The organism is Pseudochelatococcus lubricantis (genome assembly GCF_011762225.1).
Taxonomy (GTDB): Bacteria; Pseudomonadota; Alphaproteobacteria; order Rhizobiales; family Beijerinckiaceae; genus Pseudochelatococcus; species Pseudochelatococcus lubricantis.
Genome location: NZ_JAASQI010000008.1, coordinates 115344 through 173014 on the forward strand (window position 1 = coordinate 115344; position 57671 = coordinate 173014).

The following is a 57671-nucleotide window of genomic DNA, read 5'->3' on the forward strand; positions in this document are numbered from 1 at the left end:
CGGCGAACGTCCACGGCATGCGGCCGGCCAGCCCGCCGAGGCTGCTGAAATTGCCAGCCCCCGTGCGCAGGATCACGCCCGCGACGGCAAGGAACAGGACGCCCTTCACCAGCAGGTGGCTCGCGACCAGATAGAGGGCCGTCACCCAGCCGATATGGCTCATCAGCGCGATGGCGGCGACGATGTAGCCGATCTGGCTGACGCTCGAATAGGCCAGCATCCGCTTGACGTTGTCCTGAAAGAGGGCGAGCCCGGCGCAGATGAGCGTCGTCGCGAAGCCGATCCACGCGAGCAGATGCGCGAGGTCCAGCCCGGATTGCGAGCGAATGGCGAGATAGGTGATGCTCAGCAGCCCGAAGATCGCCACCTTGCTGATCACCGCCGAAAGCAGCGCCGTGAGGTCGTCGTCCGCCAGCGCGTAGGTGCCGGGCACCCAGACATGGACGCCCAGCACGCCCGCCTTCACCAGACAGCCGGCGGCCAGCAGCACGAAGGCGAGGTTCGCGTCAGCGTCGAGCATGCGCAGCACGCCGAGATCCACGGTGCCGCTGACGCCGTAGATCTGGCCGAAGCCCGCAAGCAGGAGGAAGGCCGCGGCAAGCGAGAACAGCAGGTAGCGCAGCGTCTGCGAGCCTGTTCTGCCGCCATGCGCGATCAGGAAATAGGACCCGAGCGTGACGAACTCCCAGCACACCAGGAATTCGAGGCCCGTCATCGCCCCCGTCAGCGCCGGCATCGACAGCAGCGTCACGGCGAGCAGCGGATAGTAGTAGGGCCGGGGCTCGGCGCGGTAGAGCGCGCCCAGCCCCACCACCAAACCGCCGCCGATAAACAGGGCGCCGAACAGCCAGGCGATGCCGTAGACCCCGGGCAGCAGCCACGGCCCGATCACGGCGACGCTGAGCAGTGCGAGGGCGGCCTTCACACGGCCGGACGGATGCAGCAGCCGCTCGACAAGGGCGAGCGCCGCGCCGGCGGCCAGCGGCGCGAAAATCCACAGCGAAAAGGGTGCGGCGAGAAAGGCGGCGAGGCCGCCGCCCGCGAGCAGCAGCAGGATGGCGCCAGCCACGGGCGCCACCTGGAGCGGGCCCGTCACCGTCAGTGTCTCGTCCGTGCGTGCGTGGAGCGAGCGCCCGAGCCAGCGGAACATGTAGGCCGCCTCAAGCAGCGAGCCGACGAGCACGGCGGCGATCGTCCAGCCATAGCCCGCGGCGGATAGCTGCATCACCAGTTCCCACTTCGCGAAGAAGCCGGGGAAGGGCGGCAGGCCGGAAATCGCCACCACCAGCGCCGCGAACGAGGCGACGAGCACCCTCCGGCGGGCGACGGGCGACCATCCGGCCGTCGACTGCCGCCCGACGAGGTCCGCCAGCCAGAACAGGCCCGCCTTCGCCAGCAGGTGGTTGAGGAACAGGCCGCCCACCACCAGTGGTATCGCCGGGACGGCGCCGTTCTTTTCGAGCAGCGCGAGCGCCAGCGTCAAAAGGCCCATCTGCCCGACGGAGGAGTAGCCGAGCATCCGCTGCACCCGCACCTGCCGCAGGCCGAGGAGATTGGAGGCGACGAAGGTGAGACCGCCGGAAAAGGCGATCAGATCGAGCCACGGCGCGAACAGCGGCAACAGCTTGTAGAGCGCGAAGAACACGCCGGCCGAGACGCCCACCGACACGAAGGCCGCGATGCCGCCGGGCGCCGTCTCGTAGACGTCGATGCCCCAGCCGTTGGCGGGGAACGGTTTCAGCTCCACGAGCAGCGCGGCGAGCAGCAGGATGAGCGCCGTCGTCGCGATGGGGCCGGCGGGCGGTTCGGGCAGGCTTGCGAGCGCGTCGATGTTCAGCGTGCCGGTCGTGAAATAGAGCAGCGCGGTCGCCAGCAGGAAGAAGGTCGAGGCGATGACGGTGGCGACGATGTACTTGAACGCTGCCGCCAGCGATCGCGCCGTGCCGGCAAGGCCGAGCAGCCCGTAGGTGGCGATGGACACGATCTCCAGAAACACGAACAGGTTGAAGAGATCGCGCGTCATCACCATGCCGTTGATGCCCATCACGCCGATCAGGTAGAGCAGCATGGCGCCGTAGTGCTCGCGCAGGCGCGGCCACAGGTGGATGGCCCCGAGCAGCGACACGACGTTGACGGAAAAGGCGAAGAACCCCTCCACGACGCCGAGACGCAGGCTGATCGACACGGGCGGCGCGGTGCCGGCGGTGAGGACCTCGATGGCGGGCGCGCCCGACAGCACCTCGATGAAGCTCACGCCGCTGACGACGGCTATGCCGGCGAGCGCGAAAAAGAACACCAGCGGCAAGCGGGACTTCGCCAGCCTGTAGAGCAGCGGGATGAGGAAGCCGCCGCCGAGCCCGAGGATGTAGATGTTCAGCGGATGGAACAGGACACTCACCACTTCGACTCCGTGAAGGCATCGATGGAGAGCGTACCCTTCGCTTTATACAGCCTGATGGCATAGGCGAGCATGATGGCGGTGACCGAGAAGCCGATGACGATCGCCGTCACCACCAGCGCGGAGGGAATGGGGTCGACCGCGTTCAGCGCCGCCTCGCCCGGCCCCATCGTGTCGTCGAGGATGGGGGCGGTGGCGCCGGTGACGTAGCCCGTGGCGACGAGTACGATGTGGATGCCGGTGTCGACCAGCGAAAAGCTGATGATGATGCGCAGGATGTTGCGATGCGACAGCAGCCCCCAGAGGCCGATGAGCACGAGCCCGAAGCCGACGGCCAGGGCGAGATGGGAAACCGGAAAGTCCATCGCGGAACTCCTCAGGCGCGGAATCTGTCGACGATGACGGACAACTCCGCGCCCACCTTGACGCCGAGCAGGATGGAGATCGCGGGGATAGCGCCCGCGCTGACGAACGCGCCGAACTCGCCCGCCGGCAGGAAGCGGCTGTCGAGGAAGCCGCCGGCGAAGAAGACGCCGAGCAGGCCGAGCGATACATAGAGGACGCCGGCAAGCGACTCCGTGATCGCGAGCGCGCCGAGCGGCAGCGTCGTCAGCGGGCGCGCGAGCAACAGCAGCACCACGCCCGAGGCGACGATCGCGCCACCCTGAAAGCCGCCGCCTGCCGACAGATGGCCGTTGGCGATCACGTAGGCGCCGAAGAGGAAGATCAGCGGCAGCAGCGTGGCGGCACCTGTTTCCACGATCTCGCCCGAGGAGCGCGCCGGGGGGCGGGCCAGCAACTGGCCGGTGGGCGCGGGGGCGGGACGCAGCAGCAGCCCGACGCTCGCCGCCACCATGAACAACACCGCGACCTCGCCCAGCGTGTCGAAGCCGCGCCAGGTGATGAGGATGCCGGTCACGATGTTCGGCAGGCCGAGTTCGAGCGGCGTCTGGGTCACGTAGAACTCGGCGAGCGGGCGCAGGAACTGGCGTTCGTCATAAGCACAGACGATCCCGGCGAAGATCACGCCGAACAGCGCCACGACGATTGCATTGAAGATCTGGCGTCTCATGTCCGGCGTCTCATGTCATGGCGCTTGCGCCGGGGCGCTGCCGGCATTGCCGCTGCCATCCGCCGCCTCGTCCTCGCGCAGCGCGTCCGCGCCCGTCGTCGGCGCCATGGGCGTGCGGGCGCGGTGGGCGGCGCGCGAGAGGGCGTGAGAGGAAACGGGATTCGTCATCAGCACGAAGCCGGCGATGACGAGCAGCTTCAGCGCCCAGTCGGGGTGATGGATGCCGAGGCCCGCGAGCACCAGCAGGTTGCCGAGCGTCGTGGCCTTGGTGCCGGCCTGGATGCGGGTGAAGGGGTCCGGCATGCGCAGCACGCCGAGCCCGGCCGAAAACAGGAAGAACGCGCCGAGCAGGACGACGAAACTGCCGACAATCTCCATCGCCGCGCCCATGGTTCAGGCCTTTCCCGCGCCGGTCTTGTGGATGGTGTAGAGCAGGATGAAGGTCGCGAGGCCGGAGCCGATCGCCGCTTCCGCCATCGCCACGTCGGGCGCGGCGAGCAGGATGTAGATCACCGAGGCCGACAGGCTGGCCAGCCCCGCGCTCACGGCCGCCGCCAGCACGTTGCGCAGCGCCACCGCGAGCACGCCGCTCACCAGAATGCCGAGGGAGACGAGAATGGTGAGCAGGCTGAGCATCACAGCCCCCTTTCCAGATAGCGCGCGATGGCGAGCACCGCGAGGAAGCTCAGGAGGCCGTAGACGAGCGCGACATCGATATACGCGAAGCGGCCCGACAGATGGGCGTAGAGCGCGATCAGCGAAATCGTGATCACCGTGAGCATGTCGATGGCGACGATCCGGTCGACGATGGTGCGCCCGATCACGAGCCGCGCCATGGAAAGGGCGATGCCGAGAAAGATCAGCACGCCGGAGATGGTCAGCAGGGCATCAGCCAAAGGCCGCCTCCAGATGCTTCTCGAAGGGGCCGACGATCTGGCGGGTGGCCTCTTCCCGGTCGCTCGTCCGCACGTCGAGCCAGTGGACATAGAGCACGCTGCCCTCCAGCCCGAGCACCAGCGAGCCGGGCGTCAGCGCGATGGAATTGGCAAGCGCGAGCCGCCCCAGCGGCGAGGCGAGGCGCGTCTCGACCTTGACGACGCCGGGATGGATATCGATGTGGCGGGCGTAGACGTAACGCAGCATGCCGACGTTGGCGCGCACCAGCTCGATCAGGAAAATGCCGAGATAGGCGAGGAAGTGCCACAGCGCGCGGGGGGTGACGGCGAGGGAACGCCAGATGCGGCCGGACCAGGACCTCTCCCGCCCGGAGAAGAGCCGGGTAATGGCCAAAGCCACCGCGACGCCCGCCACGATCAGTGCCGGCTCCAGTGAAGCATTGACGATTGCCCACAAAACAAAAAGCAATATAAACAGAGTCGGCGAGCCAATCGATATGACATCTTTTGATGTCAATTTCATATTGTTATTCATCCGCCGAGCCCCATGAAAACACGGGCGAAGCTACCTGTAATCCCCCCGGAAATCAATCCCCAAGCTGCCGCGCGCCGCCGCGCGGGCGCGCCCGTGTTCTTGGTGCATCGGGGCGTTGACGCGGAGCTGAAATGGGAGCATAGACGAGAACGAACGTTCATTCTCACTCTTCGATCGCGGACCCATGACTGATCGCGGACCCATGACCGATCGCAGACCCGGGCCGGCATCGACCTCCGTCTTGCCGGCACACGCCGACGCCCCGCCGCCCGGACAGCGGCCGGAGGCGCGGGCACACGAGCCCGAGCGCCTTGAAGTCCAGCGCACGGAGCGGCGCGACCTGATCTTGCGCGCGGCCGAGCGGTGCTTCACCAGCTTCGGCTTCCATCGCACCACCATGCAGCTGGTGGCGAAGGAGGCGGGCATGAGCCAGGGCAACCTCTACCGCTATTTCCCGTCGAAGAACGCCATCGTCGAGGGGCTGGTCGAGCGCGACCGCGACGAGGCCCGCCGGCGCTTCGACAGCGTCGATCCCGGCGCGCCGTTCTGGGACCAGTTCCGCAAGCTCGGCGAGGACTACTTCATTGGCGATGCGCAGTGCAAGGCGGCGCTCTGCATCGAAATCTGGGCGGAGGCGACGCGCAATCCCGAGATCGACGCCATCAACCGGCCCATCGAGCAGGAGATCGTCGCGCGGCTCGTTGCGTTGCTGGAGCGCGCACAGGTGCGGGGCGAGATCGCCGCCGACATCGACTGCGCGGCTGCCGCGCAGATGATCATCGTCATCACCAGCGGTCTTTACGTCCGCTCCGCCCTCCGGCGCGACGGCGACGGCACGGAGCAGCTCGAACGGGCGCTGGAGGCCGTCTACGGCCTGCTCTCGGGCGCGCCGGCGCTTCGCCTGTCGCGGTCGGAGGCCTCCGGCGGCCATTGCGGGCCTGAGCGCCCCGCTTCCACACAGGAGCCATCATCATGAAGGCAAGCCAGCTTTTTGCCGGCCTCATCGTCGTCGCAGCCGCGGCATGGATCGGCTCGGGCATGATCGGCGGCAGCGAGCCGGCCAGCAGCGCGCCCGAGACGCAGCCGCAGTCCGCGCGGCCGCCGTTCCGCGTCGCCGTCCAGACGGTCGAGAACGCGGATCACGCCCGGCGGATCGTGCTCTCCGGCCGCACCGAGGCCGACCGGCGGGTGGATGTGGTGGCGCGCACCAACGGCATCGTCGAGAAGCTCCCCATCCGCCGCGGTTCCGTGGTGAAGCAGGGCGAGGAGATCGCCGTCCTGTCCGACGAGGCGCGGGAGGCGCTGGTCGGGCAGGCGAAGGCGCGGCTGGAGCAACGGCGCGCCGAACTCAAGGCGCGGCTGCGGCTGATCGAGACCGGCAACCTGGCGGCGCTGCAGAAGCCGGTTCTGGAAGCTGAGCTGAGCGCGGCGGAGGCGGCTTTCGCGCAGGCCGAGGCGGAGCGCGACCGCAACGTCGTCCGCGCGCCCTTCGACGGTGTCGTCAACGTGCTGCATGTACGCGAGGGGCAGGCGCTGCAGGTGGGCTCGAACATCGCCGAGGTGGTTGCCCTCGAACCCATGCTGGCCGTGGTCGAGATCGCGGAGCGGGAGCTTGGCGGCGTACGGGTGGGCGATGCGGCAGAGGTCGCGTTCGCCAACGGCGGCACGGCGCGGGGGCGGGTGCGCTTCGTCTCCGCCGTTGCAAGCCCGCAGACGCGCACCTACCGCGTCGATGTGGAACTCGAAAACGGCGCGGCGCCGGTTCCGGACGGCATCACCTGCGAGGTCGCGCTGACGCTGGCGCGCGTGCAGGCGGCGGCGGTGCCGCGCTCCGCACTGGTGTTCTCGGCGCAGGGCCAGCTCGGCCTGCGCACCGTCGATGACGCCGGCGTCGTCGGCTTCGTGCCGGTCAAGCTCGCCGAGGACGGGCTGGAAAGCGTGTGGGTGACGGGTCTGCCGCCGTCCGCGCGGGTGATCGTGCAGGGGCAGGATTTCGTCGCCGAGGGCCAGAAGGTCGAGCCGGTGACGACCACGACCGTTTCGCAGCGGAGCTGAGCCGATGGCGAACCCCGTCGACTACGCCATCTCCCACGCGCGCCTGACGCTGGCGATCCTCATCTTTCTGCTGATCGCCGGCATGATGTCCTACATGGCCATCCCCAAGGAGGCGGAGCCGGACGTCAAGGTGCCGATCGTCTACGTGAACGTCACCCAGCGCGGCATCAGCCCGGAGGATTCGGAGCGCCTCATCCTGCGCCCGCTCGAGACGCAGCTCAAGACGGTCAACAATGTCAAGGAAATGCGTTCCGCCGCTTATGAAGGCGGCGGCTACGTGCTCGTCGAGTTCGAGGCGGGCTTCGATTCCGACGTGGCCATGGCCGACGTGCGCGCCAAGGTAGACACCGCCAAGAGCGATCTGCCGCGCGACGCGGACGAGCCGCAGGTGCACGAGGTCAACCTGTCGCTGTTCCCCGTCATCGTCGTGGCGCTGGGCGGCGACGTGCCTGAACGCACACTGCTGAGGCTCGCCCGCGACACGCAGACGATGATCGAGCAGATTCCGGGCGTGCTCTCGGCGGACCTGCGCGGCGCGCGCGACGAGGCGGTGGAGATCATCGCGGAGCCCATGCTGATGCGCAGCTACGGCATCTCCCTCAACGACCTCACGCAGTCGTTCGCCGCCGGTAACAGCCTTGTCGCGGCGGGCGCTCTGGAAGGGGCCGCGGGCCGTTTCGCCGTCAAGGTGCCGTCGCTGATCGAGAAGCCGGAAGACATCCTGGCCTTTCCCGTCGCGGCCTCGCGCTCCGCATCGGTGACGTTGGGCGACATCGCGGAGGTGCGGCCCACGTTCAAGGACCCCACCTCGATCACCCGCATCAACGGCAGCTCCGCCATCACGCTTGAGGTGGTCAAGCGCACAGGCGCCAACCTGATCGAGACCGTGGACGCGGTGAAGAAGGTCGTCGCCGAGCTGCAGAAGACGTGGCCGGCGACGGTTCAGGTCGCCTTCACGCAGGACAAGTCCACCGAGATCAGGTCGATGCTGCACGAGCTGCAGAACAGCGTGATCACGGCTGTGCTGCTCGTCGTCATCATCATGCTGCTGGCTCTCGGCGGACGGGCTTCCGTCTTCATCGGCATCGCCATTCCCGCCTCCTTCCTCGCCGGCATTCTCGGGCTGCATCTGGCGGGGCTCACCGTCAACATCGTCGTCCTGTTCTCGCTCATCCTCGCGGTCGGCATGCTGGTCGACGACGCGATCATCGTTTCCGAATTCGCGGAGCGGCGCATGGTCGAGGGCATGCCGCCCAAGGCTGCCTATTCGCTGGCCGCCAGGCGCATGGCGGGGCCCGTCGTCGCCGCGACGCTCACACGCATCGCCGCTTTCTCCCCGCTGATGTTCTGGCCGGGCATCGTCGGCGAGTTCATGAAATACCTGCCGCTGACGCTGATCGCGACGCTCTCCGCCTCGCTCGTCGTGGCGCTGTTCTTCACGCCCACACTGGGCGCGATGCTCGGCGCGCCGACCCATGTGCAGGACGAGCGCATGGAGGATCGCGGCCTTTACATGCGCATTGTCAGGCTGGCGCTGCATCATCCCGGCACCACGCTCACACTTGCGGTGGCGCTGCTCGTGGGTGTCGTCGGCGCCTACGGGCGCTTCGGCAACGGCGTCGAGTTCTTTCCCTCTGTCGAGCCGGAATATGGGCTGGTGCAGGTGCGGGCGCGCGGCAACATCTCCATCACGGAGAAGGACAGGCTCGTGCGCGAGGTCGAGAGGCGCCTCGCCGGCATGCCCGAGCTGGACACCGTCTATGCGCGTGCGGGCGAAGGGCAGCGGGGCTCGAACGAGGTGACCGAGGATACGATCGGCACCGTGCAGTTCGAGTTCGTGGACTGGCGCAAGCGCCGCAAGGCGCATGTCATTCTGGCCGAGATCCGGGAGCGGACGCAGGACATTCCCGGCGTGATCATCGAAGTGACGGAGCCGCGCGCCGGTCCGCCCACGGGCAAGCCCATCACGCTCGAAATCGCTGGCACGGACCCCGTGCCGATCTTCGAGACCGCGCGGCAGGCGGCGGCGGCGCTGCGGGCGCGCCCCGACACGCGCGACGTCGACGACGGCCTGCCGCTGCCCGGCATCGACTGGAGGCTGACCGTCGACAAGGCGGAGGCCGCGAAATACGCGGTCAACCCGCTGATCGTCGGCACGGCCGTCCAGCTGGTGACGAACGGTGTCAAGATCGCCGAATACCGGCCGTCGGACACGGACAAGTCGGTCGACATCCTTGTGCGCTTTCCGGAGAGCCGCCGGAACCTCAACGAACTCGACAACCTGCGCATCAATTCGGAACTGGGCGCGGTGCCCGCCGGCAATTTCGTCGTGCGCTCGGCCGAGCGCAGCGTCGGGCTGATCAACCGGGTGGACGGCCGGCAGGTGGTGAACGTCACCGCCAACGTGGCCGAGGGCGTGCAGACGGCGGTGGTGCAGAAGGCGGTCATGGACGGCATGGCGGCCATGAGCCTTCCGCCCGGCATCACCTATCGCCTGAAGGGCGAGGACGAGGAGCGCGAGAAGGCGGGCGCGTTCCTGGTGAGCGCGTTCGGCGCGGCGATGTTCCTGATCTTCGCCGTGCTGCTGGCGCAGTTCAACAAGTTCACCAGCGTGTTCCTCGTGCTTTCGGCCGTGGTGCTCTCGACGATCGGTGTCCTCATCGGCCTCATGGTCATGGGGCAGGCTTTCGGCGTCGTGATGACCGGCATCGGCATCATCGCCAACGCCGGGGTGATCGTGAACAACAACATCGTGCTCATCGACACCTACGACCGGCTGCGGCGCGAGGGGGTGGAGGCGTATGACGCCATTCTGGAAACCTGCCGGGAGCGCGCCCGCCCGGTGGTGCTGACGGCGGTGACCGCGCTGCTCGGCGTGCTCGCCATCGCGTTCGGCATCAACCTTGACTTCGTCGCCCGCTCCGTCGACATCGGCGCGCCCTCGACGCAGTGGTGGACGCATCTTGCTACCGCCATCGTGTTCGGGCTCGGCTTCGCCACTATCCTGACACTGGTGGTGACGCCGGCCGCGCTGATGGGGCTCGCCAATATCGCCGCCTGGCGGGAAGGGCGGCGGAAGAAGCGGCGCGCCGGCAGGCAGGCCGGCACCGCGCTGGAAACCTGAACGGAAGGCGCCTGCCGCTGCCATCGGCCGGCAGACGCCTTTCCCGGATCGCGTTGTACCAAGCCGCCCGGTCGTTCCTCGGTACGTAAAAACCCCCGGCGAGGGATCGCCGGGGGTCTCAATCGTCGCGGCTGCCGCCTTGCCTTCCCTGGAGCCGTGTCCGCCCCGGTTCGGCGCTCTATCGTTTCGGCAACAGGTGCAGCGCGTTGACGAGGGCGTCCACGTCCTCGCGGGTGTTGTAGAAGGCGAGCGAGGCGCGCACCGTCGTTTCCACGCCGAAACGGCGCAGGGCCGGCTGGGCGCAGTGGTGACCGGAGCGCGTGGCGATGCCGTGCCTGTCGAGATGGCGCGCCACCTGTTCGGACTCGAATCCCTTGACGACGAACGACAGGACGCTCGCCTTCAACGGCGACGTGCCGATGATGCGCAGGCCCGGAACGGTGGCTAGGCCCTCGTTCGCATAGTCGAGCAGGGCATGCTCGTAGGCCGCGATATCGGCGATCCCGACGTTGTTGATGTAGTCGACGGCGGCGCCGAGCCCCACCGCGCCGGCGATGTCGGGAGTTCCCGCCTCGAATTTCTCGGGCGGACCCTGAAAGATCGTGCGCTCGAACGTCACGTCCCGGATCATGTGCCCGCCGCCCTGCCACGGCGGCAGCGCCTCCAGCCATCGCTCCTTGCCGTAGAGGATGCCGATGCCGGTCGGGCCGAAGATCTTGTGGCCGGACAGCACGAGAAAATCGGCATCGAGGGCGCGGACGTCGAGCGGCAGGTGCGGCGAGGACTGGGCCGCGTCGACCAGTACCGGCACGCCCCGAGCGTGGGAGAGCGCGATGATCTCCGCCACCGGGTTGATGGTGCCGAGGGCATTCGCCACATGGGTTACGGACACGAACTTCGTGCGCGGTCCGAGAAGCGCGGCGAACTGGTCGAGCAGCAGCGTGCCGTTGTCGTCGACGGGCGCGACCTTGAGCACCGCGCCCGTGCGCCGGGCCAGCAACTGCCACGGCACGATATTGGCGTGATGCTCGATATGCGTGATCAGGATCTCGTCGCCCGCGCCGATGAACTGCTGTCCGAAGCTGTTGGCGACGAGGTTGATCGCTTCCGTCGTGCCGCGCAGGAACACGATCTCGCGGGAACTGGCCGCGCCGATGAAATCGCGCAGCTTGTCGCGCGCACCCTCGAACAGGTCGGTGGAACGGGCGGCGAGCGTGTGGGCGGCGCGATGGATGTTGGAGTTATGCCGGGAATAGAATTCCGACGTGATGTCGATGACGCTCTGCGGCTTCTGGGTGGTCGCCGCGTTGTCGAGCCACACCAGCGGCTTGCCGTTGACGGTTTGGTGAAGGACGGGGAAATCCCTGCGCAGGCCCCGCGTCTCGAAGGCCGTCAGCACGCTGTCGCGTGGCGCGTTCGCCGCCGCGTGTGCGGTCGCCGGATGCGCGGGAGACGCGGCGGTGCCGCCCGGCCCCACGCTTGCCGGCACGGCGTCTGCCCGCGGGGGCGCCTCCCGCTGCTGCAGGAAGTAGTAGTTCGGCGTCGAATCATGGCGCGCATGATGCTGCGCGATGACCGTGTCGCCGCCCTGCCTGTCCTCGTAGCCGCCGAGGAAGCGCGGCTCGCCGAAAACGAAAACCTCGTGCGGATGCAGCACGTGGTCGAGCGCCAGCGCGCCGTCGGATGTCGGTGCGCCGGAGGGGGCGGGATGGCCGCCCGCCGGCGCGTAGGCGCTGACCGGCGCATAGCCGCTCACGCTGGCGTAGTCCCCCGGCGGGGTCAGGTAGTCGCCGGGGAGGAAGCCGCTGCCGGGCACGGAGACATGGCCGGAACGGTCGGGCGCGAAGGCCGGCGCGAGCGCGGCTTCGGGCACCTGCGCCGCCGGGTCCGCATGCGCGGCGGCCGGCGCGATGACGGGAAGGTCCGCCGGCAGCGAGGGAGCTGTCAGCGAGACGGAATCCACCGGCGCGGGCGGCGCGGCGACGGACGGGATAGCGGCCCGTTGCGGCGTGGCTTCCGGCAGCCCCTCCGGCAGGGAAGGGGCGGCCGACGCACCCGAGAACGCTTCCCGCACCAGTTGCGAGAGCAGGGAGGTGAGCGGCGATTGGTCCTGACCCGACGGCAATACCGCGCGGGGTTCAGACTGCGTAGTCATGGTAGCGGCCGATCAGGACGTTATCGAGACGGGCAACGGCGTCGTTCACGAGCACCGCCACGGAGAAGTAGCGGGTCACGAGATGCGAGGCGATCGAGTGCTCGTCCGTGCCGCTGTAGCGGACCGACAGGCCGGGCTCCACCTCGCCGGTGACGCCGGTCTTCTGCAGGCCGACGACGCCCTGATCCGCCTCGCCCACGCGCAGCAGCAGGATGCTGGTGCTTTCCGGCACGCCATTGAAGCCGCCGGCGATCGGCAGCTTGTCGGAAGGCACGAGCGGCACGCCACGCCACGTGAGGAAGGGCGCGCCGAACAGATGCACGATGACCGGCGGCACGCCCCGGCGGGTCGCCTCGCGGCCGAATGCGGCGATGGCGCGCGGATGGGCGAGGAAGAATGCGGGTTTCTTCCATACACGGGCGAGCAGTTCGTCGAGATCGTCCGGGGTCGGCGGCCCGGAACGGGTCGGGATGCGGTTCCCCGGGGCGACCTCATGCAGCAGGCCGAATTCGGCGTTGTTGATGAGTTCCCACTCCTCCCGCTCCTTCACCGCGTCGACGGTGAGGCGCACCTGCTCGCGGAGCTGGTCGATCTGGTTGCTGTAGAGATCGGTGACGCGGGTATGCGTCTGCAACACGGTCTGGATGGTGCTGAGGTGATATTCGCGCGGATGCTCGGCATAGTCGACGAAGGTCGTCGGCAGGCGCGGCTCGCCGCTGTGGCCGGACAGCAGGTCGATGGCAACCTCGCCCCATTCGTTCGTCCGCGCCGCGAGCGCGTGCTGCTCGTCGCTGGAGCGGGCGATGGCCTGGCGCAGGCCTGACTGCTCGTCGATCTTCGAGACATCGAGCTTCAGCACCGTGGCGGGCGTCAGCGCGGCGGCCGTGGTGGCGATGGGGCTGTCCTGCAGCAGCGTGCGGTGGCCGAAGAAGCTGCCCGCGCCGATCAGCCGCTGGCGCAGCTTGCCGCCGAAGGGGTTGACGCCCGTCTGCTCCACCGTGCCCTCGGCAACGATGAACAGCTTGCGGGCGCTGCTGCCTGCTTCCGTCAGCCGCTCGCCGGCCTCGACGTGCTTGACGGCGAAGAGCCCTGCAATCTTCTTCAGTTCGTCCGGGTTCAGGCCGGAGAGGGCCGGAATCGCGGCGAGCGATTCGGGGGATACGGCGAGCTTGCCGCCGTCGTTGACGATGACGACCTGTCCCTCGCGGGCGCTCACGACCTTGCGGCGGTTGACGCGGTAGACACCGCCCGCGACATCGACCCACGGCAGCAACTTGTGCAGCCAGCGCGGGGTGCGTTCCGTATTCTGGACGACGGTGACGGTCGCCGTCGCAAGATTGCGTGCCGCGGGAGCGCTGACGCTGCGTTGCGCGCCGTGGCTGGTGGAAGACGCAGTCATTATTAACCCCATTCGTTCGGTTGGATGTCGAAAACGGTGTCTGATGACGAAGGCCGATGAGCTTGCCTCATGGGCCTTCGTTAAACCCGCGCGGCAGCGAGCGAGGCCATTCCGGCACCGGTCGGGCCCCATGGCATCGCGTCGGGGCGACGCTGTTTATGGCTGTGCGGATCGTGGGCGCGCGCACGTCTGAAAGCACGTTCTTGTCTTTTTCTGGCAAGTTCTGTCAGTTTCAGCCAGTATAAACTGGCCGATATGACTTTTTGGCTATTACATTTGTTTTTGAAAATTGCTATCATAGCCATTTCTCTTTATAGGAAAACAATAAAAATGACATATTTTCATCTTTAATTATTTAGTTTTACATAAAAACTCATGAAATTTGCGGATTTTCGCCCTGAAGGTGCTTTTTCATACACTGCAGCGCTGCATCCGCAGTCCGGCCGTCTGGCGCAACGGCCCGGCGCACCCCACCTGCAGAGTTGAAAAGCGGAAACGGCGAAGGGGCACGGCGGCATATGCGCCTTGACGACACCACCTGCACGAGACATCCGAGCCCCCCAGCCAGATCGAACGCAGGCGCATCTCACCCGCGCTGCACTGGAAGCTTTCCGATAATTGTCTATAATGTCAATAGACAATATGAGTTACGAACGTGAGGGCGTTCGCCAACCAGCGGGCGCGGATGCGGCCTGCGCGCGAGGATGAGACGATGAGTACACGGCAATTGAAACTTGGCGCCTTCATGCGTCCTGTCAGCATTCACACCGGCGCCTGGCGCTATCCCGGCGCCCTGAAGGACGCCAATTTCAACTTTCCCGCCCTGAGGCGCTATGCGCAGCGGCTGGAGGAGGCGAAATTCGATGCCTTCTTCATGGCCGATCATCTCGCCGTGCTCAACATGCCCGTCGAGGCGCTGAAACGCAGCCATACGGTGACGTCCTTCGAGCCGTTCACGCTGCTTTCGGCGCTGGCCGGGGCCACGCAGCGGCTGGGGCTCGTCGCCACCGCGTCCACCACCTTCGAGCACCCCTTCCACCTGGCGCGCCGCTTCGCCTCGCTCGACCATATCAGCGGGGGCCGCGCGGGGTGGAACATCGTCACCACGTCGAACCCGGACGCGGCGCTGAACTTCGGCCTTGATGAGCACGTCGCCCACGCGGACCGCTACGCGCGGGCGCGCGAATTCTATGACGTGGTCACCGGGCTGTGGGACAGCTTCGCCGACGACGCCTTCATCCGCGATGCCGAAAGCGGCATCTATTTCGATCCGGAAAAGATGCATGTGCTCGGCCACAAGGGGCCGTCCTTCTCGGTGCGCGGCCCGCTGCACATCGCCCGCCCGGTGCAGGGCTGGCCGGTGATCGTGCAGGCGGGAGCGTCCGAGGCGGGACGCCAGCTCGCGGCGGAAACGGCGGAGGTGGTGTTCGCCGCTGCCGGCACGCTCGCGGACGGGCAGCGCTTCTATGCGGATGTGAAGGGCCGGCTCGCCGCGGCGGGGCGCGAGCGCGACCATCTGAAGATTTTGCCCGGCGCCTTCGTCGTGGTGGGAGAAACGGTCGACGAGGCGCGGGCCATCCGCGCGCGTCTCGACTCGCTCGTCCATGCCGACAGCGCCATCGCCTCGCTGTCGATCGCGCTCGGCCACGACGTATCCCATCTCGATCCCGAGGGCTTCCTGCCCGATATTCCCGAAACCGAGGCCAGCAAGTCCAGCCGCGAGCGGGTTCTGGCGCTGGCGGAGCGGGAAAAGCTCACCATCCGCCAGCTCGCGCAGCGGCTCGGCGGATACGCCGGCCTCGCCTTCGTCGGTACGGCGCAGACCATCGCCGACGAGATGCAGGAGTGGCTGGAAAGCGAGGGATCGGACGGCTTCAACATGATGTTTCCCTACCTGCCGGGCGGCCTCGACGCCTTCGTCGACCGGGTCGTGCCGGAACTGCAAAGACGGGGCATCTTCCGGAAGGAATATGAAGGCGAGACCCTGCGCGACAACCTGGGGCTGCCGCGTCCGGCGAACCGCTTTTTCGCCTGACGGCGGAGTTGCGGCATTTACATATTAATTTCATCGACTATCTGGATTTATGGGCTGTCGTCGTTATAGACTGGGCCTTCGCAGGTTCATCGCGACGACCGCTCTTCACAATCAGGAGACGAAGACATGTCCATCCAGCTCGGCCAGATCGCGCCCGATTTCGTGCAGAACAGCACGGCGGGCGAAATCCGCTTTCACGAATGGCTCGGCAATTCGTGGGGCATCCTGTTCAGCCACCCGCGGAACTTCACGCCGGTCTGCACGACGGAACTCGGCGAGGTTGCCCGCCTCGCGCCGGAGTGGGAGAAGCGCAACGTCAAGGTCCTCGGCCTGTCCGTCGATCCGCTCGACGCGCATGAGAAATGGGGCGCCGACATCGCGGAGACGCAGGGCCATGCCCTGAACTTCCCCCTGCTCGCCGACGACGACAAGAAGGTGTCGGAACTCTACGGGCTCATCCATCCCGATGCGGATCCCAACGTCACCGTGCGCGCGGTCTTCATCATCGACCCGAACAAGAAGGTGCGCCTGACCTTCACCTATCCGCCGAGCGCCGGGCGCAACTTCGCCGAAATCCTGCGCGTCGTCGACAGCCTGCAACTCACGGACGCCCGGAAGGTCTCGACGCCGGTGAACTGGAACCCCGGTGATCCGGTAATCATCGTCCCGTCCGTTTCCGACGAGGAGGCGAGGCAGCGCTTCCCGCAGGGCTTCAAGACGCTGAAGCCTTACCTGCGCATCGTTGAACTCGACGGGCAGCAGGACAGCTGACGTCCAGGTCGGTGTCAATTCAATCTATATATTCTATAGATTGAATTGACATTGGATGTGTTTGCATGTACCGGATATAAATGGCTTGCGGAGCCGTTTTCCTGCTGCATCAGACCGGAGAATGGGCACAGTTTTCTGGATCAACCTGATGTCTGAACAAGAATAGAGCGGCGGCATGCGTCGGTTTCTCCGTTCGCTGCTCCGTCCGGAAATGTCCAGCGTATCGTGTCCCGCCAGAGGCGCGAGGGAGATGCTGGTATTGTGTTATTGATGGTCTGGCGGGAGAATCCCGTGCCGGTCGTCGCGATCCCGGTCCCGCACGCGCATGTGGCGGGCGCGCGTCGGGATGCAGCGGATGGCGGCGGACGCGGGGATATCCGGATGTTGCGGAGCTGATCAGTGTCTGAAAATGCCAATGTCGTCGCCTTGCCCACCGGAAAGCGCTTCCCCGAAGCCCGCGCCGGCGGGATCAGTCTCGGAGCGGCGGTGGACGCCGGCCGGTTCAAGCTCGGAATGCGCCGCCTCGCGGCGGGTGTATCCATCATCGCCACCACCCTTGAGGAGGTGCGCTACGGCCTCGTCGCCACGGCTGTGAACTCGGTTTCCGCCGATCCGCCGACTCTTCTCGTCTGTGTCTCGCAGACGGCTTCCGCGCATGATTTCATCAGCCGCGCCGGCCGTTTCAGCGTAAACGTGCTGCATGCCGACGACCGGGAACTGGCCGAGAATTTCTCGCGCCCCGAATTCCGCACCCGCCGCTTCAGTTTCGGCGAATGGTCCACGGCGACGACCGGCGCGCCGGTTCTCGACAGCGCGCTCGTCGCCTTCGACTGCCTGATCGCGCAGGAGGCTCGCGTCGCCAGCCACACCGTGTTCTTCGGGCAGGTCGTGGATGTGCGCCTGAGCGATGGCCCGATCGATCCACTGCTGTTCTGGAACAGCAGCTATCATACGGCGGAAGCCGGCCCGCGGTGAGCCTTAAGCGGGCGCCCAAGGGGCGCCGCCGCGTTGCCTGCTTCATCCCTCACACCGCATCCAGTTGGCTCTGAAGCCTGATCTGGTCAAGCGGCTGGACGTTCGCGCCGGCGGTCAGTTCCTGATAGGAGAGCACCGGCAGGTCGGGAAAATCGCGCTCGATGATCTTGCGCATGAAGCGCCTGATATCCATCGGCGCCATGACGACCGGCGCCGTTATGTGCCGGTCGACATCGCCGATGACGCGCTTCATGGTGGCGATGAGCTGCCGGTGCACGTCCGGAGACAGTGCGAGATACGAGGCGCCGCTCGTCTGCCGCACCGCGCCGCGCACGACATCCTCGACCTCTTTCGAGATCAGATAGGCTGGGATGATGTTCTGTCCGGCCGAGAACTTGTGGGTGACATATCGGCTCAGGGCACCGCGCACATGTTCCGTGAGGATGATCGGGTCCTTCTCCCGTTGCCCCCACGTCACCAGCGCCTCAAGGATGGTGCGCATGTCGCGGATGGAGATTTCCTCGCTGACCAGTCGCTGCATGACATCGGTGATGGTGATGATCGGCAGCAGGCGCGTTACCTCGCGTACCAGTTCGCCGAAGTTCTTCTGCATCTGGTTCATCAGGAACATGGTTTCCTGAATGCCGATGAATTCCGAGGCGTGCGTCTTCAGGATGTGCGCCAGGTGATAGGTCATCATGGTCGACAGGGTCATCACCTGGATGCCCGCCCGTTCAAGCAGCGGCAGGTATCGGTTGGAGACCCACAGGCTCGGCGTGCGCGGCAGGAAGTCCTGCCCGCGCTCCACCGGGATGTCGAACATCCGCAGGTTTTCCTCGCTTTCCCGCACCATGACGTAGCCCGGCCGCGCCGAGCCCGACGCGACGGGCACCTCGTTGACCAGAACACGGTATTCGCCGTCGGCCAGGTTGTCGTTGAGCCGCAGGTTGATGCCGGGAAAGGGGACGCCGAGGTCGAAATAGAGCGCCCGGCGCACCTTTGCCACCTCGCGGTCGAGCTTCTCGGGCCGGATGGAATGGCGGACGCTCGACGCGATGTCGACGATCAGGGGAACGGTCAGCGCGAAGCTCACCACCTCGACGGGCGCGACCGGTTCCTTCTCGTCGTCATCGTCCGGAAACGTGGGCATCTGGCCGCCGGCCGCCAGCGCCGGCGCGAAGGCCGGCAAACCGTGGGCGCCGGGTCTGGCCGCCGCCTGTTTCGCCTTGCGCGAGAGAAAATAGCCCGCCCCGCCCGTCGCGCCGGCGAGCACGAGGAACACCAGCGTCGGAAAGCCGGGGACCACGGCGAAGATCATGAGGATGCCCGCCGTGATCAGCAGGGCGCGCGGCTCACTGCCGAGCTGCAGCACGATGTCACTGCCAAGGTCGGCGTTGTCGTCCGACGACACGCGGGTGACGATGAAGCCCGCCGTGATCGAGATGAAGAGCGCCGGTATCTGCTGCACCAGGCCGTCGCCGATGGTCAGCAGCGAGTAGCGGCTCATGGCCTCGTTCAGCGGCATGCCGAGCTGCATCACGCCGATTGCCACGCCGCCGATGAGGTTGATGGCGGTGATGATGAGGCTCGCCACCGCGTCGCCCTTGACGAACTTCATGGCGCCGTCCATGGCGCCGTAGAGTTGGCTCTCCTTCTCCAGCTTGCCACGCCGGCGCTTGGCCTCGTCGAGTTCGATCACCCCCGCCCGCATGTCCGAGTCGATCGACATCTGCTTGCCGGGCATCGAATCAAGAGAGAAGCGCGCTGACACCTCCGCGACGCGCTCCGACCCCTTGGTGATGACCATGAAGTTGACGATGGTCAGGATGAGGAACACCACGAGACCGACGACGAGGTTGCCGCCGACGACGAATTCGCCGAACGCCTCGACGAGATGGCCGGCATCTGCCTGGATCAGGATCAGCCGCGTGGTGCTGATCGACAGCGCGAGACGGAACAGCGTGGTGATCAGCAGGATCGACGGGAACGACGAAAGCTGGACGACGTCCTTGATATACATGGACGCCATCAGCAGGATCGCCGCCAGCGTCAGATTGACGCCGATGAGCAGGTCGATCAGATCCGTCGGCAGCGGCAGTATCATCATGAAGATGACCGCGACCAGCAGGAAGGCCAGCACGAGGTCGTTACGCTGCGCCATGAGATGCAGAAAACGGGTCATGTAAAACGCCTTCTGCGCATCCGGATCATTATCTATGCGACAATAATGTCAGAATATGCGCACATATGTCAACGATGTTGCAACCGCGATGTCGCGGCCGTGATCGGCCGCGACATCGCGCTGCCACGTGTCAGCGCGTATGCAATTGGCTGCGCAGCAGTTTTGTGATGTCCTCCAGTTGGGAGCTGTTCCGGATCACGCGCGGCGTCAGCATGATCAGCAGCTCGACCCGGCGCACGCGGTCCGTCCGCGTCTTAAACAGGTTGCCGATGATCGGCGTCGATTTCAGCACCGGCACGCCCGTCTCCGTGTCCTCGAAACGGTCCTGGATCAGGCCGCCGAGCACGATGGTGCGCCCCGACTGGCCGAGCACGTTCGATTCGACATTGCGTGTCGAGATGACCGGGTTGCCGTTCTGCAACGTGGGCGAGGGCGTGCTCACCGACTGGTTGATGCGCAGCGCGACCGAGTTGCTGGCGTAGATGCGCGGCGTCACGTCGAGGACGATGCCGGTGTCCTTGATCTCGATCTGCTGCGTTACTGTCACGTTGCCGGAGCTTTGCGACGTCTGCGAGCTGATGGCATAGGGAATCTGGTCGCCGACGACGAGGCGCGCCGTCTTGCCGTCGAGCACGGTGAGATACGGCGACGAGATCACCTTGACCTTGGTCACGGCCTGCAGCGCGGACAGTATCGCCTCGATGCGATAGTTGCCGACGTTGCCGCCGAGCGAAACGAACGCGCCGTTGCCTTCCGGAGCGGTGACAACGCCGGTGCCGCCGGTGGGCAATGTCTCGCCGGTCGTTCGGGCGGCCACATACGGCCCCTGGAGGTACATCTGAACACCGTGATCGAGATGGTCGTTCAGCTCGACCTCGACGATCATCGCCTCGATGGCGAGTTGCGACTGGGGTACGTCCATCGTCGCGACCACATCCCGGATGCGCTGGAAATCCGCATAGGTGGCATGGATCATCAGCGTATTGGTGCGAGGATCGGGGACGATGCGCACCCGGGGGGCGGACGGGGCTTCAGCCGCTGCCGCCGCACCTGCGCCGCGGCTCCCGCCGGAGGGTGTGCCACTCCCGGCGGCGGACGCGGCGGCTTCGACGATGCCGCGCATGTTGAATTTGGGTGCCGCTTCCGATCCCGCGTCGCCGTCGGCCAGCGGTGTCTGCTGGGGAATCGCCGGCATCTGCCGCGGCGCCCGTTGCGCCGGTTGTTCCTTGCCCCGCGATTCGGTGGCTGCGGCGGTGTCGCCTTCCCCCGACTTGCCGAATATTTCCGTCAGCGGCTTGGCGATTTCCTCGGCGGTGAGGTGGCGCAGCTCAATGATGCGTAACGCCGGCTCGTCCGTCGCCTCGCGGTCCATGAGCTGAGCAAGCTGCTTGACGCCGTTCATGATCTGCAGATCCCGCGCGCCGATGAGCAGCGCCTGCTGCCGTTCGAGCGGCAGGATGGTGGGCATGTCGCCGCCTGCCGGCACGCGCGCCTGATAGAACGCGATGAGTTTTGCAGCCACCTTCTCGGGCGTGCCGTGATGGACGGGCACGACCGCCACCTTGTCGTCGCCAAGCCCGTCGCGGGAGATGGATTGCAGCGTCTGCTCCACCTGCGCGATATCGTTCGCCGGTGCGCGGACGATGACGGCGTTGGCCGCATTGCTCGGCGTCAGCGAAATGCTCTGGGGAAGCAGCTGGCCAGCGATGCCGATGACATTGGCCGCATTGTTCCTGTCGAGTTTCACCACCCGGGTGATCTGTTCCACCGTCTGATTCCGGCGGGCATTGGCCTCCAGCGATTCGACCATCTCCGGTGTGCCGATATGGTAGACGCTGTTGACCTGCCGCATGGCGAAGCCGTTACGGGCCAGGATATCGCGGACGACGTAGAGCACCTGGCTCTTCGGCAACGGCTCCTCCGTGCGGAAAGTGACAGAGCCGCCGAGATCGTCGGGCGCGATGTAGTTGACGCCGAGCGCGCCGCCGAGCAACTGCTTCAGCACGAAGCCGATGGTGGCCCTGTTGAAGTCGATGTTGACCTTCGCCTCCGGGTCGAGCGCCCGCGCGCCTGCGTTCTGCAGGCTGGCAAGGTCCTGCTGGACGCCGCCGGGGGTGGGCTTGTAGTCCACGCGAACGCTGTCGACATAGCCGACGAAGGGCAGCACGCGCGGCGGGGGCGCGTTCAGCCGCGCGGTATCCAGCACGCCGCCGGCGGGCGCCGCCTCGCCCGTGTAGAACAGCGACCTGTCGCTGCCGTTGTAAAGCACCGCACGCTGTTTCCGGGCCGAGAGGAAGCCGTCTTTGCAACGCCCGTCCGTCTTGCCGGTCTGCTCCTCCCCGGTGGGAACGGTGCAGGCATCGCCCTTCAGCGCCTCGCAGGATGTAAGCACGAAGGTCATCAGAAGCCCGAGCGCAAGGTTGCGCATCAGGAGGAGAGACCGCGCTGCGGCTAGGAAGCTTGTGTCATTTCTGCCTTTTCTCCCGCTTCGTCTGGTTCGTTGCTGGTTACGCATCACACCTACCAGTTCGCTCGGAGCCCGAACAACGGGTTGCCGCTATCATAGATATTGAACGCTAAACATCTCCATATGCGATAGTATAATTAATCTTCCCATGAAAGAGAAATATTTTATATATGGATGAGAAAATAATTGACTTGATATTTATTTAAATATGAGAGAATTTATTATAATATATATAAAAATATACATATTTAAACAATTTATTTCTTATTATTTTCAGTATTTATGTATTCGTTAAGCATATATTAACCAAACGTTCCAGGTGCCGAATCCGGAAGACTATGATTGATTCGCTTTCTTGCCCGGTCAGCATCCTGCCCATCGAATGGATTCTGTGACGTTCGGCACACGGAGGAGCGCCGAAGCAGGGTAGCGTACCTTCCGATTATTCACGGGACCGTCCCGCCGGCGTCTGCACAGGTCCTGCCGTGCTCCGCCGTTTCGGAGGCGCGTCAGGGCGTTCCCGCACAGGTTGGAGAAGCCCATGCCGTCGCGTTCTTCCGCGTTGCGTTCTCCTGCTCTGGGTGAAGCGTTGTTGACGCTGCCAGAGGCGCCGGAGCGCGCAGTCCTGGCGGCAAACCTTCCGGACGCCCCCGACGTCCGCGAGCAACTGTCGCGGGCGCACGCGCATGCCCAGCGGCGGGCTCAGGCGGGGGAAGACGTGTTCAGGGCGGCATTCGCGCTTCGGGGCGGCCGTATCGATGACATGTTGCCGCTGGTCGCGCTCGAAATCGCGAACACGCTGCACAACCTTCCCGATGGCGCGGGACACTGTGTGCCCGGCAGCGAATTGCCAGCAGAGGAGCCGCGAGACGACGCGCGCGGCGTCGTCGCCGCCCTTCAGGCGGGGGCCGCCTCCCTCGTTGCCGCCGGCGCCGTCAGCGACGCCGTCACGTTTCTGTGCGCGCTGCTCGATTGGCCCGAGGCGCGTAGCGACGCGCTGCTGGGCCTCGCCATCTGCGCGATCCGGCTGGAGCGGCACGAGGTAGGGCTGGTGCTGGCGCTCGATTATCTGAAGCGCGGCGGGCGCCACCCGCGAGCCCATTGTATCGCCGGCCTGTGCCGGATGCGTTGCGGCAACCGCAGGGCAGCACAGAATCATCTCGCGCTGGCCGCCCGAGCAGCACGAAGCGATCCTCTGTTTCGGGACGAACTGCGCGCCGCGCAGCGGTTGCTGATCGCACTGAACTTCAGCCGCTAAATCAGATGAAAGAATAATTAATGTATAACATATAATAAAGTGAAATAAAAATAATAAATTAATATATAATATGTGGAATTTTAGAAAATTATTGTCTATCTGATGGCTTTGTTTGGCCGGAGGCGCTCTAGGAGACAACCTCCGGGCGGGCCCTGCAGAAATTGTGGAGCATTGCTGTATGTTGCGTACTGAAGACGTCAGGCTGCTGGCATCGCTGGGATTCATCGCCGTCATGCGCAGCCGCGACGCGCACGCCCGCGCGATATTCGAGGGCGTCATGGCTGCACGCCCCGAGCAGGAGGCCGGTGCCGTCGGGCTTGCCATGCTGCACCTGAAGGACGGCGAGTACGACAGGGCTATCGAACTGCTCAGACCGTTCAGTTTCAGCGAGACAGCACTTGCCTTCCTGGGGCTGTCCTTTTTCCGAAAAGGCGATCGCGAGAGAGCGATGAAGATCCTCAGGGACGCGGTCGTATTGTCGTCCGGAGGGGACGGCGGCGCGTTCGCGCAACAGATGCTCAATGCGATCGAGGCCGAGGTGGGCAGCAGGTCCCCGCTTGTCTGACGCTCTGCGTCATTACGGTATGCGTGCCGCGCAGCCAGGCCATAAACGCCTATGCCAGACGATTGTGTGCCTCGATGAGGCGGTCAACACAACGCTCGATCCGCGGGGCGTCTATCTCATGGTCTTCCAGCATGAACGACAACACGATGGCACCACCCGCGGTCAGTCCTGCATGAAGGAACAGGCCGGTCGCAAGATCTGGCCCCGCAGTCTGCAACGCCCGTAGTTCCTTGTCCGGATCCTCAAATGCAGGCGTTCGGAGCAAGCTGACGATCAGGCGTGTACCGTCCATGGAAGGCAGGAACGTCAGGTCGCCGGAGCGTGCAAACCGGAACGCGAAGGTGCCGTCCTGCGCCGGCATTGCCGACAGGCCTGCGCGCGCGGCGAAATCCGTAATCGCATGCAGGCCGGTGCTGGAAAAGGTAATCGTCATTGGGTCGCTCAAAGGTTCCTTACGCTGCTTTCGCTTCGTCCTCGATGGCGAGTTCGGCGCGCCACAGTTTCAGAACGGCGTCCTGAGCGTTTCTATGCGTCTGGTCCCCGTTGATCTGCCCGTTCGGGAACAGGTCATCTGGCAATTGCTTGTGCAGGCTGGCAATGCAGGTTGAATAGACGACGCGGTCCTGAAGTGCGGCGTGATTGGGCAGCACGGCTTCGAGCGGCCGGATGGCGCTGCGGTCGACGTTGTCGTTGGAAATGAAGCCGAGAACGGCCCTGGTGACATTCGTCGCGTCAAGCGTCTTTTTACCCGGCGTGCCGTTATCGAAACGGCGGGCAATAATATGCATCGGCTCCACCACCATCTGCTGCACGTGATCGAATACGGAGTTCAGTTTTTTCAGCACTGCAAGCTCGGTCAGGAGGCGATGCCGGAAATCATCATCAAAGGCCGGGCCGTTGCCGTCGGCAAGATTGCTGCCGGCGCCCGCCATGAAGTCGCCGACGACCTCCCGCAGAGTGCGCAAAGGGTCGGATTTTTGCAGCGTCTCGAATATGTTGCTGAAATTCTTGCTTTCCTGTAGAAGCTGGCGCTGCTGCTCGCGGAACAGGGCGGGGCTGCTCTCCAGCGTGGCACTGGTGACAGCGAGGCGGTTGATGGCGGACAGCGTCTCGCGAACGACACGCCCGACAGTCGCCTCGTCGAACTCGTTCCGGATGCCCAGTAGCACTGACTGGAACGCCTCGTCGGTCGGATTGTCCGTGCTGAAATGGCCGAAGATGATTTCCAGCGCCGCCAATTGTTGCACGGCGTCCGTGTCATACGCATGCAGGGCCATCCAGATTTGGCCATGGATATCGCGCCGTTGTGCATCCGTAAGCCCGATCTCGCCGGCACCGGCCAATGCCGCCCTGGTTGCCATCTCGTCGCGGATGGCGGAGAGACCTTTCAGCAGATTGCCGGTGGACTGCCGAATCTTTTCGCCAGTAACGCGCGCGAGCTGCGCATATTGCCGCTGCTGCTGATTCTGTTCGGTGCCGGCATCGCCGCCGGAGAACTCGCGGAAGGCGAGCAGGCGCAGAATCTGATCACGCTGCTCGTCGGTGTCGGACGTCGGGGAGGAAGTGCTTTCGATGTCCGGGCTGCTGCCCTTGCCGGCGACTGCCTTTCGGCCTGCGCGTTGCGTCATGTTACCAAGCGGGATGCGGCCGGCAAGAAATGCGCCGAGTTCTTCGGCGTTGTCCTGGAGATTGGCCAGCAGGTCGGCCGCCGGCAGGTTGAGGATTTCCACGCTCTCGCCCTTGCGTTCGCCCACTTTCGATCCGAAGCTGTCGATCGCCGCGCGAGCCGCCGCATTGGGCTCGAACAGGGGAGCGTTCAGGTTGCGGTCCTGCTGCGCCTCTTGCGTATCGGGCGGCAATTGCGTTCTGCCTGCGAAATAACCGATCTGGCTCATCAGACTCCCCTTTCCGTAATGACACCTGACGCCACATCCGCGCAGATACGTCGCGCGTAGCCCTCCAGCCTGAGGCCGCCGGCTGATTGTCTGGAACATTATCGCGCGGCCCGGCATATCTGCTTGTGCCGAAGGTCACAGAACGCGCATTTTGAGCCGCTGAAAGCAAACCGGAGCAACCGGTTGCTCCGTCCGTTGGTTCATACGCCAGATTTACTCAGGGAACGCTATCCGTTCCTCGGCCTGAGGCTCTCGAAGCCTGTGCCGCGCCTCTCCGGCGCGCCGGGCGCCTTCACTGGATGTTGCGCACGATGCCCTTCAGCGTATCTGCGACACTCTTGATAATGTTGGTGCGCAGGTTGCTGATCGCCGACCATGTGTTCATGGCAATCTGCATCGCGAACATACGTTCGGTGTCCGACAGGTTGGCGTTCGCCTCGATTGCCTGGATTTCCGCCTCTATGGACCGCATCTGCTCGCCCATGTGCGACTGGGCCCAGATGAGGTCGAGGCCGTCTTCTTCCGGCAGCTTGAAGGTGTCCTTGTTGGCGATCGTCGCCGGCGTGAGGCTGCTGCGTATCGCTGCGCCAGCGTCGAATTGCGTAATGGCCATTTCAATCTCCGTTTCGTTAGATTTCTGCGAGAAGCCGTTTTGCATGCTCAATAGCGTTTAGAATTGCGGTTGCAGCGGCATGCTCTTTGTAACTCAGCCCGCTATTCAGCGTGTTCTCAACCTCTGTTTTCGCGTGATCGAGCCGTTGCACGATTGCCGCTGAAACAGTTTCCCGCTCTTTCCGGAACAGCAACTCTTCCAGGTCGCTGACTGAAAACGGCGATATGTCGTCCAGTATGCCGGCCCCGGTCGCAGGTCTGTTCAGTGTCGCCTGGCTCATCGATCAGAGCCCTTCCTGCAGGGCCAGCGATTCCAGCCTGGCGCGATCAAGAACGATGATGGAGCGGTCGCGGATGGCGATCCATCGGTCGCGTTCCCACGCTTTGAGCGCGCGGTTCACGTTACTGCGCGCGCCTCGCGCCATCAGGCCGAGGTCGGTCTGCGTCACCGCCGGGCCGATGCAGGGATACATGCGGTCGCCGGCCTTGACGCGCGTGCCCAGCCCGTCCGCAAGCCGTAGAAGCGTTTGCGCGAGACGGGCGGCGAGGGTCCGGAGGCTGAGCATGCGGGTGAGTTCCACATAGCTGCGGTACCGGCGCGCCACCACGTGCGCCACGGCAGCATCGATTGCGGGAAACCGTTCCCGCAGGCTTCGGAACTGGTGCAGCGGCACGGCGGCGGCGGTCACGTCGCCAACGGCGCTCGCCATCTCGCAATGCGTGCCGCCCTCGAGGATGCCGAGTTCGCCAAAACTTTCGCCCGGTGGCAGGATGCCACAGAGCACAGCCGACCCGTCTTCCATCAGATAGGAAAGTCTGACGTAGCCTGAGCGGATGAAGTAAAGGTTGTCGGCGTCGTCATCCTGCAGATAGATGACGTCGTGCGGCGCGAAGACGCGCAGGATGAAAGATGCAGCCAGTGCAGCTTCTGCCGCTGCGCCCAGGTTTTGAAACTCCGTCGCGACGGAAAAGAGGCCTCTGCCGTCCGCAAGTGTGATCCCTCTCGCCAGAGGCGCCGGCGCATGTCCGTCGGGGATGGCATGCAGCGGCGGCAACGGCAGGGCGCCGATCAATGCGGGCGGCCCGGAAGGCATGCTGTGGGGCGAGGGCGCGATGCTGCTCATGCCGCATTATCCGTCAGACGACGCTCCGGCGCCGTGGGTGGCGTGTCATCGGTACGCTGCAACATATCCTCCATCGAACCGGCGCTCCATGCGGGAGGTTTGCGTCATTGACGTTGCGGATCACGTTTACGATTGATCTTTGACACATATGCTGAAAAAAGTCACTATGATTCGACAAAAATAGCGTATATAACGACTTATATGTCTAGGCGAGGCGAGGCGCGCTGGACGGGGTATCTCAGGGGGGGGTTGATGGCGGGCGCGGAACTCATAGATGGCGCGATCCTCAAGATCCTCAGCGGCGTGCAGTCCGGCGTCGAGGTTTCTCTCCTGCCCGGGCAATACGGGCTCGGCTCGGGGCCCGACGACGACATCCAGATCATCGATGTCAGCCTTGCGCCCGGCCATCTGGAACTGCGGATAAGCCATGCCGGCATACAGATCCGCGCAGCTGCCGGCCCCGTCAGAACCGCGAACGGCGTCGTTCTGGATGTGAACAGCGACTGGCAGGAGATCGAGCCGCTCGACGTTCTCACAGCCGGTACGACGCGGCTGGCGTTGGGCCCCTCGTCGGCATTGTGGACATCCATCGCGGATGCCGAGGTGGAAGCGGATCGCCCGCAGGCACCGGTCGCCGCGCGGCGCCGCCCTTTGCACACGCTGGCTCTGCCTGTGTTGGCGCTGGCGCTGGTCACGGCGATCGCCGTATGGTATCTGAATACTGGCGATATGGCGCGGCCAGGCGCGGGTGAATCGGATCTGGCCGGCTTGGAGCAAGTCCGTGCGGCCCTATCGACGCTGCCGTTTGCGCGCGATCTCGCGGTCGTGCAGCAGGTCGATGGCGTGATTACCGTCACCGGCTATGTAGACACCCAGGCCGAGCGGCGGGCGGCTGTCGGTGCCATCGGGGCGGCACGCGCCGGTGCACATCCGCGCATCTGGGTGCTGGAGGCGATGCGACAGGAAATAGAGGGGCTCATCGCCGCGAAAGGGCGGAATCTGTCCTTTGACGTGTCGCGGAAGGGCGCCGTTACGCTCGACGGCCGGATTCCGGACGACCGGGAGGCCGAAACCTTCGTCATGACCGTGCGCGAGGCGGTGCCGGGTGTGTCGTCGGTCGACTCGCGCCTGCGGACGCCGTCCACATTGCTGGAGCAGGTCAACGCTCTGGCCGATTCGTCGCAGATCAGGCCATGGGTGCTGCTACGTCTCGACGATGGCGTGATTGAGGCGACTGGCTCCGTACCGGTGGAAAAGATTGATGCTTGGTCGGGCTTCCTGCAGGTCTACGCGCGTCGCTTCGCGGCTGATATCGGGCTGCGGTCGTTCGTGCGGCTACAGGATGTGACGAGAGTGGCGGCGGAACTTCCCGTGCCGGCTATTTCCGCGAATGCCGTCATGATCGGCGTGCCATCCGCGACCAGCGCCGATGTCGTGCTCGACGTCGCCCGTGTGCAGAGGGGCGATTTCGCGCCGAAAGATGTGCTGGTCGATGCCGAAAGGCCGGCGGCGAAGACAAACAGCAATTTGCCGCTCGCCAGCGGAAATGTTGGGACGCTGGTTCGTCCGCTGACCACAAATGCTGGGCCGGGCGAGCACGAGGCGACCGGCGACGGTTCGCAAAACCCCTCGGTGGATAGGCCCGTCGAGCCGCAGGTGAGCGACTTGGGTGTAGTGCTGCCTGCGATTGTGGGCACGCAAGTCGCTTCCGGCGATGAGCCACAGCAGAACGCGCGCAAGGCGACTGGCGACGGTTCGCAAGACTCTTCGGCGGATAGGCCCGTCGAGCCGCAGGCGAGCGACTTGGGTGTAGTGCTCCGGGCGATTGCGGGCACGCAAGCCGCTTCCGGCGATCAGCCACAGCAGAATGCGCGCAAGGCGACCGGCGGCGGTTCGCAAAACTTTTCGGCGGATAAGCCCGTCGAGCCGCAGGCGAGTGACTTGGGTGCGGTGCTTCGGGCGATTGCGGGCACGCAAGTTGCTTCCGGCGATCAGCCGCAGCAGATGTCGCAGCCGTCGCGTGAAGCCGCGATGCAGCTGTCGGGAAACGATGGTGCCGTCAGTGCGCGCGGAACTATCGGCGAGGCGTCATCGGAGAATTCGCAATCTTCATTAGAGATCGTGTTACCGTCGGCGAACAGCGGTAACGGGTCGAATGCTGCCGTTGAGGTCTCCGGAGGCAATAGCCAACCGGTTCCCGTGCTGCCGCGTAATGCTGCACGGCAGCCATCCGGCAGCGTTTCCCTGTCTGGCAATGTCACGCCCTCGTTTCCATCACCCATTACGGACGAGGCCGCCGCGGCAGTCCTGCCTGCTTCCGCGCCGGCTAGGCACTTGACGCTTTCAGACAGCACACGTCTCCTGCTCCAGCAGTGGCGAGACGACCGCCTGCCATCCGTCAGCGGCGCGCAGCTTTTGCTCAATGCTCTTCAACGTCTCAGTGCAATGCTGCAGGATCGCCCCGACGACGTCACGCCTCCGTCCCGGCTGGCGCGGCAAAAATTGCACGATCAATATCTGCCAGCGCAAGGCTTGCAGGGCCACTCCGGCCATGACACCTGTTGGCCGGGTGCGGCGCTTGGGCCCGACGATGCCATGACGGCAGTATTCTGGCTCGACATTCTGAGCGTTGGCCGGACGCTGTCGTTATCAAGTTTTGAGCCGCGCTTCCAGCTCGTCATCATGGAGGCCGCGATCAATCCGCGCCGCACGATGCAATGTGTGATCGACGCCTATCAGGGTGGCACGGTCGCGGCGCAGTCGGTATTCCTGCGTGAGATCGGGCGTAATCCGGCTTTCATTCGCTTCATCGTGCGAGACATCGCGCCCCACACTCTCGACATTTCGGGCGCCGGGCCGGGCGCGCCGTCACGTTTCATCCAGACTCGCAGCGGCGAGAAAATCCATGAAGGTGCCGCGCCCGACATAGCGAGCCGGTTGCTTCTGGTCGGCGAATTGGGGGCAGTGCTGGAGGTCGCAAACGGCCTCGCCGTGGCGATTTACGGCGGTGAGTTGGCTTGGATTTTAGAATAAAATAATATTGTGAAATTTAATTACATAATAAAAACATGGAATTTTTTAAAAATTAATTAATTATTAAATATTTATATTATTTAGCAAAATAAACTTTATATATTGGCTGCCGTCAGCGTCGCGGCGCAGTGTCAGCCTGCTCGGTCGCTGCCCTTCTTCTTGTGACATCTGCGCGGTGGTCTCCGGCCTCCATGTCGAGCACGCCGTGGTCGAGCCGTCCCTTGTAGAGCGTGTTCCGGTTGCGTGCGACCCATGCCAGCACTTCCGCCACCGCGTCGAACAGTTCGGTGGGTACATAGTCGTCGACCTCCGCATCGGCGTAGAGTGCCTGTGCAAGTTGTACATTCCGGAAGACGGGAACGCCCGCTTCCTCGGCCTGCGTACGCAGGAAATGCGCGTGCCGGTTGCGCCCTTTGGCCGTGACGATGGGCAGTGGCATCTTCTCTGAAGTATACAGGATGACGACGGCGAAATGCGTGGGGTTCACAACAACGGCCGTGCCTTCGCGCGCTGCCGCGCCGCCGCCGTTCATCGCCAGTTCCTGTGCGATCTGGCGGCGCTTGCCCTTGATATGCGGATCGCCCTCGCTCTCCTTGAATTCGCGTTTGACCTCGTCCTTCGACATCATCAGAGTCTTGATATGGCTGCGCCGCTGATAGACGATGTCGACGACCGCGACGACGACGAAGGCCAGCGCGGAATAGACGAAGGTCTGAAACATGAATTGCGAGGTAACGCCAACCAGGCAGGACATGCCGCAGGAAAGAGATGAAATGTAGGCGCCGAGCGCATTCTTCACGACAAAATAGAGCAAAATAGAAAGGATGGCGATCTTGATGATCGACTTCAGTGTTTCGACGAGCTGCTTCATCGAAAATATGCGCTTGAACCCCTTCCCGGGGCTGATCTTGTCAAGATTCGGTTTCACTGCTTCCGCCGAGAACAGGGTTCCGATCTGGAAGTAGTTCGCGAGAATGCCTGCGAGAAAAACAACTCCGAGGACCGGCAGCATGATTCTGGTAATGTCATAGACAATGATTTCGATCGCCTTGGCGGCGTTAACCCTGAACTCACCCACTGAAAGCTGTGCGATTTTGTCGAACAGGCCGAGCAGCGTGCCCATCGTGTTGTGCCAGTTCACCCAGATGAAGGCGATCACCGCGAACAGCGACGTCGTCGTGACGATTTCCGTGCTGCGTGCCACCTGACCCTTCTTACGGGCATCCCGCAATTTCTTGGGCGTTGGTTGCTCTGTCTTTTCTCCGGATGAGTTCCCGCTCATGGCGTGCCGCTACTCCGTCACTGCCGAAGGTCGGGTACGGTGGCGGGAATTAGGATATATAAGTATTCGACGTATTGATGTATCTTGTAAATGTTTGATTCAGAATATATGAGCAATGCAGAAAAGTAAAAAACAAGCATGAAAATGGCGATTATACTCTTTATAGGCATCGCCAGTACGAAAACCTGAATCTGTGGTGCGAAGCGGCTTACCATCGCCAACGCGAACTCGGACAGAAACATGACCGCAACAACGGGGCCTGCCAGAATGACCACGAAACGAGTGGCGTGGTCCATCACGCCCAGTATGAAGATGGGGAATTCCGGCGAGATGACGGGAATGAAACGGGTGACAGGCCAGAGTGCAAACGACTGGTAGACCATCCCGAAAATGGGCAGCATCGCGCCGGTGACGAACACGTAGGTGATGAAGGCATGCGAGAACATGAGGGCGAGCGGAGACGCCTCGTGCCCCTGCATGGGATCGATGCTGGCCGCGATGGCTGCGCCGCGTTGGTTGTCGATCAGCGCGCCGGCCGCCTGCACCGACCAGAATATCCAGCCGACAAGATAACCCATGACGAAACCGAGCGCGTATTCCTTGGTGAACAGCAGGGCGAAGACGAAGACGGAGCCGTTGAAATGCAATGCGTACGGCATGTTGATCGGCACGCTGATGACTGAGATGGACAGCACGCATGCCGTGCGCGCCAGGCGCGGAACGGCTCCTGAACTGAGCAACTGGGATGTCGACAGGAAAGCGTAGAGGCGGGGCAACGACAGCAGTAGCGCGACCAGCTCCCCATGGAACAGATCCGCGAAAAGCAGATAGGCCGCCCTGAGTTCGTTCATGTCATGTCCGGAAAGCCGTTGAAGATCTTCAGCGTGTAGTTCAAGATTTCGCTGCCCAGAAAGCCTGCCACCGAGGCGATGGTGATCGCCACAGCGATGAGCTTGATGGCGAATGACAGCGTTTGTTCCTGAACCTGCGTCAGCGCCTGCAGCAGACTGACCAGAATGCCCACAACCGAGGCGACCACGATGGGCGGCATCGACAGCAGCATGACGAGCATCATTGATTCCGTGATCTGACGCAGGGCGACTTCGGGCGGCATGCATTTCTCCTCGCGTATCGATGCCGCGGATCGGGCGCGGCTCGCGCTGCTACGGGACATACGTCTTCACCAGTCCCAGAATGAGCCGCGACCAGCCATCGATCATGACGAACAGGAACAGTTTGAACGGCAGGGAAATTGTGAGCGGGCTAACCATCATCATCCCCATGGCGAGCAGGATGTTCGACACGATGAGATCGATGGCGATGAATGGCAGGTAGAGCAGGAAGCCGATCTCGAACGCTTCCCGCAACTGGCTGACGGTGAAGGCCGGCAGCACGACCGCGATGCTGTCACCGGTTAGCTGGCTTGCGAGATTCTCCGGCCACAAGGTGCGGGCGGCCTCCAGAAAGAATTGCTTCTCCCGCTCGGCGGCATGTGTGTTGAGGAACTGTGTCAGCGGCCCCTTGCCCGCCTGATACGCCTCCTGGATGCCCTCGACGGTCTTGAACGTATGGTTGCCCTGTTCGAGGATATTGTATGTTTCCGCCACCACGGGAAACATGATGTAGCCGGACAGAATGATCGCCAGCGCATTCAACGCCATGTTGGGCGGGATCTGCTGCACACCAATAGCGTTGCGCACGAGCTGGAAGACCACCGAAATCTTCACAAAGGATGTAGCGACTACAGCCATGAATGGCACCAGCGCCGCCGTCAGCAGCACAAGGATGAGATTCAACGGATCGATCAAGGGAAACTCCTGTCCGCCTGGCTGTCTCAGGTTCGCAGCAGGATTTTCGACAATCTCACCGCCAATCTGTCGTCGATCGCGACGAGATCACCGGTGGCGACCGCGCACCCATTGGCCCGCAGCGTTACCGCAACCTGGTCTGCGAGGGCGGGGGGATCGAGCGCCACTACGGCGCCGGGCTGCCATGTCTCGATTTCGGCCAGCGTGAAATCCCGCTCGCCGATGTCGAAATCGATGGTGATGGCAAGATCGGACAGGCACACGCTCTTAGCGGCGTCCTCCTGAGGCGGTAAACCGGGTTCAACATCGCTCTCGCCGTCCGGCCAGACCTGTTCTGTCACTGCACTTTCCCTCAACCGGCGGCGCCGTGTTTCTTCCTGCAGCCGCTTCCTGTTGCCGGCGACGAGCCATCCCTCGTCAGTGAAACGAAAATCCCACAAGATCTGCCCAATGCGCAGCCAGCGCCGTTCGAGAGGCGCCGCCGGCAGCAGGATGACGGTGCCCTCGGTCAAGCCAGCCAACTCCCGTGCCGTAAGCGGAAACGCGCCGAGCGTGAAGGCACTCGCCACAATCATTGTGCCACGGGCCTCTGCCCGCACAGCGGCGGGCACAATGGGCCATGCGGCCGATGTCGAAAGCAGCAGGCTGCGCGCGCAGCCGAACGTCAACCGCACCGGTTCCGGCGCGAGGCCGGCGAGGATTATGTCGAACCAAACGATGTCTGCGTCGGCCGTGGCGCTGCCCCATCCGGCGATGGCGACATCGCTGGCCGCGTCGGCCGGCAGGGTACGGCGGATGACGTCGACCATGCCCTCTATCAGCGCGTCGCGCAGCGTTGGCGGCAGCACCGGAAAGTCATCCACCGTCAGCGGCGTGTCGAACATGTCGGCGAACGGGAACATGCGCCACACGACGTAGGCTGCGCCGTCCCGGCCGAGGCGTAATTTCGTGCAGAGTATATTTGGCCCAGGGGGCGCCGCCGGCGTGAAGACCAGATGCGCCTTGCCGGCGAGGGGAAGGGCCGTCCCCGCGTGGCTGAGTATCGCATTCCACAGTGCTTCGGATTGTCCGATGCCGGGCAGGGCCGGCGGATGCCAGGGCATGGCCGTCATGCCAGGCGACCCGCGCGGCCGGCGACGGCGTCCGCGAGCGGCGACGCCGGAACATCCCCGTCGGCTTCATCCGCGCCGGCTTCCCGTCCGGCGGCGAGAACGCGGATCGTGCGGCTACCGAAGCGCTTCGACAACCTGTCCGCCAACGCCTGCGCGGCATGGACGGCGTCCTCGGCGAACATTTCACCGCTCCCCGCGAGCACGATGTCGAGGCCGCCGGCCGACAGGCGGATAGTAACGGCGCTGATGCCGTTCATCGCTCCCCCCAGATCGATGCTCAGGCTTCGCATGCCGTCGGGTGTGACGGCGAACTCCGCCCGGATCGCCCGTTCGACACGGACGGCGATGGCATCGAGCGCCTCCTGCAGCCGGGCGGGGGCGGCGGCCGTCGCTTCTGCCTGCTGGATGGCGTTGAACAGCGGCAGGGTCGAGCCCGTCCCGGCGCATGTTGCCAGCACGCGCTCATCCCCGGTGGCATCGGCCGACCGGGGGCTTCCGCCCGATGGCTCTCCTTCGTTCTCGGCGCTCGCTGCCTGGTGCAGACGGTGCTGGAAGTCGTCGGCGCGCATGGAGAGGCTTGCCGGTGTTTCGCGGCCTTTCGTGTCGCGCGGCCAATCGCCGGGAGGCCGCGCACCGGCCCCCGTTCGGGCGCCGGCGTGCTCTTCCTTCGCTTGTCGCTCGCCGAAGCCGGACCAGGTGCCGTTGCCGGAGGCGCCAGTGCCGTCACCTGCCGGATAGTGGCGGCTGCCGCCGCGGTCCAGCCGGTCTTCATCTCCTGTCCCGCCGGGGCGGTAGGGGCCGAGGTGGCTCATGCGATCCTCCGTGCAGGTCTGGTGAACAGGTCCTCAAGCTCGATTTCTTCCCTGAGCGCCGCCATTTCCTCGGCTTCGACCTGCATCGTCCCGGTAATGTCGATGTACTTGTCGCGGTTCTTCACGGCGGTTCGGTAGGCGGCGATCGCCTCGTCCAGCTCTTCCTTGCGCCGTGCCTCGATCTGGCGCGCGCGGTCCCAGTCATCGCGCAACGCCGTGTATTCGTGCTCGATGGCGACGATGTCCGCCCGCACGTCATCGAGACTCCCGATGCCGACGACGCGCCCCAGCACCCGGGCGTAGACGGCATCCTCACGCGCCGGGATCGTCACCCGGAACGCCTCGGCGGTTTCGAAGGCCCGTCGCGTTGCCTCGCGCGCCTGTTCAAGCTGCGCATGCCTGGCGTGCATGGTGTTCAGCGCCTGCTCCTGCTTGAGTTCCTTGATGCGCAGCAGCGCCTTCATCTGCCTGATCATCCGGCCAGCTCCGCAAGCTTGCGCAACGTGTCGTCGAACGTCTCGAACTCGTCCGTACGTTGACGCAGGAAGGCGTTGATGGCCTTGTTCTTCGCCACCGCGATATCGGTATCGGCATCGTTACCGGGCTTGTATTCGCCGACCTTGATCAGCAACTCGACGTCGGCATATGCGGCGAGCCACTGGTTAATCTGCCCGGCCAGCTTGCGGTGCTTTGCGGAAACGACGGCGTTCATTACGCGGCTCTTCGACGCGAGCACGTCGACCGCAGGATAGTGGTTTGCGGAGCCCAGCTTGCGCGACAGGATGATGTGGCCGTCGAGAATGGAGCGTGTTTCGTCCGCGACCGGCTCGTTCATGTCGTCGCCCTCGACGAGCACCGTGTAGAGCGCGGTGATCGACCCCTTGTCGTTCATGCCCATACGCTCCATCAGCTTGGGCAGGACGGCGAAAACGGACGGGGGAAAGCCGCGGCGCGTCGGCGGTTCCCCCGCGGCAAGGCCGATCTCGCGCTGGGCGCGGGCGAACCGCGTGACGGAATCCATCAGGAACAGCACACGCTTGCCCTGATCGCGGAAATACTCGGCGATGGCCGTGGCGGCGAAAGCAGCCTTGGCGCGCTCCATCGAGCTGCGGTCGGACGTCGCCACCACCAGAACGGACTTCGCGAGCCCCGCCGGGCCCAGATCGTGCTCGATGAACTCGCGTACCTCCCTGCCGCGCTCGCCGATCAGCGCGAGCACCGTCACGTCGACATCCGCGCCCTTCACCAGCATCGCCAGCAGCGTGGACTTGCCGCCGCCCGCCGCCGCGAATACACCCATGCGCTGGCCCTCGCCGCAGGTGAGCAACCCGTCCAGCACCCGCAGCCCGAGCGACAGCGGCCGGTCGATGATGCGGCGGCTCATCGGGGCCGGCGGGTTCTGGTAGATGGGGTAACGGGTTTCCGCCGCGAAGGGGATATCCTTGCCGTCGATGAAATGCCCCATGCCGTCGAGCATGCGGCCGAGCAGGCCGTGGCCCACGGCGATCGACTGCACGCGCCCGGTGCGGCGCACCTCGGTGCGTGGGGAAATGCCCTGCGTCTCCCCGATGGGCGACAGCAGCGCCTCGTCGTTCAGGAAGCCGACGCATTCCGCCAGCAGCTGTAGGCCCGTGGAACGAGTGAACAGCTCGACGATCTCGCCAATCTGTATTTCCGGCACCGAGGCATGGATGATCGTGCCCACGACCTTGCGCACCTTGCCCGTCGCCGCGTAGGGCACGAACGCGCCGGCGCGTTCTGCGAGCCGGCTTGCGAACTCGCCGGGCCATGCGGCGAGCAGCCGCTCCCGCTCCGCCAGAAAGATATCGAGATCCGGCGCATCAGCGTTCATCGGCGCCGCCTTCGTGTTTTCCGTCTCCGTCACCGACCGGCGCGACGAGGATGCCGGAGGCGATCTCGCGGACGATGCCGGCGAGTTCGTCGAGTCGGGAGCCGAGATCGCCCTCGACTCGGCCGATGCTGGTCTCCACAACGACGCGCGGCGCCGACAGCGAGGCGTCCTCGACGACCTCGATCAGTTCGAAGCCGGGGAACTCCGCCAGAATCGCGTTCACGCGCGCGCGGAAATAGCCCACCTGTTCGGAGGAGATGCGCAGCTCCGCTTTCTTTTCGCGGCGCATCTGCTTGAGCGCACCGCGCACCACCGCCATCGCCCGGGCGTCGGCGTCGAAGCCGTCGACAAGCTTGCGCATGGACGCCAGCACGATCGCCGACAGTTCGCGCTCGAGCGCCTGCAGCCGGGCGTCGAGATCGGCGCTCTGACGCAAGGTTTCCCGGGCGGCGCGCAGCCGGCCTTCCAGCAGCCCTTCCTCAAAGCCCCGGCGGCGCTCGTTCTCGCGCTCCGTCCGGGCTTCCTCAACGATCTCTTCCGCCCTTGCGCGCGCGTCGGCAACCAGCCGCGTCGCCTCCGCGACCGGCGCGAATGTTGCAGCCGGCAGGATGTGCAGGCCTTCGGGCAGCGCGAACCCGAGTTCCGCCAGCTGATAGCGCGCGCTCAACCGACGATAGGCGACCACGGCGGGAACCTCCGTTGAAGCAGTTTGACGATGTGCGCGCAGTGCTGATCGGTCAGCGGGGCAACCACGCCGGCGCCGTTTCCGCCATCGGGCGGGGGAGGATTGCGGATGGCGAACAGCGGCGCGAGGAAGGGCTCCGTCCTCTCCACCAGCAGGCATAGCGTCGCGTGCCCGGTTGCGGTTATCCGACGGCCGATATCCCGCGCCCGCTCGTCATCCGTCGCGATCGAAGCGTCGATGGAGAGCGAGCCACCCGCGAGGCCGGCGAGGGGGGCGTAAAGCACGGGTGCCTCACGTGTCGCCACCAGGTAGAAGTCGTTGCCGAGAATGCCGCGTAGCGCTTCGCGCTCGCTTTTCAGCGTGCACGACAGGAAATGCCGGTGGAGGATCGCCGCGCCGACAAGCAAGGACGCCTGGGCGACGACTGCGGGATCGTCCGTGGCGAGCGTGAGCGACAGACTGCTCGCGCTGCTGCGCCCGAGCTGGCGCAGATGCCCCGTATCGATGAAGATCTCCTCCAGTTTCGACAGCCGTGCGGCAGCGCGGTTCAGCGCGGCGCCGAAGCTTGCATGGCGCGCGATGGCGCTCATGCCGGCTACGGAAATCGGTCCGGAGCCGGTGAAATCGCCTACGGCGACGCGCGTCGCGCCGAGAGGGCGGGCGATCGCGGCGGCGATCCGGGCAGCGATGGCGAAATCGACATTGGGGCGGGAGTAGTCCTCGCCGGACGCCCGCGCATCACCGTCCGCTGGCAAACCGCTGCGAGCCGTTTCGTCGCCCGCAAGGCTCCGTTCACGCGCCGGTATCGTGTCCGGCGAGAGGGTGGCAAGCCGTTCCGCGCTCGTGCTGGCGCTGGCCGTGATGGCGCTCATCCCGCGCCTCCCTTTCCGCCAAAGCGATGCGGCGGCGCCACTCTCCCGTTTTGCCTGTGCATCGCATGGAGCCGGGAAATGGCATCCGTTTCCCGGTTTGAGGTGCCTGTTGCCGCGCGCTGTTGTTTCATGTCGGTTCGAGTGCGGATGGCGTGGCGTCGTCCGCGTTAGCTCTGGCCTTGCCGGTCCGCGCGCGCCAGTACAGATAGAGGCAGGCGATCACCGCGATCACCAGCAAGGCGACGACGCCGGCCACGATATAGAGGATTTCCCGGAAGCGGGCGGCGTCGGTTTCGCGTACAGCGAGGCCGGGGAGCAATTCGATCGTGGCATCGAGATGCGCGGAGGCGTCGGGCTTCATCGGCACGGCCTCCGACAGGATGACGGTGACGGCCGCGTAATCCAGGCCTTCGATGGAACTGCTGACGAGGCGCCTGATCTGGGGCACGAAGAAATCGAGGTCTACGCCCGCCTGATGCTTGATGAACACGGCCGCGGAGGCCGGCGTCGGCTGCTTGCCCATCTGCGGCGGATCGGGCTGCACGATGTGAACACGCGCCGCCAGAACCCCATCGATGAAACTCAGCGTCCGCGCGACTTCATCACCCAGCGTGCTCACATAGCGTACTTTTTCCTCGAATGGCGAGGACATGATGCCGGACTTCTGGAACACTTCGTTGATCGACGCATGTGAAATGGTAGGCAGTCCCTTGCCGTTGAGCAGGGCGAGCGAGCGCAGGACATCCCGCTCGTCGACCCGGATGGCGAAGCCGCTCTTGCCGGAGACCACCTTTTCCGCGGTGATGCCGCTTGTCAGCAACTCGGCGAGCATCCTGTTCGCTTCCACTTCCGTCAGGCCGGTGTAGAGATCGCTCTTGCAGCCGGCGAGCAGAAGCGCAAGCCCTACCGCCAGCCACACGGCCATCCGCCGCCAGCCGGATGCCGCCGGCCTGCGTTCCATGAGAAGCGCCGTGCACACCTACTGGCCCTTCATCAACTGGTCGATGGCCTGCGAGGCCTTGCCCGTCAGCTTGGACGACATGTCCAGCAACATCGAATACTTGGCTACTTCGATCTGCATTGCCGCCAGAGCGTTCGGAACTGAGAGATTTTCCTGCGCCACGCTGGCTATTCGCCCCTGCTGCTCGTCGAAAATGCCGCGCATCTTCTTCAGGCCGTTCAGGATCGAGTCGCCCGACGTGATTGAGGACGTCGTCTCGGGATCGGGCGTGCGCCCCTGTTCGCCCGCCGTTGCCGGGACGGTGACAACCGCTGGGCCGCCCGCAACGATGGGCGGCTGCTCCGGCGCGGGGTCAACGCGGTTGCGGCTCAACGCATTCTCGAATGCGATTGAAGCCTCACCTGCCTTGCGCGCACCGTGAAGCCCGCTTTCGGCAGGCGTAAAGGGCATTGCACCGAAGCTATTGGGTAGCAGTCCCAGATCAGGCATGGCTCACCTCCGATGCCATAACGAATACGACAATATAAATCGCCAATCAAGATGCAAAATTGAAATATTATTTAAAATAATACTTTGATATCAAAAGAAATTCTGAATAAATATCTTTTAAATAACGATGGGTATATACAATATTTTTTCTTATAAAACAGAAAAATACAAATTTTATGTAAGTATATTTTTGGCATGATGGCAGCCCCTTGGCGTTTTTCTTAACGCCGTCCGCGAGACTGGACAGCCTGAGTCCGCTGCTGGCTTTGCCCGCTCCAAGGAAGCTGCCGCTCCTCATGACAACGGGCGGGATGGCGTCTCCCGCCATCCCGCCCGTTCCGGTATTCCGTCCGGATGTCGCCGCCGGTCAGCGTGGCAGCAGGCTTTCGCCCATCAGGAACATATCGATGGCGTGCGCCGCCTGACGCCCCTCGCGGATCGCCCAAACGACGAGCGATTGGCCGCGCCGCATGTCGCCTGCCGCGAACACCTTGTCGCGCGATGTGCGATAGGCCTGCGTGTCGGCGGCGACGTTGCCGCGCCGGTCGAGTGCCACGCCCGCCTGTTCGAGCATGCCTTCGTGAAGGGGGCTGGCGAAGCCGATGGCGATGAACACGAGATCGGCCCGGCGGATGAACTCGCTGCCGGGAATGGGCTTGCGTTTCTCGTCCACGCGGGCGCACCGCACGCCCGTCACCAGCCCGTTCTTGCCCTCAAGGCCGAGCGTCGCCGCCTGGAACTCGCGCTCGGCGCCTTCCGCCTGGCTCGACGAGGTGCGGAACTTCGTCGGCCAGTAAGGCCACACGGCGAGCTTGTCCTCATGCAGGGGTGGCATGGGGCGGATGTCGAGCTGCGTGACCGACAGGGCGCCCTGCCGGAAGGCTGTGCCGACGCAGTCGGAGGCCGTGTCGCCGCCGCCAACCACCACCACATGCTTGCCGGTTGCCAGGATGGGTTCCTCCTGCGCCGGCAGTTCCTCATCGCCGTTACGCCGGTTTTGCTGGATCAGGTATGGCATCGCGTAGTAGACGCCCTTGAGGTTGGTGCCCGGCAGTTGCGGGTCGCGCGGCTTTTCCGAGCCCCCCGTCAGCAGCACCGCGTCGAAGCCGGCGACCAGATCGTCGAACGGGTGCGTGACACCGACATTGACGCCGTAGTGGAAGCGCACGCCCTCGGCCTCCATCTGCGCGACGCGCCGGTCGATATGGTGCTTCTCCATCTTGAAGTCCGGGATGCCATAGCGCAGCAGGCCGCCGGCCTTCGGCTCGCGCTCGAAGACATGCACCTCATGGCCGGCGCGCGCGAGCTGCTGCGCCGCCGCAAGCCCGGCCGGGCCCGAGCCGATGACCGCGATCCTCTTGTCCGTTTGCCGGTCCGCGATCTCTGGCACGATCCAGCCTTCGTCCCACGCCTTGTCGGCGATGGTCTGCTCGATGGATTTGATCGTCACCGGCATGTTTTCCAGGTTCAGCGTGCAGGCTTCCTCGCAGGGCGCGGGGCAGATGCGGCCGGTGAACTCCGGGAAGTTGTTGGTGGAGTGGAGATTGAGCGCCGCCTCCTTCCAGTCCTGATGGTAGACGAGGTCGTTCCAGTCCGGAATCTGGTTGTGGACCGGGCAGCCCGTGTCGCCGTGGCAGAACGGGATGCCGCAATCCATGCAGCGCGCGGCCTGCCGCTCGACGTCCTTGTCGTCGAGGGGGAGCGTGAACTCGCGAAAATGGCGCACCCGGTCGCCGGCCGGCTCGTACTTGCCTTCCTGCCGGTCGTATTCGAGAAATCCTGTCACCTTGCCCATTGTCGCCTCCCTTACTCCGCAGCCTGCAACACGCGCGCCCGTTCCATCTCGCGGATGGCACGCCGATACTCGACCGGCATCACCTTCACGAATTTCGTGCGGTAATCCTGCCAGTTGTCGAGAATGGCGCGCCCGCGGGCGGAGCCGGTGTAGCGGACGTGGTTGGCGATGAGCTGCATCAACCGCTCTTCGTCGTGGCCGGACATGTTCGCCAGAATGTCGATGCGGCCCTTGGTTTCCAGATCGCCGCCATGGTGGTGCAGACGTTCCAGCAAATCCTCCTCTTCCTCCACCGGTTCGAGATCGACCATGGACAGGTTGCAGCGGCGGGAGAACGTGCCGGCCTCGTCCAGGACATAGGCAAGGCCGCCCGACATGCCGGCCGCGAAGTTGCGGCCGGTCTCGCCCAGCACGACGACAACGCCGCCCGTCATATACTCGCAGCCGTGATCGCCGGTGCCCTCGACGACGGCGACCGCCCCCGAGTTGCGCACCGCGAAGCGCTCGCCCGCGACGCCGCGCAGATAGCATTCCCCGGAGATCGCGCCATAGAGCACGGTGTTGCCGGCGATGATGGCGCGCTCCGGCTGCGCCTGCATGCCGGGCGCGGGGCGGACGATGATCTTGCCGCCCGACAGGCCCTTGCCGACGTAGTCGTTCGCCTCGCCTTCGAGGTCGAGCGTGACGCCCGCCGCGAGGAAGGCGCCGAAGCTCTGGCCGGCCGTGCCCGTGAGCTTCACGGTGACGGTGTCGTCCGGCAGGCCCTCCATGCCATAGCGCTTGGCGATGACACCCGAGAGCATGGCGCCCGTGGTGCGGTCCACGCTGCGGATGCCGCGCTCCAGCACGACGGGTGTGCGGGTTTCTATAGCCTCGCGCGCCTCCTCGATCAGGCCGAGGTCGAGCACGTTGTCGATGGGGTGGTGCTGGCGCTCCGTATGATGCAGCGGCCCCTCGGTTTCGGGCTTGTGCAGCAGGCGGGAGAAGTCTAGCCCGTTCGCCTTCCAGTGTGCCATGGCCTCGCGCTGGTCGATGAGGTCCGCACGGCCGATGAGTTCCTCAAACCGGGTGAAGCCCATTTCCGCCATCAGCCCGCGCACCTCCTCCGCGACGAAGAAGAAGTAGTTGACGACGTGCTCCGGCAGCCCCTTGAAGCGCTTGCGCAGCACCGGGTCCTGCGTCGCGACGCCGACGGGGCAGGTGTTGAGGTGGCACTTGCGCATCATGATGCAGCCGGCCGCGATCAGCGGCGCCGTGGAGAAGCCGAACTCGTCCGCGCCCAGCAGCGCGCCGACGATCACGTCCCGCCCGGTACGCAGGCCACCGTCGACCTGCAGCACCACGCGGCTGCGCAGGCCGTTCAGCACCAGCGTCTGTTGCGTTTCCGCAAGCCCTGGCTCCCACGGGGAGCCGGCGTGCTTCAGCGAGGTGAGGGGGCTTGCGCCCGTGCCGCCTTCATAGCCGGAAATCGTGATGTGATCCGCGCGCGCCTTGGCGACGCCCGCCGCGACGGTGCCCACGCCCGCTTCCGACACCAGCTTCACCGACACGTCGGCGGTCGGGTTGACGTTCTTCAGGTCGAAGATGAGCTGCGCCAGATCCTCGATGGAGTAGATGTCGTGGTGCGGCGGCGGGGAGATGAGGCCGACGCCCGGCGTGGAATGGCGCACGCGGGCGATGACCGCGTTGACCTTGTGGCCGGGCAGCTGGCCGCCCTCGCCGGGCTTCGCGCCCTGCGCCACCTTGATCTGCATCATGTCCGCATTGACGAGATATTCCGCCGTCACGCCGAAGCGGCCGGAGGCCACCTGCTTGATGGCGGAACGGCGCGAGCGTCCGTCCGGCATCGGCACGAAGCGCTCCGCCTCCTCACCGCCCTCGCCGGTGTTCGACTTGCCGCCGATGCTGTTGAGCGCGATGGCCAGCGTCTCGTGCGCCTCGCGCGAGATGGAGCCGAACGACATCGCGCCCGTCGAGAAGCGCTTCACGATCTCCGACGCCGGCTCGACCAGTTCGAGCAGCACGGGCTTGCGGCCCTGCTCCACCGCGCCCCTCAGGCGGAAGAGGCCGCGGATCGTGGTGAGGCGGTTGTCCTGCTCGTTGATGCGCGCGGCGAACGCCTGGTACCTGTCCTGCACGTTGAGGCGCACGGCGTGCTGCAGCTCGGCGACGGCGTCCGGCGTCCAGACATGGTCCTCACCGCGGATGCGATAGCCGTAGTCGCCGCCCACGTCGAGCGCGTGGCGAAGCACCGGCACGTTGGCGAAGGCGGCGCGGTGGCGGCGCACCGTCTCCTCCGCGATCTCCGCGAGGCCGATGCCCTCGATGCCGGTCGCCGTGCCGAAGAAGTAACGGTTGACGAAGGCGCTGCCAAGCCCGATAGCGTCGAAAATCTGCGCGCCGCAATAGGACTGATAGGTCGAGATGCCCATCTTCGACATCACCTTGAGCAGCCCCTTGTCCACCGCCTTGATGTAACGGTGCACGATCTCGTCCTCGGAAACCTCCTCGGGGAAGTCGAGCGCCTCGTGCATGGAGAGCAGCGAATCGAATGCGAGATAGGGGTTGATAGCCTCGGCGCCATAACCCGCGAGACAGGCGAAGTGGTGGATTTCGCGCGGCTCGCCCGATTCGACCACCAGCCCCACCGAGGTGCGCAGGCCCTTGCGGATCAGGTGATGATGCACGGCCGCCGTCGAGAGCAGCGCCGGGATGGCGATGCGGTCTGGCCCCACCTGCCGGTCGGAGAGGATGATGATGTTGTAGCCGCCGTGGACGGCCGCCTCGGCGCGCTCGCACAGCCGCTCCAGCGCGCCCTCCATGCCGGCCGCGCCCTGCAGCGCCGGGTAGGTCATGTCGAGCGTCTTGGTGTCGAAGCGGTCTTCGTAGTGGCCGATACAGCGGATCTTTTCGAGGTCCTCGTTGGTGAGGATCGGCTGGCGCACCTCAAGGCGCTTCTTTCGCGACGTTCCTTCAAGGTCCAGGATGTTCGGGCGCGGGCCGATGAAGGACACGAGGCTCATGACGAGTTCCTCGCGGATCGGGTCGATCGGCGGGTTCGTCACCTGCGCGAAGTTCTGCTTGAAATAGCTGTAGAGCGGCTTGGACTTCTGCGACAGCACGGAGATCGGCGCGTCGTTGCCCATGGAGCCCACGGCTTCCTGCCCGGTGACGGCCATGGGCGGCAGCACCAGCTTCAGGTCCTCCTGGGTGTAGCCGAACGCCTGCTGGCGGTCGAGCAGGCTCACGTCCGTGCGCGACTCCCGCGCCTGCACGGGCGGCAGCTCCTCCAGCACGAGCTGCGTGCGGTCCAGCCACTCGCGGTAGGGATGGGCGCTGGCGTAGAGGCGCTTCACCTCCTCGTCCGGCACGATGCGGCCCTGTTCGAGGTCGATGAGCAGCATCTTGCCCGGCTGCAGCCGCCACTTCTCGACGATCTTTTCCTGCGGGATGTCCAGCACGCCCATTTCGGACGCACCGACCACAAGACCGTCGTCCGTGACGACATAGCGGGTGGGGCGCAGGCCGTTGCGGTCCAGCGTCGCGCCGATCTGGCGTCCGTCCGTGAACACGAGCGCGGCCGGGCCATCCCACGGTTCCATGAGGGCGGCGTGGTACTCGTAGAAGGCGCGCCGTTCCTCGTCCATCAGCGGATTGCCGGCCCAGGCTTCCGGCACCAGCATCATCATGGCGTGGGCCAGCGGGTAGCCGCCGCGCACGAGGAATTCGAGCGCGTTGTCGAGGCAGGCGGTGTCGGACTGGCCCTCGTACGAGATGGGCCAAAGCTTGGCGATGTCGTTGGCGAAGAGTTCGGAATCAACCGATGCCTGCCGCGCCGCCATCCAGTTGACATTGCCGCGCAGCGTGTTGATCTCGCCGTTGTGCGCCATCATCCGGTAGGGATGCGCCAGCGACCAGGTGGGGAACGTGTTGGTGGCGAAGCGCTGGTGAACGAGCGAAATGGCGCTCTTGAAGCGCGGGTCGTTGAGATCGAGGTAATAGTCGCCGAGGCCCGTGGCCAGCAGCATGCCCTTGTAGACGAGCGTGCGCGAGGACAGGCTCACCGGATAATAGCCGTCCGTGCGCGGGTCCTTCATGTCGTAGACCGCGTTCGACACGACTTTGCGGGCGATGAACAGCCGGCGCTCGAACTCCTCATGCGTGGCGACGCCAGGGCCGTGCCCCACGATGATCTGGCGCTGTTGCGGCTCGGTCGGGCGCACGGATTCGCCGAGGCCCGAGGGATCGACCGGCACCACGCGCCAGCCGAGCAGCGTCAGGCCCTCATCGGCAATGACCTTCTCGACGATATCGGTGACGAGGCGGAAGCCTTCCCCGTCGCGGGGCATGAACAGATGACCCACCGCATAGTCGCCGGGCTCGGGCAGGGTAACGCCGAGCTTCTGTGCCTCCGCCTGGAAGAAGGCGTGCGGGATCTGCACCAGCATGCCGCAGCCGTCGCCGGCCTTCGGGTCCGCGCCCACGGCGCCGCGGTGATCGAGGTTCTTCAGGATGGTGAGGCCGTGCTGCACGATCTCGTGCGAGGGCTCGTTGCGCATGTTGGCCGCGAAGCCCACGCCGCAGGCATCGTGCTCGTTGCGCGGGTCGTAGAGCCCTTGCGGTTGCGGCAGGCCATGGCTGCGGCGAATGAACGGCGTTTTTTCAATGGAAGCCGTTTTATCGATGGACGTTGCGGCGGCGATATCGCGGGCGCGGGTCTCGACCGGCTGCGACGGCTGCAATCCATGATGATGCTTCTCATTGAAATCGTTCATTTTTTCTTCCTGTGCGCGGCCGGGAAGGCCTCCTTGGGATCGGGGTCGGGAAAGCGTGCGGCATGCCTGGAAGGCACGCCGCATTCAGCGTCGGCCGGTCCATCATCGGGAAGGGCCGATGCCTGAACCGGTCAGATTATCCGTTGGCAGGTTCCGGTTATCTGGAGCGGGCACGCCTGCTCCGTGCCCGCTCCCGTTGCGTCATGCGCGCGTCGGGCGGGGCACGGCCTAAGGTCGCGCTTACCCGCCCGCTCGCGTATCCGTTTTACGGACGGCGGGTTCAGTCTCGAAAGGGGCTACAGCGAACGGGACTGCAATAATGCGTGCCATGATAGCCAACGAGCCTCAGAACGGCCGGCGACCAACCCGCCGCCATGCCGCTATTCAAAAAACCTTTCCGGCGGGGGCGGGTTCCCCCTGACCGCCGAAAAAGGCAAAAATTCAGAATGGGACAGTCAAGCTGTCCTAATCTCAGGCGGACAATGCCAGATTTCTCGAACCGTTACAAGCGGCGATCATGGTATTTTTTGCACGAAAATGCGAGATAAACCGGTATTGCTGAAATTTGTGGTCTGCAGGAAGCCTATCAGGGAAATTTAATTGCGCGAATCATGCATTCGCGGGCCGGCAGTCAAAAAAGGGGCGCCCGAAGGCGCCCCCCTGTCTGTCTCATGTAGACCTGATGTCAGGCGGCCTGCCGCGCGGCGCCGTGGCCTGCCCCTTGGCCGTTCGTCCCGGCATTGCCGGCCGGCGCCGGCGTGTTGTCGACGATGGCCTCGCCGGCCTTGCTGCCCCGGATCGGGATGAGGCGCGGCTTGTTGGCTTCCGGAATCTCGCGCACGAGATCGATGTGAAGCAGGCCGTTCTCCAGCAGCGCGCCTGTCACGTGGACATGGTCGGCGAGCTGGAAGCGGCGCTCGAAGGCGCGCGACGCGATGCCCTGGTAGAGCACGTCGACGGGCTTCTCTTCTGCCTGCGCCTTCTTTTCGCCGCGCACGGTCAGCGTGTTGTCCCGGGCCTCGATGGCGAGCGTGTCCTCGGTGAAGCCCGCGACGGCGATCGAGATACGGTAACTCGTCTCGCCGGTGCGTTCGATGTTATAGGGGGGGTAGCTCGGCCCCGCTTCGCCACCCGCGGCCTGATCGAGCAGCGAGAACAGCCGGTCGAAACCGACGGTGGAGCGATAAAGCGGAGCAAGATCGAAATGACGCATGACACATCCTCCTGTTGAAGCGATATGATATGACATCGACATCGGACCCGCCGATGGCCGGGCCGTATGATCGTCGGATGCCGCAAGGCAGCCGCGCTGGCCTGCCCGGTTATTGAGGTAGGCAGGCAAAGATCGTTTTCAAGAGGATGGCCGCAGGGTCGATACATGAAAAGCGCACTGCCGGAACTCGTCGCGATTCCCGACAACCCGATCCCGCCCTCCGTCTCTGTGCGGGAAGTGACGGCGGTGGACGGCGTCCGCCTGCGCATCGCGCACTGGCAGCCCGCCGGGGATGCAACGCCCGGCCGCGGCGTCGTGATCATCCTGCAGGGGCGGGGTGAGTTCATCGAGAAGTATTTCGAAGTCGTCGCCGAGCTGCGCCAGCGCGGCTTCCATGTCGTGGCCTTCGACTGGCGAGGGCAGGGCGGTTCGCAGCGCCTGCTGCGCCGACGCGGCCGCACACCCGTGCAACCGGGCCACGTGCGCGACTTCGCCGACTACCAGCATGATCTCGACGCAGTGCTGGCCGATGTCGCAGCCTTGCTCCCTGATCTGCCGCGCTTCGCGCTTTGCCATTCCATGGGCGGGGCCATCGCGCTGCTACGCGCCGCGACGGAGGGGCATGGCGGCGACTTCGCGCGCATCGTCGCCATCGCGCCGATGATCGCGCTGTCGCCCGCGATCGCCCCTTCCTTTGCCCCCGCCGTCGTCGCTGTCGGGCGCAATCTCGGGCTGTCTCGGCTCATCATTCCCGGCGGCAGGCGTGCGGCGACGGTCATGCGTCCCTTCGTCGGCAACCGGTTGACGAGCGACCGCGTCCGTTTCGACCGCATCCGGGCCGTGATAGCGCAGGCGCCGTGGCTGGCCGTTGGCGATCCGACGGTGGGGTGGCTCGCGGCCGCCTTCCGCGCCATGGCGCAACTATCCGTGCCGCGTTTTGCGCTCTCGGTTGCAACGCCCGCGCTTGTCGTCGCTGCCGGCGCCGACCGCATCGTCTCCACGCCGGCGACGGAGCGATTCGGATCGCGGTTGAAGGCGGGCAACGCCGTCGTCCTGCCCTACGCGAAACACGAGATCCTGATGGAGAACGACGACATCCGCGCCGTCTTCTGGGCGGCGTTCGACGCCTTCGTGCCGGGGCAGGGGCTGGTGGATGGCGGCGACGAGATCAGGCCGGGCGACGGCAACCATTTTCTGAACAAGTCCGACGCCTGAACGGGCGAGGAAGCGGGGCAGCCCGGGTTTCCCTCCGCCGCCCAATCAGCCGTTGAGCAGGGCGAGTGCCACCTCGTGAACGCGGGGATCGCCGGCCGCCACCGCCGTGCCGCCCGCTGTCACCGGCCCTCCGGTCCAGCTCGTGACAACGCCGCCCGCTGCCTCGATGACCGGCACCAGCGCCACGATGTCGCAAGGCTTCAGCCCCGCTTCCACGACGAGATCGACGTGACCGGCAGCTACCATGGCGTAGGCGTAGCAGTCATAGCCGTAGCGGGCGAGGCGGCATTGGCCTTCCACCCGGTTGTAGGCTTCAAGATTGGTCCCCGTGAACATGCGCGGCGAGGTGGTGGAGATGGTCGCCGAGGAGAGATCGGCGCACTCGCGCGTGCGCAGCGTGCCGCTCGCCGTCCCGCGCCGGTAGAGTGTGAGCGGCGCTGCCGCCGGAAACGCGGCGCCGGAGAACGTTTCGTCCGTAAAGGGTTGATGCATCAGCCCGAAGACGGGCGCGCCCCGGTATTTCAGCCCGATCAGCGTGCCCCACAGCGGCAGGCCGGAGATGAAGGCGCGCGTGCCGTCGATCGGGTCGAGCACCCAGACATAGTCGGCGTCGAGGCGCTCGCCGCCGTGCTCTTCCCCCTCGATGCCGTGATCGGGGTAGGTCTGGCGGATGAGCGTGCGCATCACGGACTCGGCCTCGCGGTCCGCATCCGTCACCGGGTCGAAATCGCCGTCCTCCGCCTTGTTATCCGCCGTCAGGGCGGTGCGGAACAGCGGCAGGGTGACGCCGGCAGACGCGGTGGCCAGCCTGTCGGCAAAGGCCATGATGTCGGAAATATGCGGATCGGACGACAAGACAAGCTCCCTGGAATGGTCCGTCCGCTGCTCTAGAGCGCTTTCCCACCAAATGGAAGCATTTGAATGAGGAAGTCGTTCCGGAGAAGGCAACACAAGGCCCCCGCCACCCGGGACGGGACGGCGGGGGCCTTGTGCACAGATTCGGACGCGCAACAACGCCTTGATAACCAACAGGTTGCGCCGAGAAAAGCCTCATCGTTCCGGCAAGCGGCAAAAAGTCCGCTCGCCGGTCTTGTGTTTTGTGCAGCGCGGTGGCATATTGTTGCAGTGCGATATGGCGATGGCGTCGCCTTATCGCTGCCCTCCTTGGGCGTTTCCTCCCTAGACTTGGACCGCGCATGCAAATGTGCGGTCCTTTTTTATGGGCGGACGGGTTCCTGTCATTGCGTTAACGCAATGACAGGGGTCGTTTCGTTAAATTTTCAGTCGAGCGACTTCAGGATGCTTTCGACCGTCTTCTTCGCATCGCCGAACAGCATCATCGTGTTGTCGCGGAAGAAGAGTTCGTTCTCGACGCCGGCGTAGCCGGACCCCATGCCGCGCTTGCAGAACAGGACCGTCTTCGCCTTTTCCACGTCGAGGATGGGCATGCCGAAGATGGGAGAGGACGGATCGTTCTTCGCCGCCGGGTTGGTGACGTCGTTGGCGCCGATCACGAAGGCGACATCGGCCTGTGCGAATTCCGAGTTGATGTCCTCAAGTTCGAACACCTCGTCGTAGGGCACGTTCGCTTCCGCCAGCAGCACGTTCATGTGGCCGGGCATGCGGCCGGCGACGGGGTGGATGGCGTACTTCACGTCGACGCCTTCCGCCTTCAGCTTGTCGGCCATCTCGCGCAGCGCGTGCTGGGCCTGCGCCACCGCCATGCCGTAGCCCGGCACGATGATGACCTTGCCCGCGTTCTTCATCAGGAAGGCCGCGTCTTCCGCCGAGCCCTGCTTGACCGGGCGATTCTCCACCGCCCCGCCGGCGCTCGCCGCGGCCGCCTCGCCGCCGAAGCCGCCGAGGATCACCGAGATGAACGAGCGGTTCATGCCCTTGCACATGATGTAGGACAGGATCGCACCCGACGAGCCGACGAGGGCGCCCGTGATGATCAGCGCGAGGTTGCCGAGCGTGAAGCCGATGCCGGCGGCCGCCCAGCCCGAGTAGGAGTTGAGCATCGACACCACGACCGGCATGTCCGCGCCGCCGATGGGCACGATCAGCAGGAAGCCGAGCGCGAAGCTCACCAGCGCGATCAGCCAGAACACCACGTGGCTTTCCGTCGTCACGAAGACGACGAACAGCACCAGCAGCAGCACGGCGAGCGCGATGTTGATGGCGTGGCGGCTCGGCAGCAGGATCGGCTTGCCGGACATGCGCCCGTCGAGTTTCAGGAACGCGATGACCGAGCCGGAGAAGGTGATCGCGCCGATGGCAAGGCCGAGGCCCATTTCCACCAGGCTTGCGCCGTGAATTTCGCCGGGGGCGCCGATGCCGAAGGCGCGCGGCGCATAGAGCGCGCCGGCCGCCACCAGCACGGCGGCGAGGCCGACGAGCGAGTGGAAGGCGGCGACGAGCTGGGGCATGGCCGTCATCGGCACGCGCCGCGCGATGACCGCGCCCGCGCCGCCGCCGATGGCGATGCCGAGCACGATCAGCAGCCAGGCGAAGCCGTCGGCCGGCGGATGGCCGACCAGCGTCGTCGCGATGGCGAGCGCCATGCCGATCATGCCGTAGAGGTTGCCCTGCCGCGATGTCGCCGGGGAGGAGAGGCCGCGCAGCGCCAGGATGAACAGGACGCCCGCGACGAGATAGAGAAGGGCCGCAAGGTTTTCGGACATGACGATCAGCCCTTCTTCTTGTACATGGCGAGCATGCGCTGCGTCACGAGGAAGCCGCCGAAGATGTTCACCGAGGCGAGAATCAACGCGATGAAACCGAAGAGGCGCGCCCAGCCCGAGCCGCCCTCAAGTGCGGGCGCGGCCTCGACGCCCACCGCCAGCAGGGCGCCGACGACGATCACCGACGAGATGGCGTTGGTTACCGACATCAGCGGCGTGTGCAGCGCCGGCGTCACCGACCAGACGACGTAGTAGCCGACGAACACCGCCAGCACGAAAATGGCGAGGCGGAACACCGTGGGGTCCACCGCGCCGCCCGTTGCACCGTGGGCGATGGCGCCGATGGCGGCGGCGGCCTGATCTGCGTAGACCTGTGCCGCGTCGGCTGCGGCACGCGCCGCGTCCGCCGCCGAGCGGGCCTGTTCAAGCGTATGTTCCGGCGAAAGGTTTGCCACGGGGGTTGCCATGACGCGCATCCTCTCAGATCAGGAGAAATTAAGCCTTCGGCTGGAAGGCGGGATGAATGACGGCCCCGTCGCGGGTCAGCGCGGTGGCTTTGACGATCTCGTCGTCCCAGTTGATGGCGATCGCCTTCGACTGTTTGTCGATGAGCTGCTCGGCGAAGGCGAGCAGGTTTTTCGAGTAGAGCGTGGAAGCGGTCGCCGCGAGGCGGCCCGGCACGTTGAGGTGGCCGACGATCTTCACGCCGTCTACGGCCGCAACCTCGCCGGGCTTCGCGCCCTCGACATTGCCGCCGCGCTCCACCGCCAGATCGACGATCACGGAGCCGGGGCGCATCGAGCGCACCATCGCGTCCGACACCAGGCGCGGCGCGGCGCGGCCGGGAATCAGCGCCGTCGTGATCACGATATCCTGCTTGGCGATGTGGGAGGCGATGAGTTCCGACTGCTTGCGCTTGTACTCGTCCGACATCTCGCGCGCGTAGCCGCCCGCGGTCTCCGCCTGCTTGAATTCCTCGTCCTCGACGGCAATGAACTTGGCGCCGAGCGATTCCACCTGCTCCTTGGCAGCGGGGCGCACGTCCGTGGCGGTGACGATGGCGCCGAGGCGCCGGGCCGTGGCGATGGCCTGGAGGCCGGCGACACCCGCGCCCATCACGAACACGCGCGCGGCCGGCACGGTGCCGGCGGCCGTCATCATCATCGGCAGCGCCCGGCCATATTCCGCCGCGGCGTCGATCACCGCGCGATAGCCGGCAAGGTTCGCCTGCGACGACAGCACATCCATGACCTGCGCGCGGGTAATGCGCGGCGTCAGTTCCGTGGCGAAGGCGATGATGCCGGCTTCCGCCAGCGCCCTGATCGCATCCTCATGACCATAGGGGTCGAGCTGCGCGATCAGGATGGCGCCGTTCTTCAGCAGCCCGATTTCCGCCTCTGCCGGACGGCGCACCTTGAGGACGACATCCGCCCCCGCCAGCGCCGCGGCGGCATCGCCAGCGACGGTCGCGCCGGCAGCCTCGTAATCGGCATCCGGAATACCCGAGGCAAGCCCCGCACCAGCCTGAACCCGTACGGTCGCGCCGAGCGCAACGAATTTCTTGACGGTTTCGGGCGTCGCGGCGACACGGCTTTCGTCAGCCAGGGTTTCTGTGGGAACGGCGACCAGCATGGCATTCACTCCGAAGCGGCACAGGGCGGCATGTATCTGGTTGGTCTGATTTTCTGATTGCTACAATGCGTGAATGGGCGGAATGTCAGGCGTGTGACGGGCCGGCGCGGCTGGTGTTTCAGGCGGCAGGGCTCCGCGCAGCCCTGCAAGCGATCGCGCGCAGCGGCCGCTCCCGCGGGACGTTGCCCGCACACGCATCTGGCTGTGAAGCTTCCGGAAAGCGCCGACGGCGCGCATGACGGGCCGCTCCGGGCGAGGGAAAAGGCAATCTGCCGCTATGGTCGAATGACGGATGACAGCGCGGGCGCGGCGCCTGCCTTGCCGGGACCCGGCGGTGGAGGCCGGTCCATTCGCACCCAAACCGCCCGGCGATCACAGCAGGAAGATCGCCATCAGGACCAGCACGGCGATGATGGCGCCGCCGCCGATCTTCGCTAGGCGCATGAAGCCCGCATAGGTGCGTTCGTGCTCCCGATAGTCCATCTCGACAATATCATTCGCCACGGCGCCACTCCTCCCCATCCGATCCTCAGCTTGAGGTCGTACCTCAAGGCGCGCGCTCTTGCAATGGTGTCAAACCAGTTTGGTTTATTTTGGGCGGATCAAGGGCTACGCGATGTTACGCACAGGAGTTTTTTCGACTGATACTATTCCTTGCTGGCAAATGGTTCGATGCGTTTTGCCGCACCCGCTTGAAAATCCCCTCTTGCGTTCGGTGAAGTTTCGTGCGCAACTATGGCCATCCAAGAATGGTCGCCTGTAAGGGTCCGGTCCTGGATAGACGGACAATACAAAAACCGCGCATCGTTCCGTGAAGCGGTCCAGGTCTAGGGAAGAAACGCCCGTCAAAGGGTAGGCGGCAAAAAGCGTCACCGCGACGCTCGTCTGAATAGCACCCGCCACGAGGTGCAAGGAACCCGTCCTGTACGACAGGACGGGTTTTTTCATGGCCTTGGCCTGTCTATTGCGCGGATACGGTCGCGGTCTGCACGGTTGTGCCCGTTCCGTCGGGCGTGGGGGATGCTTCAAAGCTGGCGTTGAGCGGGCGCTCCGGAGGCGGCCAGGAAAAATCGTCGGCCCGCCCGGCTACGGGTTCCGGCGCGCGGCCCTCGCCGTAGACGCGGTGCACGAGCACAGCGGCGTCGCCTTTCAGGACGGGGCGTTGGGTCAGCAACTGCCCGTCCGGCGCGGACTGCAGGCTGGCGAGCGGCAGGATCGGCCCGGCGGCCGGCTTGACGGGAATGACGACCGGCACCGGCATGTCGGGCAGCGAGAGCAATGCCCCTTCCTGATCCGCCTCGGCCTGCGGGCTCGTCTCGGCCGGGGTGGCGGCGATGACCGTCGACAGCCCGCGCGCCTGCAGGAGCCGGCGGATCTCCAGCTCGACAAAATGCGCCGCCTTGCGCCCGCCGGCCTTCGTGAGGCCGACGCCGTCGCCGTTGCGCAATTGTGCCGTCTGCCCGCGGACATCAGGCCCGTTGGCGGTGAACTCCTTCTCATCGTTGGAAAATCCGGCCCAGATATCCACGAATACGCCGCCCGCCTTCAGCACCTCCTCCCGGTAGAGCGCGTTGAGGGCGCTGGCGGCGTCGGAGTGCGCCTCGTTCTTCATCGGCGGCAGGCCGACCCAGATCAGCGGAAGGTCGCGGTCGGCGAAGGTGCGAATCAGCGAATCGATGCGCCCGGACATCAGCTCCTTCCAGCGCGCCGACTCGAAGGGCACCTCGACCTCGCCGTCCATCAGGCTGCGCGGCGGCTCGGCCCCGAGGAGCACAACGCCGACCGTTATGGGCTGCGGCGCCGGCATGCCCTCGCGGCTGTAATCGCGCATCAGGAAGGCCCAGTCGGGCAGGGTGGCGCGCGTCAGGCTCGTCTCCGCGCCGGCGCGGCTGACAACGGCGATCTCGCGCGTGGTGGCGAACGCCTCCTGCAAGCCGCCGGCCAGCGCCTCACCGAGAGAATCGCCGATCACGGCGATGAACGTGTTCGCTTCCCGCTTCTGCTGCGCATCACGCACGATCACGGTCGCGGGGCGGGGTTTGCGCGGCACCTTCCGCGCCTGCGCGGGCGCTGGCGGGCGGGTGGGCTTCTGCCTCACGCTACGGGCGGCAGGCGGCTGCGCAGGCTGCTGTTCCTTCTTGAAAATGCTGTCGAGGAAGCGCGTCAGCGGGTCGGACGCAGCATGGAGCGGCGCCTGCGCCGCGCCCAGAACAAGGCCGACGCCTGTGATCGCCGCGATAATGCGCAGCAATCCGCTCCCGGTTGATCCGTTTCGACGCGACGGCATGATGCTTCACACGGAATGACAGGTCGCCGCTTGTCTTCGCGACAAGCGGCATGGGTTCATACCTTTGCATCATAGGGCAGAAACGGCGACGAGTCTCGCGTCGCCCGCGCGTTCGCGGGTCAGGGTAAACGCGGGGAAGGTCGCCGCCTTCCCGCTGCTTACAGCTCCCGCCGGAGGTGCGTCAGCAGCGTCTGGCTGGGATGGCCGTCCGGGATCAGGCCCTTGCGCTCCTGATAGGCGGTGATGGCGGCGCGCGTCTGGCTGCCGATGCGCCCGTCCGGTTCGCCGACCGAGAAGCCGAGGTTGGCGAGATAGCGTTGCAGATCCTCACGCTCGTCGCGGCTGAGGGGCTTTTCGTCGAGCGGCCAGGCGGCCTGCACGCCAGCGCCCCCGTGGATCATGTCGCCGAGCAGCGCCACGCCGAGCGCATAGGCGTCGGAGTTGTTGTAGCGCTTGATGACGTCGAAGTTCTTCGTGACGAGGAAGGCGGGACCGCGCGCGCCGGCGGGCAGGAAGATGCGCGCCTCGCCTGCGGCGGGCATCGTCCGCCCATCCATGCGCCGCACGCCGGTGGCGGCGAAGGAGGCGAACGTACCGTTGCGGTGGCGATAGTCGTAGCCTGTCGGCAGCTTCACCTCGAAGCCCCATGGCAGCCCCGCGACCCAGCCGTGCTCCTTCAGGTAATTGCCGGTGGAGGCGAGCGCGTCGGGTACGGAACTCCAGATGTCGCGCCGCCCGTCGCCGGTGAAATCCACGGCGTAGCGCGTGAAGCTCGTCGGCATGAACTGGGTCTGGCCCATGGCGCCGGCCCATGAGCCGATCATCTTGTCGCGGGTGGTATGGCCCTCTTCCAAGATAGTGAGAGCGGTGACGAGTTCGTTGCGGAAGAAGGGGCCGCGATACTGCGCGTGCGCCAGTGTCGCCAGCGCCTCGACCACATAATAATTGCCCATCGTGGAGCCGAAGTTCGTCTCCATGCCCCACACGCCGGCGATCACCTTGCGGTCGACGCCGAATCGGCTCTCGACCGTGGCGAAGGTGTCGCGCCATTTTGTCGTTTGCTCGCGGCCGCGTTCGAGCCGTTGGGCGGAGGTGGCGGAGGCGAGGTATTCCCAGACCGGCTTGACGAATTCCGACTGCTTCTTCGTCAGTGCGATGATCTTGGGATCGGGTGCGACGCCGGCAAGCGCGGCATCGAAAGTGCGCCGAGAGACACCGCGCGCAGCGGCTTCCGGCCACAAATCCCTGATGAAGGCGGAAAAGTTCGTCATATCGGGCTCGGACGACGCTTGCGCATAGGCCATGGCCGGGCTGGCGGGCCGGGGTGAAGAGGCAGGAATAGACGCGGTGGTGCCGTTGTCCACGGTGCCCGGCCAGTAATTGAAGGACGAGCAGGATGCGAGCAACGCGCTCGCCGCCAGAACGGCAAGCGCGGACCTTGCGGAAGCCGCACCGGCGTGAAGCCCGGAATGCCGCTTGCCGGAATACCACCTGCCGGGATGCTGTCTGCTCGCTGCCATCGGTCGCCCTTCTTGCGGTCGCGCCATCTGCTTCGTCTGGTTTCCGGAAACGGAAAGCCGGTGCGACTGTTCACCAAGCTGGTAAAAACCCCAACAACGATGCGCCCATATGGTTTAGAAACCGTT

Annotated in this window: 48 protein-coding genes (1 of these 48 only partly in view); 10 read left to right on the forward strand and 38 right to left on the reverse strand. The window is 65.1% G+C overall.

Annotated elements, in window-relative coordinates:
• The 7 genes in view from FHS82_RS16110 to FHS82_RS16140 are tightly spaced (at most 15 nt apart) and all read right to left on the reverse strand, a layout consistent with a single transcriptional unit that may run on beyond the window.
• On the reverse strand, nt 1-2398 hold the 5' portion of the coding sequence (locus FHS82_RS16110) for a proton-conducting transporter transmembrane domain-containing protein (RefSeq protein ID WP_343042596.1). Its footprint begins 695 nt before the window's first position; 2398 of the gene's 3093 nt are visible here — the first part of the coding sequence; the start codon lies at nt 2396-2398; its stop codon lies off the left edge, out of view.
• Nucleotides 2395-2763, reverse strand: coding sequence for a sodium:proton antiporter (locus FHS82_RS16115; protein WP_166954655.1), 369 nt, complete (start codon nt 2761-2763; stop codon nt 2395-2397). The genes FHS82_RS16110 and FHS82_RS16115 overlap by 4 nt, the downstream gene beginning before the upstream one ends.
• An 11-nt stretch (nt 2764-2774) precedes the next feature.
• Nucleotides 2775-3470 (reverse strand): hydrogen gas-evolving membrane-bound hydrogenase subunit E, encoded by a 696-nt coding sequence (gene mbhE, locus FHS82_RS16120; RefSeq protein ID WP_166954657.1) that lies wholly within the window; start codon nt 3468-3470, stop codon nt 2775-2777.
• 15 nt (nt 3471-3485) lie between these two features.
• On the reverse strand, nt 3486-3860 hold the full coding sequence (mnhG, locus tag FHS82_RS16125) for a monovalent cation/H(+) antiporter subunit G (RefSeq protein WP_246225381.1): 375 nt from the start codon (nt 3858-3860) through the stop codon (nt 3486-3488).
• Between the two features lie 3 nt (nt 3861-3863).
• On the reverse strand, nt 3864-4106 hold the full coding sequence (locus FHS82_RS16130; protein WP_166954659.1) for a hydrogenase subunit MbhD domain-containing protein: 243 nt from the start codon (nt 4104-4106) through the stop codon (nt 3864-3866).
• Complete coding sequence (locus FHS82_RS16135) at nt 4106-4366, reverse strand: MrpF/PhaF family protein (protein ID WP_166954661.1); 261 nt, start codon at nt 4364-4366, stop codon at nt 4106-4108. Before FHS82_RS16135 ends, FHS82_RS16130 begins: the two co-directional genes overlap by 1 nt.
• Nucleotides 4359-4901 (reverse strand): Na+/H+ antiporter subunit E, encoded by a 543-nt coding sequence (locus FHS82_RS16140; protein WP_166954663.1) that lies wholly within the window; start codon nt 4899-4901, stop codon nt 4359-4361. The genes FHS82_RS16135 and FHS82_RS16140 overlap by 8 nt, the downstream gene beginning before the upstream one ends.
• A 202-nt stretch (nt 4902-5103) precedes the next feature.
• Here FHS82_RS16140 and FHS82_RS16145 point away from each other — a divergent pair, with 202 nt between their 5' ends.
• From FHS82_RS16145 to FHS82_RS16155, 3 genes are read left to right on the forward strand one after another with little or no spacing between them, the layout of a single operon-like run.
• On the forward strand, nt 5104-5877 hold the full coding sequence (locus FHS82_RS16145) for a TetR/AcrR family transcriptional regulator (protein ID WP_166954665.1): 774 nt from the start codon (nt 5104-5106) through the stop codon (nt 5875-5877).
• Complete coding sequence (locus FHS82_RS16150) at nt 5874-6956, forward strand: efflux RND transporter periplasmic adaptor subunit (RefSeq protein ID WP_166954667.1); 1083 nt, start codon at nt 5874-5876, stop codon at nt 6954-6956. Before FHS82_RS16145 ends, FHS82_RS16150 begins: the two co-directional genes overlap by 4 nt.
• 4 nt (nt 6957-6960) lie before the next feature.
• Nucleotides 6961-10080 carry an efflux RND transporter permease subunit gene (locus FHS82_RS16155; RefSeq protein ID WP_166954669.1) on the forward strand — a complete coding sequence of 1040 codons (3120 nt, stop codon included), beginning with the start codon at nt 6961-6963 and terminating at the stop codon, nt 10078-10080.
• Nucleotides 10081-10258: 178 nt separating this feature from the next.
• On the opposite strand, the gene FHS82_RS16160 is transcribed toward FHS82_RS16155, so the two are convergent.
• Both FHS82_RS16160 and FHS82_RS16165 read right to left on the reverse strand, forming a co-directional pair.
• Nucleotides 10259-12235: a SufS family cysteine desulfurase gene (locus FHS82_RS16160; protein ID WP_166954671.1), complete on the reverse strand. Its 1977-nt coding sequence runs from the start codon at nt 12233-12235 to the stop codon at nt 10259-10261.
• Nucleotides 12219-13634 (reverse strand): family 2B encapsulin nanocompartment shell protein, encoded by a 1416-nt coding sequence (locus tag FHS82_RS16165; protein WP_166954673.1) that lies wholly within the window; start codon nt 13632-13634, stop codon nt 12219-12221. Before FHS82_RS16165 ends, FHS82_RS16160 begins: the two co-directional genes overlap by 17 nt.
• 712 nt (nt 13635-14346) lie before the next feature.
• Here FHS82_RS16165 and FHS82_RS16170 point away from each other — a divergent pair.
• The 3 genes from FHS82_RS16170 (at nt 14347) to FHS82_RS16180 (ending at nt 17415) form a co-directional block, all read left to right on the forward strand.
• Nucleotides 14347-15669 carry an LLM class flavin-dependent oxidoreductase gene (locus tag FHS82_RS16170; protein ID WP_166954675.1) on the forward strand — a complete coding sequence of 441 codons (1323 nt, stop codon included), beginning with the start codon at nt 14347-14349 and terminating at the stop codon, nt 15667-15669.
• Between the two features lie 126 nt (nt 15670-15795).
• Nucleotides 15796-16440, forward strand: coding sequence for a peroxiredoxin (locus FHS82_RS16175; RefSeq protein ID WP_166954677.1), 645 nt, complete (start codon nt 15796-15798; stop codon nt 16438-16440).
• A 399-nt stretch (nt 16441-16839) separates the two neighbouring features.
• Complete coding sequence (locus tag FHS82_RS16180; protein WP_343042598.1) at nt 16840-17415, forward strand: flavin reductase family protein; 576 nt, start codon at nt 16840-16842, stop codon at nt 17413-17415.
• 49 nt (nt 17416-17464) lie between these two features.
• On the opposite strand, the gene sctV is transcribed toward FHS82_RS16180, so the two are convergent.
• A complete protein-coding gene (gene sctV, locus FHS82_RS16185; protein ID WP_208394286.1) occupies nt 17465-19597 on the reverse strand; it encodes a type III secretion system export apparatus subunit SctV in 2133 nt (710 codons plus the stop codon).
• A gap of 130 nt (nt 19598-19727) precedes the next feature.
• Nucleotides 19728-22025: a type II secretion system secretin GspD gene (gspD, locus tag FHS82_RS16190; RefSeq protein WP_166954690.1), complete on the reverse strand. Its 2298-nt coding sequence runs from the start codon at nt 22023-22025 to the stop codon at nt 19728-19730.
• A 580-nt stretch (nt 22026-22605) separates the two neighbouring features.
• Here gspD and FHS82_RS16195 point away from each other — a divergent pair.
• On the forward strand, nt 22606-23322 hold the full coding sequence (locus FHS82_RS16195) for a hypothetical protein (RefSeq protein ID WP_166954693.1): 717 nt from the start codon (nt 22606-22608) through the stop codon (nt 23320-23322).
• Between the two features lie 181 nt (nt 23323-23503).
• A complete protein-coding gene (locus FHS82_RS16200; RefSeq protein ID WP_166954696.1) occupies nt 23504-23887 on the forward strand; it encodes a tetratricopeptide repeat protein in 384 nt (127 codons plus the stop codon).
• A gap of 49 nt (nt 23888-23936) precedes the next feature.
• On the opposite strand, the gene FHS82_RS16205 is transcribed toward FHS82_RS16200, so the two are convergent.
• From FHS82_RS16205 to FHS82_RS16225, 5 genes are all read right to left on the reverse strand, one after another.
• Complete coding sequence (locus tag FHS82_RS16205) at nt 23937-24320, reverse strand: CesT family type III secretion system chaperone (protein WP_166954698.1); 384 nt, start codon at nt 24318-24320, stop codon at nt 23937-23939.
• 19 nt (nt 24321-24339) lie between these two features.
• Nucleotides 24340-25899: a hypothetical protein gene (locus FHS82_RS16210; protein ID WP_166954702.1), complete on the reverse strand. Its 1560-nt coding sequence runs from the start codon at nt 25897-25899 to the stop codon at nt 24340-24342.
• Between the two features lie 175 nt (nt 25900-26074).
• Nucleotides 26075-26395 carry an EscF/YscF/HrpA family type III secretion system needle major subunit gene (locus tag FHS82_RS16215; protein WP_166954704.1) on the reverse strand — a complete coding sequence of 107 codons (321 nt, stop codon included), beginning with the start codon at nt 26393-26395 and terminating at the stop codon, nt 26075-26077.
• Nucleotides 26396-26411: 16 nt separating this feature from the next.
• Nucleotides 26412-26675: an EscE/YscE/SsaE family type III secretion system needle protein co-chaperone gene (locus FHS82_RS16220; protein WP_166954706.1), complete on the reverse strand. Its 264-nt coding sequence runs from the start codon at nt 26673-26675 to the stop codon at nt 26412-26414.
• A 3-nt stretch (nt 26676-26678) separates the two neighbouring features.
• Nucleotides 26679-27518: a Crp/Fnr family transcriptional regulator gene (locus FHS82_RS16225; RefSeq protein WP_166954708.1), complete on the reverse strand. Its 840-nt coding sequence runs from the start codon at nt 27516-27518 to the stop codon at nt 26679-26681.
• Between the two features lie 252 nt (nt 27519-27770).
• On the opposite strand from FHS82_RS16225, the gene FHS82_RS16230 reads away from it, so the two are divergent.
• Nucleotides 27771-30551 carry an FHA domain-containing protein gene (locus FHS82_RS16230; protein WP_166954710.1) on the forward strand — a complete coding sequence of 927 codons (2781 nt, stop codon included), beginning with the start codon at nt 27771-27773 and terminating at the stop codon, nt 30549-30551.
• Nucleotides 30552-30663: 112 nt separating this feature from the next.
• Here FHS82_RS16230 and sctU read toward each other — a convergent pair whose 3' ends face one another.
• From sctU to FHS82_RS16310, 15 genes are all read right to left on the reverse strand, one after another.
• Nucleotides 30664-31833 carry a type III secretion system export apparatus subunit SctU gene (gene sctU / locus FHS82_RS16235; RefSeq protein WP_166954712.1) on the reverse strand — a complete coding sequence of 390 codons (1170 nt, stop codon included), beginning with the start codon at nt 31831-31833 and terminating at the stop codon, nt 30664-30666.
• A 17-nt stretch (nt 31834-31850) separates the two neighbouring features.
• Nucleotides 31851-32684: a type III secretion system export apparatus subunit SctT gene (gene sctT / locus FHS82_RS16240; protein WP_166954714.1), complete on the reverse strand. Its 834-nt coding sequence runs from the start codon at nt 32682-32684 to the stop codon at nt 31851-31853.
• Nucleotides 32681-32947 carry a type III secretion system export apparatus subunit SctS gene (gene sctS, locus FHS82_RS16245; RefSeq protein WP_166954716.1) on the reverse strand — a complete coding sequence of 89 codons (267 nt, stop codon included), beginning with the start codon at nt 32945-32947 and terminating at the stop codon, nt 32681-32683. The genes sctT and sctS overlap by 4 nt, the downstream gene beginning before the upstream one ends.
• Before the next feature lie 49 nt (nt 32948-32996).
• Nucleotides 32997-33641, reverse strand: coding sequence for a type III secretion system export apparatus subunit SctR (gene sctR, locus FHS82_RS16250; protein WP_208394287.1), 645 nt, complete (start codon nt 33639-33641; stop codon nt 32997-32999).
• A gap of 26 nt (nt 33642-33667) precedes the next feature.
• Nucleotides 33668-34753, reverse strand: a complete 1086-nt coding sequence (locus FHS82_RS16255; protein WP_166954718.1) for a FliM/FliN family flagellar motor switch protein — start codon at nt 34751-34753, stop codon at nt 33668-33670.
• Nucleotides 34750-35565, reverse strand: coding sequence for a hypothetical protein (locus FHS82_RS16260; RefSeq protein ID WP_166954720.1), 816 nt, complete (start codon nt 35563-35565; stop codon nt 34750-34752). Before FHS82_RS16260 ends, FHS82_RS16255 begins: the two co-directional genes overlap by 4 nt.
• On the reverse strand, nt 35562-36041 hold the full coding sequence (sctO, locus tag FHS82_RS16265; protein ID WP_166954722.1) for a type III secretion system stalk subunit SctO: 480 nt from the start codon (nt 36039-36041) through the stop codon (nt 35562-35564). The genes FHS82_RS16260 and sctO overlap by 4 nt, the downstream gene beginning before the upstream one ends.
• Nucleotides 36038-37417 (reverse strand): type III secretion system ATPase SctN, encoded by a 1380-nt coding sequence (sctN, locus tag FHS82_RS16270; protein ID WP_166954724.1) that lies wholly within the window; start codon nt 37415-37417, stop codon nt 36038-36040. Before sctN ends, sctO begins: the two co-directional genes overlap by 4 nt.
• On the reverse strand, nt 37407-38102 hold the full coding sequence (gene sctL / locus FHS82_RS16275) for a type III secretion system stator protein SctL (RefSeq protein WP_166954726.1): 696 nt from the start codon (nt 38100-38102) through the stop codon (nt 37407-37409). Before sctL ends, sctN begins: the two co-directional genes overlap by 11 nt.
• Nucleotides 38081-38974: a hypothetical protein gene (locus FHS82_RS16280; RefSeq protein WP_166954728.1), complete on the reverse strand. Its 894-nt coding sequence runs from the start codon at nt 38972-38974 to the stop codon at nt 38081-38083. Before FHS82_RS16280 ends, sctL begins: the two co-directional genes overlap by 22 nt.
• A gap of 127 nt (nt 38975-39101) precedes the next feature.
• Nucleotides 39102-39935 carry a type III secretion system inner membrane ring lipoprotein SctJ gene (gene sctJ, locus FHS82_RS16285; protein WP_166954730.1) on the reverse strand — a complete coding sequence of 278 codons (834 nt, stop codon included), beginning with the start codon at nt 39933-39935 and terminating at the stop codon, nt 39102-39104.
• An 18-nt stretch (nt 39936-39953) separates the two neighbouring features.
• Complete coding sequence (locus FHS82_RS16290) at nt 39954-40424, reverse strand: EscF/YscF/HrpA family type III secretion system needle major subunit (protein ID WP_166954733.1); 471 nt, start codon at nt 40422-40424, stop codon at nt 39954-39956.
• A 367-nt stretch (nt 40425-40791) separates the two neighbouring features.
• Complete coding sequence (locus tag FHS82_RS16300; protein ID WP_166954737.1) at nt 40792-42219, reverse strand: glutamate synthase subunit beta; 1428 nt, start codon at nt 42217-42219, stop codon at nt 40792-40794.
• A gap of 11 nt (nt 42220-42230) precedes the next feature.
• Nucleotides 42231-46994 carry a glutamate synthase large subunit gene (gene gltB / locus FHS82_RS16305; protein WP_166954739.1) on the reverse strand — a complete coding sequence of 1588 codons (4764 nt, stop codon included), beginning with the start codon at nt 46992-46994 and terminating at the stop codon, nt 42231-42233.
• 685 nt (nt 46995-47679) lie between these two features.
• A complete protein-coding gene (locus FHS82_RS16310) occupies nt 47680-48207 on the reverse strand; it encodes an Hsp20 family protein (RefSeq protein WP_166954741.1) in 528 nt (175 codons plus the stop codon).
• Between the two features lie 165 nt (nt 48208-48372).
• Between FHS82_RS16310 and FHS82_RS16315 the strand changes: the two genes are divergently transcribed.
• Nucleotides 48373-49422, forward strand: a complete 1050-nt coding sequence (locus FHS82_RS16315) for an alpha/beta fold hydrolase (RefSeq protein ID WP_166954743.1) — start codon at nt 48373-48375, stop codon at nt 49420-49422.
• 45 nt (nt 49423-49467) lie between these two features.
• On the opposite strand, the gene hisN is transcribed toward FHS82_RS16315, so the two are convergent.
• From hisN to FHS82_RS16350, 7 genes are all read right to left on the reverse strand, one after another.
• A complete protein-coding gene (gene hisN / locus FHS82_RS16320; protein ID WP_166954857.1) occupies nt 49468-50247 on the reverse strand; it encodes a histidinol-phosphatase in 780 nt (259 codons plus the stop codon).
• Nucleotides 50248-50702: 455 nt separating this feature from the next.
• On the reverse strand, nt 50703-52106 hold the full coding sequence (locus tag FHS82_RS16325; protein ID WP_166954745.1) for an NAD(P)(+) transhydrogenase (Re/Si-specific) subunit beta: 1404 nt from the start codon (nt 52104-52106) through the stop codon (nt 50703-50705).
• A gap of 5 nt (nt 52107-52111) precedes the next feature.
• Complete coding sequence (locus tag FHS82_RS16330; RefSeq protein WP_166954747.1) at nt 52112-52573, reverse strand: proton-translocating transhydrogenase family protein; 462 nt, start codon at nt 52571-52573, stop codon at nt 52112-52114.
• Between the two features lie 28 nt (nt 52574-52601).
• Nucleotides 52602-53738 carry a Re/Si-specific NAD(P)(+) transhydrogenase subunit alpha gene (locus tag FHS82_RS16335; protein WP_166954749.1) on the reverse strand — a complete coding sequence of 379 codons (1137 nt, stop codon included), beginning with the start codon at nt 53736-53738 and terminating at the stop codon, nt 52602-52604.
• Between the two features lie 372 nt (nt 53739-54110).
• Nucleotides 54111-54242: an aa3-type cytochrome c oxidase subunit IV gene (locus tag FHS82_RS16340; RefSeq protein WP_343042599.1), complete on the reverse strand. Its 132-nt coding sequence runs from the start codon at nt 54240-54242 to the stop codon at nt 54111-54113.
• Nucleotides 54243-54699: 457 nt separating this feature from the next.
• A complete protein-coding gene (locus FHS82_RS16345; protein WP_166954753.1) occupies nt 54700-55989 on the reverse strand; it encodes an SGNH/GDSL hydrolase family protein in 1290 nt (429 codons plus the stop codon).
• A 194-nt stretch (nt 55990-56183) separates the two neighbouring features.
• Nucleotides 56184-57545 carry a lytic murein transglycosylase gene (locus FHS82_RS16350; RefSeq protein ID WP_166954755.1) on the reverse strand — a complete coding sequence of 454 codons (1362 nt, stop codon included), beginning with the start codon at nt 57543-57545 and terminating at the stop codon, nt 56184-56186.
• Nucleotides 57546-57671: the final 126 nt, after the last annotated feature.

Excerpts from the sequence above, each read along its gene's own strand:
- FHS82_RS16215 (WP_166954704.1), bottom strand. The coding sequence starts at position 26,395 with ATGGCCATTACGCAATTCGACGCTGGCGCAGCGATACGCAGCAGCCTC.
- sctN (WP_166954724.1), bottom strand. The coding sequence starts at position 37,417 with ATGAACGCTGATGCGCCGGATCTCGATATCTTTCTGGCGGAGCGGGAG.
- FHS82_RS16280 (WP_166954728.1), bottom strand. The coding sequence starts at position 38,974 with ATGAGCGCCATCACGGCCAGCGCCAGCACGAGCGCGGAACGGCTTGCC.
- FHS82_RS16175 (WP_166954677.1), top strand. The coding sequence starts at position 15,796 with ATGTCCATCCAGCTCGGCCAGATCGCGCCCGATTTCGTGCAGAACAGC.
- FHS82_RS16330 (WP_166954747.1), bottom strand. The coding sequence starts at position 52,573 with ATGGCAACCCCCGTGGCAAACCTTTCGCCGGAACATACGCTTGAACAG.
- FHS82_RS16260 (WP_166954720.1), bottom strand. The coding sequence starts at position 35,565 with ATGAGCCACCTCGGCCCCTACCGCCCCGGCGGGACAGGAGATGAAGAC.
- FHS82_RS16140 (WP_166954663.1), bottom strand. The coding sequence starts at position 4,901 with ATGAATAACAATATGAAATTGACATCAAAAGATGTCATATCGATTGGC.
- sctJ (WP_166954730.1), bottom strand. The coding sequence starts at position 39,935 with ATGGAACGCAGGCCGGCGGCATCCGGCTGGCGGCGGATGGCCGTGTGG.
- hisN (WP_166954857.1), bottom strand. The coding sequence starts at position 50,247 with ATGGCCTTTGCCGACAGGCTGGCCACCGCGTCTGCCGGCGTCACCCTG.
- sctO (WP_166954722.1), bottom strand. The coding sequence starts at position 36,041 with ATGATCAGGCAGATGAAGGCGCTGCTGCGCATCAAGGAACTCAAGCAG.
- FHS82_RS16300 (WP_166954737.1), bottom strand. The coding sequence starts at position 42,219 with ATGGGCAAGGTGACAGGATTTCTCGAATACGACCGGCAGGAAGGCAAG.
- FHS82_RS16225 (WP_166954708.1), bottom strand. The coding sequence starts at position 27,518 with ATGAGCAGCATCGCGCCCTCGCCCCACAGCATGCCTTCCGGGCCGCCC.
- FHS82_RS16115 (WP_166954655.1), bottom strand. The coding sequence starts at position 2,763 with ATGGACTTTCCGGTTTCCCATCTCGCCCTGGCCGTCGGCTTCGGGCTC.
- FHS82_RS16350 (WP_166954755.1), bottom strand. The coding sequence starts at position 57,545 with ATGGCAGCGAGCAGACAGCATCCCGGCAGGTGGTATTCCGGCAAGCGG.
- mnhG (WP_246225381.1), bottom strand. The coding sequence starts at position 3,860 with ATGGGCGCGGCGATGGAGATTGTCGGCAGTTTCGTCGTCCTGCTCGGC.
- sctU (WP_166954712.1), bottom strand. The coding sequence starts at position 31,833 with ATGAGCGGGAACTCATCCGGAGAAAAGACAGAGCAACCAACGCCCAAG.
- FHS82_RS16150 (WP_166954667.1), top strand. The coding sequence starts at position 5,874 with ATGAAGGCAAGCCAGCTTTTTGCCGGCCTCATCGTCGTCGCAGCCGCG.
- FHS82_RS16325 (WP_166954745.1), bottom strand. The coding sequence starts at position 52,106 with ATGTCCGAAAACCTTGCGGCCCTTCTCTATCTCGTCGCGGGCGTCCTG.
- FHS82_RS16220 (WP_166954706.1), bottom strand. The coding sequence starts at position 26,675 with ATGAGCCAGGCGACACTGAACAGACCTGCGACCGGGGCCGGCATACTG.
- FHS82_RS16130 (WP_166954659.1), bottom strand. The coding sequence starts at position 4,106 with ATGCTCAGCCTGCTCACCATTCTCGTCTCCCTCGGCATTCTGGTGAGC.
- FHS82_RS16230 (WP_166954710.1), top strand. The coding sequence starts at position 27,771 with ATGGCGGGCGCGGAACTCATAGATGGCGCGATCCTCAAGATCCTCAGC.
- mbhE (WP_166954657.1), bottom strand. The coding sequence starts at position 3,470 with ATGAGACGCCAGATCTTCAATGCAATCGTCGTGGCGCTGTTCGGCGTG.
- FHS82_RS16170 (WP_166954675.1), top strand. The coding sequence starts at position 14,347 with ATGAGTACACGGCAATTGAAACTTGGCGCCTTCATGCGTCCTGTCAGC.
- FHS82_RS16160 (WP_166954671.1), bottom strand. The coding sequence starts at position 12,235 with ATGACTACGCAGTCTGAACCCCGCGCGGTATTGCCGTCGGGTCAGGAC.
- sctS (WP_166954716.1), bottom strand. The coding sequence starts at position 32,947 with ATGCCGCCCGAAGTCGCCCTGCGTCAGATCACGGAATCAATGATGCTC.
- FHS82_RS16205 (WP_166954698.1), bottom strand. The coding sequence starts at position 24,320 with ATGACGATTACCTTTTCCAGCACCGGCCTGCATGCGATTACGGATTTC.
- FHS82_RS16145 (WP_166954665.1), top strand. The coding sequence starts at position 5,104 with ATGACCGATCGCAGACCCGGGCCGGCATCGACCTCCGTCTTGCCGGCA.
- FHS82_RS16210 (WP_166954702.1), bottom strand. The coding sequence starts at position 25,899 with ATGCCGGGCCGCGCGATAATGTTCCAGACAATCAGCCGGCGGCCTCAG.
- sctV (WP_208394286.1), bottom strand. The coding sequence starts at position 19,597 with ATGACCCGTTTTCTGCATCTCATGGCGCAGCGTAACGACCTCGTGCTG.
- gltB (WP_166954739.1), bottom strand. The coding sequence starts at position 46,994 with ATGAACGATTTCAATGAGAAGCATCATCATGGATTGCAGCCGTCGCAG.
- FHS82_RS16155 (WP_166954669.1), top strand. The coding sequence starts at position 6,961 with ATGGCGAACCCCGTCGACTACGCCATCTCCCACGCGCGCCTGACGCTG.
- FHS82_RS16315 (WP_166954743.1), top strand. The coding sequence starts at position 48,373 with ATGAAAAGCGCACTGCCGGAACTCGTCGCGATTCCCGACAACCCGATC.
- FHS82_RS16255 (WP_166954718.1), bottom strand. The coding sequence starts at position 34,753 with ATGACGGCCATGCCCTGGCATCCGCCGGCCCTGCCCGGCATCGGACAA.
- FHS82_RS16335 (WP_166954749.1), bottom strand. The coding sequence starts at position 53,738 with ATGCTGGTCGCCGTTCCCACAGAAACCCTGGCTGACGAAAGCCGTGTC.
- FHS82_RS16195 (WP_166954693.1), top strand. The coding sequence starts at position 22,606 with ATGCCGTCGCGTTCTTCCGCGTTGCGTTCTCCTGCTCTGGGTGAAGCG.
- FHS82_RS16310 (WP_166954741.1), bottom strand. The coding sequence starts at position 48,207 with ATGCGTCATTTCGATCTTGCTCCGCTTTATCGCTCCACCGTCGGTTTC.
- sctT (WP_166954714.1), bottom strand. The coding sequence starts at position 32,684 with ATGAACGAACTCAGGGCGGCCTATCTGCTTTTCGCGGATCTGTTCCAT.
- FHS82_RS16165 (WP_166954673.1), bottom strand. The coding sequence starts at position 13,634 with ATGACTGCGTCTTCCACCAGCCACGGCGCGCAACGCAGCGTCAGCGCT.
- FHS82_RS16290 (WP_166954733.1), bottom strand. The coding sequence starts at position 40,424 with ATGCCTGATCTGGGACTGCTACCCAATAGCTTCGGTGCAATGCCCTTT.
- gspD (WP_166954690.1), bottom strand. The coding sequence starts at position 22,025 with ATGCGCAACCTTGCGCTCGGGCTTCTGATGACCTTCGTGCTTACATCC.